47 protein-coding genes and 3 pseudogenes (1 of these 50 only partly in view) are annotated in these 57671 nt (G+C 41.3%); 40 read left to right on the top strand and 10 right to left on the bottom strand.

The features are described from left to right. The first annotated feature begins 50 nt into the window (after window positions 1-50). The 4 genes from lldP to dld all read left to right on the top strand — a co-directional run bounded on the left by lldP (window position 51) and on the right by dld (window position 5719). Entirely contained in the window at window positions 51-1718 is a 1668-nt protein-coding gene (gene lldP, locus RMA95_RS07080; RefSeq protein ID WP_311069996.1) for an L-lactate permease, read from the top strand. A 19-nt stretch (window positions 1719-1737) separates the two neighbouring features. Next, the gene (lldR, locus tag RMA95_RS07085) at window positions 1738-2490 is read left to right on the top strand and encodes a transcriptional regulator LldR (protein ID WP_311069997.1); all 753 of its coding nucleotides are present in this window, start codon (window positions 1738-1740) and stop codon (window positions 2488-2490) included. Then, a complete protein-coding gene (gene lldD / locus RMA95_RS07090) occupies window positions 2487-3632 on the top strand; it encodes an FMN-dependent L-lactate dehydrogenase LldD (protein WP_002050500.1) in 1146 nt (381 codons plus the stop codon). The genes lldR and lldD overlap by 4 nt, the downstream gene beginning before the upstream one ends. 380 nt (window positions 3633-4012) lie before the next feature. Further along, window positions 4013-5719: a D-lactate dehydrogenase gene (gene dld / locus RMA95_RS07095; RefSeq protein ID WP_311069998.1), complete on the top strand. Its 1707-nt coding sequence runs from the start codon at window positions 4013-4015 to the stop codon at window positions 5717-5719. A gap of 49 nt (window positions 5720-5768) precedes the next feature. On the opposite strand, the gene RMA95_RS07100 is transcribed toward dld, so the two are convergent. Then, on the bottom strand, window positions 5769-6983 hold the full coding sequence (locus tag RMA95_RS07100) for an amino acid aminotransferase (protein WP_151684624.1): 1215 nt from the start codon (window positions 6981-6983) through the stop codon (window positions 5769-5771). A 515-nt stretch (window positions 6984-7498) separates the two neighbouring features. Between RMA95_RS07100 and RMA95_RS07105 the strand changes: the two genes are divergently transcribed. The 8 genes from RMA95_RS07105 to RMA95_RS07140 all read left to right on the top strand — a co-directional run bounded on the left by RMA95_RS07105 (window position 7499) and on the right by RMA95_RS07140 (window position 16891). Then, window positions 7499-8209: a GntR family transcriptional regulator gene (locus tag RMA95_RS07105; RefSeq protein WP_001153627.1), complete on the top strand. Its 711-nt coding sequence runs from the start codon at window positions 7499-7501 to the stop codon at window positions 8207-8209. Further along, window positions 8202-9086 carry a methylisocitrate lyase gene (gene prpB / locus RMA95_RS07110; protein ID WP_005071840.1) on the top strand — a complete coding sequence of 295 codons (885 nt, stop codon included), beginning with the start codon at window positions 8202-8204 and terminating at the stop codon, window positions 9084-9086. Before RMA95_RS07105 ends, prpB begins: the two co-directional genes overlap by 8 nt. 66 nt (window positions 9087-9152) lie before the next feature. Next, the gene (gene prpC, locus RMA95_RS07115) at window positions 9153-10310 is read left to right on the top strand and encodes a 2-methylcitrate synthase (protein WP_004795430.1); all 1158 of its coding nucleotides are present in this window, start codon (window positions 9153-9155) and stop codon (window positions 10308-10310) included. Next, on the top strand, window positions 10310-12916 hold the full coding sequence (gene acnD / locus RMA95_RS07120; RefSeq protein WP_311069999.1) for a Fe/S-dependent 2-methylisocitrate dehydratase AcnD: 2607 nt from the start codon (window positions 10310-10312) through the stop codon (window positions 12914-12916). The genes prpC and acnD overlap by 1 nt, the downstream gene beginning before the upstream one ends. A gap of 162 nt (window positions 12917-13078) precedes the next feature. Then, the gene (locus tag RMA95_RS07125) at window positions 13079-13504 is read left to right on the top strand and encodes a hypothetical protein (RefSeq protein WP_100192158.1); all 426 of its coding nucleotides are present in this window, start codon (window positions 13079-13081) and stop codon (window positions 13502-13504) included. A gap of 460 nt (window positions 13505-13964) precedes the next feature. Continuing rightward, window positions 13965-15725, top strand: a complete 1761-nt coding sequence (locus RMA95_RS07130; protein WP_288101872.1) for an ATP-dependent endonuclease — start codon at window positions 13965-13967, stop codon at window positions 15723-15725. A gap of 330 nt (window positions 15726-16055) precedes the next feature. Further along, complete coding sequence (locus RMA95_RS07135; protein WP_001983336.1) at window positions 16056-16190, top strand: zinc ribbon-containing protein; 135 nt, start codon at window positions 16056-16058, stop codon at window positions 16188-16190. A 122-nt stretch (window positions 16191-16312) separates the two neighbouring features. Continuing rightward, window positions 16313-16891: a DUF4126 domain-containing protein gene (locus tag RMA95_RS07140; RefSeq protein WP_311070000.1), complete on the top strand. Its 579-nt coding sequence runs from the start codon at window positions 16313-16315 to the stop codon at window positions 16889-16891. A 65-nt stretch (window positions 16892-16956) separates the two neighbouring features. Here the strand turns inward: RMA95_RS07140 and RMA95_RS07145 are convergent. After that, a pseudogene (locus RMA95_RS07145) lies at window positions 16957-17061 on the bottom strand (Mpo1-like protein); the annotation flags it as partial. Between the two features lie 7 nt (window positions 17062-17068). Between RMA95_RS07145 and RMA95_RS07150 the strand changes: the two are divergent. From RMA95_RS07150 to RMA95_RS07160, 3 genes and pseudogenes are all read left to right on the top strand, one after another. Beyond that, a pseudogene (locus RMA95_RS07150) lies at window positions 17069-17179 on the top strand (AraC family transcriptional regulator); the annotation flags it as partial. Between the two features lie 82 nt (window positions 17180-17261). Beyond that, on the top strand, window positions 17262-18218 hold the full coding sequence (locus tag RMA95_RS07155; RefSeq protein WP_263612668.1) for a carbon-nitrogen hydrolase family protein: 957 nt from the start codon (window positions 17262-17264) through the stop codon (window positions 18216-18218). 89 nt (window positions 18219-18307) lie between these two features. Continuing rightward, window positions 18308-18607: pseudogene (locus RMA95_RS07160) on the top strand (GNAT family N-acetyltransferase); the annotation flags it as partial. A 501-nt stretch (window positions 18608-19108) separates the two neighbouring features. Here RMA95_RS07160 and RMA95_RS07165 read toward each other — a convergent pair. Both RMA95_RS07165 and RMA95_RS07170 read right to left on the bottom strand, forming a co-directional pair. Further along, complete coding sequence (locus RMA95_RS07165) at window positions 19109-19453, bottom strand: hypothetical protein (protein ID WP_311070001.1); 345 nt, start codon at window positions 19451-19453, stop codon at window positions 19109-19111. 192 nt (window positions 19454-19645) lie between these two features. Next, window positions 19646-19918, bottom strand: a complete 273-nt coding sequence (locus tag RMA95_RS07170) for a hypothetical protein (RefSeq protein WP_311070002.1) — start codon at window positions 19916-19918, stop codon at window positions 19646-19648. A 678-nt stretch (window positions 19919-20596) separates the two neighbouring features. Between RMA95_RS07170 and RMA95_RS07175 the strand changes: the two genes are divergently transcribed. Further along, window positions 20597-21826 (top strand): beta-ketoacyl synthase N-terminal-like domain-containing protein, encoded by a 1230-nt coding sequence (locus RMA95_RS07175; RefSeq protein WP_311070003.1) that lies wholly within the window; start codon window positions 20597-20599, stop codon window positions 21824-21826. 98 nt (window positions 21827-21924) lie between these two features. Here the strand turns inward: RMA95_RS07175 and RMA95_RS07180 are convergent, their stop codons facing one another. Next, on the bottom strand, window positions 21925-22626 hold the full coding sequence (locus RMA95_RS07180; RefSeq protein WP_002050560.1) for an SDR family oxidoreductase: 702 nt from the start codon (window positions 22624-22626) through the stop codon (window positions 21925-21927). 257 nt (window positions 22627-22883) lie between these two features. On the opposite strand from RMA95_RS07180, the gene RMA95_RS07185 reads away from it, so the two are divergent. From RMA95_RS07185 to RMA95_RS07210, 6 genes are all read left to right on the top strand, one after another. Continuing rightward, window positions 22884-23366, top strand: coding sequence for a hypothetical protein (locus RMA95_RS07185; protein ID WP_311070004.1), 483 nt, complete (start codon window positions 22884-22886; stop codon window positions 23364-23366). Window positions 23367-23893: 527 nt separating this feature from the next. Next, window positions 23894-24397, top strand: coding sequence for a DUF2867 domain-containing protein (locus RMA95_RS07190; protein WP_311070005.1), 504 nt, complete (start codon window positions 23894-23896; stop codon window positions 24395-24397). 80 nt (window positions 24398-24477) lie between these two features. Further along, the gene (locus RMA95_RS07195; RefSeq protein ID WP_023274344.1) at window positions 24478-25179 is read left to right on the top strand and encodes a DUF1003 domain-containing protein; all 702 of its coding nucleotides are present in this window, start codon (window positions 24478-24480) and stop codon (window positions 25177-25179) included. Window positions 25180-25289: 110 nt separating this feature from the next. Beyond that, complete coding sequence (locus RMA95_RS07200) at window positions 25290-25955, top strand: RluA family pseudouridine synthase (RefSeq protein WP_192455730.1); 666 nt, start codon at window positions 25290-25292, stop codon at window positions 25953-25955. A gap of 128 nt (window positions 25956-26083) precedes the next feature. Then, complete coding sequence (locus RMA95_RS07205) at window positions 26084-26464, top strand: ribonuclease E inhibitor RraB (RefSeq protein ID WP_004795383.1); 381 nt, start codon at window positions 26084-26086, stop codon at window positions 26462-26464. A gap of 28 nt (window positions 26465-26492) precedes the next feature. Next, window positions 26493-26870 carry a nuclear transport factor 2 family protein gene (locus RMA95_RS07210; protein WP_151822154.1) on the top strand — a complete coding sequence of 126 codons (378 nt, stop codon included), beginning with the start codon at window positions 26493-26495 and terminating at the stop codon, window positions 26868-26870. 44 nt (window positions 26871-26914) lie between these two features. Here the strand turns inward: RMA95_RS07210 and RMA95_RS07215 are convergent, their stop codons facing one another. Beyond that, entirely contained in the window at window positions 26915-29005 is a 2091-nt protein-coding gene (locus RMA95_RS07215) for a TonB-dependent siderophore receptor (RefSeq protein WP_311070006.1), read from the bottom strand. Between the two features lie 74 nt (window positions 29006-29079). Here RMA95_RS07215 and RMA95_RS07220 point away from each other — a divergent pair, with 74 nt between their 5' ends. Beyond that, window positions 29080-30225: a heparan-alpha-glucosaminide N-acetyltransferase domain-containing protein gene (locus tag RMA95_RS07220; protein WP_311070007.1), complete on the top strand. Its 1146-nt coding sequence runs from the start codon at window positions 29080-29082 to the stop codon at window positions 30223-30225. A gap of 40 nt (window positions 30226-30265) precedes the next feature. Here RMA95_RS07220 and RMA95_RS07225 read toward each other — a convergent pair whose 3' ends face one another. Continuing rightward, a complete protein-coding gene (locus tag RMA95_RS07225; protein ID WP_001247568.1) occupies window positions 30266-30733 on the bottom strand; it encodes an Lrp/AsnC ligand binding domain-containing protein in 468 nt (155 codons plus the stop codon). Between the two features lie 136 nt (window positions 30734-30869). Here RMA95_RS07225 and RMA95_RS07230 point away from each other — a divergent pair, with 136 nt between their 5' ends. From RMA95_RS07230 to RMA95_RS07250, 5 genes are all read left to right on the top strand, one after another. Next, complete coding sequence (locus RMA95_RS07230) at window positions 30870-32135, top strand: D-amino acid dehydrogenase (protein ID WP_311070008.1); 1266 nt, start codon at window positions 30870-30872, stop codon at window positions 32133-32135. A 20-nt stretch (window positions 32136-32155) separates the two neighbouring features. Further along, window positions 32156-33259, top strand: coding sequence for an alanine racemase (gene alr / locus RMA95_RS07235; RefSeq protein WP_134263399.1), 1104 nt, complete (start codon window positions 32156-32158; stop codon window positions 33257-33259). A gap of 10 nt (window positions 33260-33269) precedes the next feature. Continuing rightward, window positions 33270-33629: a RidA family protein gene (locus RMA95_RS07240; protein ID WP_049064657.1), complete on the top strand. Its 360-nt coding sequence runs from the start codon at window positions 33270-33272 to the stop codon at window positions 33627-33629. A 162-nt stretch (window positions 33630-33791) separates the two neighbouring features. Next, window positions 33792-35231, top strand: coding sequence for an amino acid permease (locus tag RMA95_RS07245; protein ID WP_311070009.1), 1440 nt, complete (start codon window positions 33792-33794; stop codon window positions 35229-35231). Window positions 35232-35609: 378 nt separating this feature from the next. Beyond that, window positions 35610-37034, top strand: a complete 1425-nt coding sequence (locus tag RMA95_RS07250) for an amino acid permease (RefSeq protein ID WP_081400358.1) — start codon at window positions 35610-35612, stop codon at window positions 37032-37034. A gap of 62 nt (window positions 37035-37096) precedes the next feature. Here the strand turns inward: RMA95_RS07250 and RMA95_RS07255 are convergent, their stop codons facing one another. Next, entirely contained in the window at window positions 37097-37978 is an 882-nt protein-coding gene (locus RMA95_RS07255; RefSeq protein ID WP_000861801.1) for a LysR family transcriptional regulator, read from the bottom strand. A gap of 165 nt (window positions 37979-38143) precedes the next feature. Here RMA95_RS07255 and RMA95_RS07260 point away from each other — a divergent pair, with 165 nt between their 5' ends. From RMA95_RS07260 to RMA95_RS07290, 7 genes are all read left to right on the top strand, one after another. Continuing rightward, window positions 38144-39661 carry a CoA-acylating methylmalonate-semialdehyde dehydrogenase gene (locus RMA95_RS07260; protein ID WP_311070010.1) on the top strand — a complete coding sequence of 506 codons (1518 nt, stop codon included), beginning with the start codon at window positions 38144-38146 and terminating at the stop codon, window positions 39659-39661. A gap of 11 nt (window positions 39662-39672) precedes the next feature. Further along, a complete protein-coding gene (gene mmsB / locus RMA95_RS07265) occupies window positions 39673-40563 on the top strand; it encodes a 3-hydroxyisobutyrate dehydrogenase (RefSeq protein WP_311070011.1) in 891 nt (296 codons plus the stop codon). A gap of 81 nt (window positions 40564-40644) precedes the next feature. Next, window positions 40645-42294: an AMP-binding protein gene (locus tag RMA95_RS07270; protein WP_311070012.1), complete on the top strand. Its 1650-nt coding sequence runs from the start codon at window positions 40645-40647 to the stop codon at window positions 42292-42294. A gap of 11 nt (window positions 42295-42305) precedes the next feature. Next, entirely contained in the window at window positions 42306-43433 is a 1128-nt protein-coding gene (locus RMA95_RS07275; protein WP_002118030.1) for an acyl-CoA dehydrogenase family protein, read from the top strand. 21 nt (window positions 43434-43454) lie between these two features. Next, the gene (locus RMA95_RS07280) at window positions 43455-44228 is read left to right on the top strand and encodes an enoyl-CoA hydratase (protein ID WP_311070013.1); all 774 of its coding nucleotides are present in this window, start codon (window positions 43455-43457) and stop codon (window positions 44226-44228) included. 12 nt (window positions 44229-44240) lie between these two features. Then, window positions 44241-45266 carry an enoyl-CoA hydratase/isomerase family protein gene (locus RMA95_RS07285; protein ID WP_311070014.1) on the top strand — a complete coding sequence of 342 codons (1026 nt, stop codon included), beginning with the start codon at window positions 44241-44243 and terminating at the stop codon, window positions 45264-45266. Between the two features lie 120 nt (window positions 45267-45386). Next, complete coding sequence (locus RMA95_RS07290; RefSeq protein WP_311070015.1) at window positions 45387-46748, top strand: MFS transporter; 1362 nt, start codon at window positions 45387-45389, stop codon at window positions 46746-46748. Window positions 46749-46889: 141 nt separating this feature from the next. Here RMA95_RS07290 and abaI read toward each other — a convergent pair whose 3' ends face one another. After that, a complete protein-coding gene (gene abaI / locus RMA95_RS07295; protein WP_080632436.1) occupies window positions 46890-47456 on the bottom strand; it encodes an acyl-homoserine-lactone synthase AbaI in 567 nt (188 codons plus the stop codon). Window positions 47457-47519: 63 nt separating this feature from the next. Beyond that, window positions 47520-47936 carry a DUF4902 domain-containing protein gene (locus RMA95_RS07300; RefSeq protein WP_005309101.1) on the bottom strand — a complete coding sequence of 139 codons (417 nt, stop codon included), beginning with the start codon at window positions 47934-47936 and terminating at the stop codon, window positions 47520-47522. Between the two features lie 634 nt (window positions 47937-48570). On the opposite strand from RMA95_RS07300, the gene abaR reads away from it, so the two are divergent. The 5 genes from abaR to RMA95_RS07325 form a co-directional block, all read left to right on the top strand. Beyond that, on the top strand, window positions 48571-49287 hold the full coding sequence (gene abaR / locus RMA95_RS07305) for a LuxR family transcriptional regulator AbaR (protein ID WP_311070016.1): 717 nt from the start codon (window positions 48571-48573) through the stop codon (window positions 49285-49287). Window positions 49288-50162: 875 nt separating this feature from the next. Beyond that, a complete protein-coding gene (locus RMA95_RS07310; protein ID WP_311070017.1) occupies window positions 50163-52052 on the top strand; it encodes a fatty acyl-AMP ligase in 1890 nt (629 codons plus the stop codon). A 50-nt stretch (window positions 52053-52102) separates the two neighbouring features. Then, window positions 52103-53878 carry an acyl-CoA dehydrogenase gene (locus RMA95_RS07315; protein ID WP_311070024.1) on the top strand — a complete coding sequence of 592 codons (1776 nt, stop codon included), beginning with the start codon at window positions 52103-52105 and terminating at the stop codon, window positions 53876-53878. After that, window positions 53875-54135 (top strand): acyl carrier protein, encoded by a 261-nt coding sequence (locus RMA95_RS07320; protein WP_004795344.1) that lies wholly within the window; start codon window positions 53875-53877, stop codon window positions 54133-54135. Before RMA95_RS07315 ends, RMA95_RS07320 begins: the two co-directional genes overlap by 4 nt. Beyond that, window positions 54132-57671 carry the 5' portion of an amino acid adenylation domain-containing protein gene (locus tag RMA95_RS07325; protein WP_311070018.1) on the top strand. It continues 420 nt past the right edge of the window, so the window shows 3540 of its 3960 coding nt (coding positions 1-3540); its start codon is at window positions 54132-54134; its stop codon lies off the right edge, out of view. Before RMA95_RS07320 ends, RMA95_RS07325 begins: the two co-directional genes overlap by 4 nt.

Here is a 57671-nt window from a genome sequence, read left to right on the forward strand (position 1 = left end):
GAATGTTTAAGAATTTAAGGTACAAAAATTCGCCCCGGCATTTCAAGGAGATGACAATGCTCAATATGTGGCAACAACTTTATGACCCTTTAAATAATATTTGGCTGTCCAGCGCGGTTGCATTAATCCCGATTATTTTCTTCTTTTTGGCATTAGCAGTTTTTCGTTTAAAAGGCAGTATCGCGGGTACGGGTACAGTCATTATTGCATTATTGATTGCGCTCTTTTTCTATCAAATGCCAGGTCAAATGGCCTTTGCTTCTATTATTTACGGTTTCTTCTATGGTCTATGGCCAATTTCATGGATCATTATTGGGGCAGTTTTTCTATACAAGATTTCGGTAAAAACGGGACAGTTTGAAGTTATTCGCTCAAGCATTTTGTCAATTACTGAAGACCAACGTCTGCAAATGTTACTAGTTGGTTTTGCCTTTGGTACTTTCCTAGAAGGGGCTGCAGGCTTTGGTGCTCCTGTTGCAATTACCGCTGCACTACTTGTCGGTTTAGGGTTTAAGCCACTTTATGCTGCTGGTTTATGTTTGATCGTAAATACAGCACCAGTTGCATTTGGTGCAATGGGTATTCCAATTATTGTGGCGGGGCAGGTGTCAGGCGTAGACACTATGGAAATTAGCCAGATGGTGGGTCGTCAGTTGCCATTTTTAACGCTGATCGTACTGTTCTGGATCATGGCGATTATGGACGGCTGGCGTGGTGTTAAGGAAACTTGGCCTGCGGTGTTGGTTGGTGGTGGTTCATTTGCGATAGCCCAATATCTTACATCTAACTTCATTGGTCCTGAGTTACCAGACATTACCGCAGCAATTGCGTCATTGGTGAGCTTAACTTTGCTGTTCCGCGTTTGGCAACCAAAACATATTTTCCGTTTTGAGCCTGAAGCGGGTCAAACTTTGGTTCAGCAACCTACTATGGTTCAACGTTACAGTATTGGGAAAATTGCTAAGGCATGGTCTCCATTTGCAATCCTAACGGTGATGGTCACGATCTGGAGCGTTAAGCCATTTAAAGCATTATTTGCAAAAGATGGTGCTCTTGAACACTGGATTTTTAAACTTGAAGTACCGTATTTGCATAAATTGGTCGAAAAAATGCCGCCAATTGTGGCAGAGATGAAGCCATACGAAGCGATTTATAAGTTTGACTGGTTCTCTGCAACAGGTACTGCAATTTTTATTGCTGCAATCATCACTGCTATTTTCTTGAAAATGAAAGCAAGTGAAGCAGTAACGACTTTTGGTGAAACAATCAATGAGTTAAAAACACCGATTTACTCGATTGGTATGGTGTTGGCGTTTGCTTTTATTGCGAACTATTCAGGTTTATCTGCAACTTTAGCTTTGGCTCTATCGCATACAGGTCATGCGTTTACTTTCTTCTCGCCATTTTTGGGCTGGCTTGGTGTTTTCCTTACGGGTTCAGATACATCTTCAAATGCTTTGTTCTCGGCACTACAGGCGACTACGGCTCAGCAGATTGGTATTCCAGAAGTGTTATTGGTGGCTGCCAATACCAGTGGTGGTGTGACAGGTAAGATGATTTCTCCGCAGTCGATTGCGATTGCGTGTGCAGCGGTAGGCTTAGTTGGAAAAGAGTCTGACTTGTTCCGTTTCACGGTAAAACATAGCATCATATTCACTGTCTTTGTTGGCATCATTATTACGGTTCAGGCTTATCTGGTTCCGTGGATGATTCCATAACTCCAGTGAAGGAAACGCGATGAGAATCTCCGATCAAGTGGTCATGAAATTGCAGGCATTAATTGAAGAACGCCACATGAAAAAAGGTGACCGTTTGCCTGCCGAACGCCAGCTTGCAACAAGTTTAGGGGTTTCTCGTCCGTCTTTGCGTGAAGCGATTCAGCAGCTTAATAGTCAAGGTTTGCTCAGTAGCCGCCGTGGCGATGGGACTTATATTCAGCAGTTACCTGAACAGTGGCCACAGCAACTCATTGTGAACCCAATTAGTAACTTGATTGAAGAAGATCCGCTGTACCGTTTTGATGTGCAAGAGGCGCGGTTATTACTTGAAGGTGGCACGGCATGGTATGCCGCATTGCGCTCAACGCCTGAAGATCGCGCCAAAATCCGTCATTATTTTAATGAAATTAGTCGCCATCAAAATGCAGGTGACTCAGCACAGGCCGCGGTGGCAGATGCTGAGTTCCACTTGGCGATTGCTGAAGCATCTCACAATGTGGTGCTGATTCAAATGATGCGTAGCCTGTTTGATTTGCTGCAATACAACGTCTTGTTAGGGCGTAAAAAAGTTTATAACGACCCCGTAAATGGTGACTTGCTGAGCGAGCAGCATTTTCAGGTGATGGATGCTATTGATCGTAAAGATCCCGAGGCCGCACGCCAAGCTGTTTGCGGTCATATTGAATTTGTGATTAATCATGTACGTTCTCTGGATGAAGACGAAGCTCGCCAGAAACGTGCAAATCGTTTAAATAGAGTTGATTCAAAATGATTATTTCTTCTGGCAATGATTACCGTGCTGCGGCACAACGTCGCTTACCTCCATTTTTATTTCATTACATTGATGGTGGAGCATATTCGGAATATACCTTAAAGCGTAACGTACAAGATTTGTCAGAAATTGCATTGCGTCAACGTGTGCTCAACGACATGTCAGCGTTAAGTTTAGAGACAAAACTGTTTAACGAAACATTGTCGATGCCGGTTGCATTGGCACCTGTAGGTTTAACAGGCATGTATGCCCGTCGTGGTGAAGTTCAAGCCGCGATGGCAGCCGATAAAAAAGGTATTCCATTTACGCTTTCAACGGTTTCTGTCTGTCCGATTGAAGAAGTTGCACCTGCAATTAACCGCCCGATGTGGTTCCAGCTTTATGTATTACGCGACCGTGGTTTTATGCGTAATGCTTTAGAACGTGCAAAAGCGGCAGGCTGCTCAACACTGGTATTTACTGTAGATATGCCTGTACCGGGTGCGCGTTACCGTGATGCCCATTCGGGAATGAGTGGGCCAAATGCTGCGATGCGTCGTTATATGCAGTCGATGTTCCACCCACATTGGTCATGGAATGTTGGCTTAATGGGCCGTCCGCATGACCTCGGAAATATCTCTAAATATTTAGGCAAACCGACTGGCCTTGAAGACTATATTGGCTGGTTGGGTTCTAACTTTGACCCATCTATTTCATGGAAAGACCTTGAGTGGATTCGTGAGTTTTGGGATGGCCCAATGGTGATTAAAGGTATTTTAGACCCTGAAGATGCCAAAGATGCTGTGCGTTTTGGTGCAGATGGCATTGTGGTATCGAATCACGGCGGTCGTCAGTTAGATGGCGTAATGTCTTCTGCTCGTGCGTTGCCTGCAATTGCTGATGCCGTCAAAGGTGACTTAGCAATTTTGGCTGACTCAGGCATTCGTAATGGTTTAGATGTGGTGCGTATGTTGGCGCTCGGTGCCGATACAGTGTTACTTGGCCGTGCATTTGTTTATGCCTTGGCAGCAGCAGGTGGGCAAGGGGTGTCGAACTTGCTTGATTTGATTGATAAGGAAATGCGTGTTGCGATGACGCTCACGGGTGCTAAGTCGATTTCGGATATTAATGCGGATTGTTTAGTACAGGCGATGAAGCTCTAACATTTTCGTATTAACTTTGATGATATTGGCACGACGGAGTCGTATCGGAAAAGGTTCAATGTAAGTAGCTCATTGACGTTACTTTTTTAAAAAGTAACCAAAAACCTTTGTTTCGATAACGGTACGTCCTTGCTACCGCATCGAAACGGCGGCATCCCTGCCGCCAACGCGTAGCCAATTTGAATTAAATCTAACACCTAGAGATTAGCTGCTAGTGCTAAGTGAAATGGTTTTGATCTTGCGTAGCTTTAGTCGCTACTCATGCCAAAACAAAAGTAATGGAATTAGCTACTTTAAATATTAGTTCTAAACGGAAAAACTCCGTCGAGTTTTTCTGATTTAAAAAACTATGTGGTATGGATGACCAAAAGGAAACCATCATGCAAACATTTTCTCCTCAAGCAGTGATCGAACGCTTACAAAATATTGTAGGGCGTTCTTATGTTTTGACCGATGACCAAAGCACACGTCAGTACCGCCAAGGTCGCCGTTTTGGTGAGGGGAAAGTGCTGGCTGTGGTGGTGCCGGGCACATTGCTAGAGCAATGGCAAGTTTTGCAGGCTGCAATTGACGCAGACTGTATTGTCATTATGCAGGCGGCCAATACAGGACTTACAGGTGGTTCAACTCCGTATGGCGATGATTATGATCGTCCTGTTTTAGTCATGAGTACACGCCGATTAAAGGGTATTCAAGTCATCCATGATGGCAAGCAAGTGATTTGCCTACCGGGGTCGACCTTAGATAATTTAGAGCAAATTTTAAAAGGTTATGACCGTGAGCCACATTCAGTCATTGGTTCATCTTGTATTGGGGCATCGGTTCTTGGTGGGGTGTGTAATAACTCTGGTGGTGCGTTGGTACGTCGTGGTCCTGCGTATACTGAACTGGCGTTATATGCTCAGGTGAATGCTGCTGGTCAATTAGAACTGGTGAACCATTTAGGGGTGAATTTAGGTTCGACTCCTGAAGAAATTTTGACACGTTTAGAGAAGCAGAAATATCAAGCCGTAGATATTTTAGATGATGGTGAAAAGCAGGCATCGGACCATCGTTATGCTTACGATGTGACTCAGGTCGATGAAGATACGCCTGCTCGTTTTAATGCAGACCCGTCACGATTGTTTGAAGCATCAGGTTCGGCAGGTAAAGTCTGTGTGTTTGCTGTACGCCTTGATACCTATGAAAAAGTAGAGAGCAGTGTTTTTTATATTGGTAGTAATGATGCCGATGATTTAACGGCCATTCGTCGTTACTTACTGACCTCTCTGCCCAGCCTACCGATTGCAGGCGAATATATTCACCGTGACGCTTACTTGATTGGTGAAAAGTACGGAAAAGACACCTTCTTATTTATTGAGAAATTTGGTACAGCCAATGTTCCAAAAGCTTTTGCGATGAAAGACAAAGTCGATGGCTTCTTAGAAAGATTTAAAATTAAAGGCTTAACAGACCATATTTTACAGGCGATTACCTTCTTTTTACCGAGTCATTTACCGAAGCGTATGACTGAATATCGAGATCGTTATGAGCACCATTTAGTGCTACGTGTCGAAAATAATTCAAAAGCTCAGACCGAGCAGTTTTTAAAAGAATATTTTGCAGTGCATCAGTCAGGTAGCTATTTCGTATGTAGTGAAGAGGAAGGACGAAAGGCTTTCTTACACCGTTTTGCGATTGCGGGGGCGGCAATTCGTTATCGTGATACACACCGTAGTGAAGTTGAAGATATTGTGGCGCTTGATATTGCCTTACGTCGTAATGACCGCGAATGGGTAGAGCAACTCCCAGCCGAGATGGAAAATAAAATCATCCATAAACTCTATTATGGGCATTTCTTTTGTCATGTATTTCATCAGGATTATATTCTTAAAAAGGGACATGACCCGTTAGAAATGGAACATCAAATGTGGAAGTTACTCGATGCGCGCCGTGCTGAATATCCAGCAGAGCATAATGTTGGGCATCTTTACATTGCCAAACCTGCATTGGCCAATTTCTATCAAAAACTCGACCCAACCAATAGTTTTAATGTAGGGATTGGGCATACCTCAAAACTGAAATATTGGGGCAAAGCTAAATCTTAATATCGATACATAAAAAAAAGGCGCCGAAGCGCCTTTTTTAGTAGGTGTCTTATGCTGCTTCTACTGATTTAGCAAGTACTTCAGCCATCGCTTTAGCAACAGTGTAAACATTTTTCATGTTTAAGCCTGCTACACAAATACGGCCACTACGTACTAAGTAGATTGCATATTCTTCACGCAAGATATCTACTTGCTCAGCAGTTAGACCTGTGTAGCTGAACATACCTTTTTGGTTTACAAGGTAGCTAAAGTCACGGTCTGGTAATGCTTTAGTCAGTTCATCTTTCAAGATGCTACGCATTTTAATAATACGCTCACGCATCTCTTTCACTTCACCTTGCCATTGTTGGTTAAGTTCAGCGTCATTTAACACTTCATCAACTAACCAAGCACCTGTTGTAGGAGGGCTAGAGTAAATACGACGTACAGTCGCTTTTAACTGACCGAATGTGCACTGAGCAGCTTCTGCATCGTCACATACGAAAGTTAAGCCGCCAACACGCTCGCCATATAAAGAGAAGATTTTAGAGAACGAGTTGCTCACAATGAAGTTTAGACCCGCTTGGTCTAAAGCACGGATTGCATACGCATCTTCTTCCATACCGTCACCAAAACCTTGGTAAGCGATGTCTAGGAATGGAATAAGGTTACGGTCTTTTAATACTGCAATCACTTGATCCCACTGTGCTGGGTTTAAGTCAGCACCCGTTGGGTTATGGCAGCATGGGTGCAACAACACAATGCTTTGCTCAGGCAAAGTTTTAAGTGTAGAAAGCATACCGTCAAAATCTACACCACGTGTTTCGTTGTCGAAATATGGGTAGAAATGAGTTTTGATGCCAGCGCCATTGAAAATCGCAACGTGGTTATCCCAAGTTGGTTGGCTTACCCAAACGTCTGAATTTGGGAAATAAGTTTTTAAGAAATCTGCACCAACTTTCAATGCACCTGAACCACCAAGTGTTTGGATGGTTACAGCACGGCCAGCTTTAACTGCTGGGCTGTTTGCACCAAATAAAAGTGCTTGAATTGCTTCACGGTAAGGTTTGAAGCCTTCCATTGGCAAATAAAGTTTGGTTTTACCGTTTTTAGGCTCAATACGCTTTTGCGCCTCGATAATGGTCTCTAACTGAGGAACAATACTGTCTTCGTTATAATAAAGACCAATACTCAAGTTTACTTTTTCAGAACGAGTATCAGCATTGAACTGTTCCATTAAAGAGAGAATTGGGTCGCCTGCGTATGGGGGGATATGTTGAAACATCAAAAAAGTCCTTTCATTCAACAATATGCATAGTGCTGGGTTTTTTCTGTCTCGAAAAATACGCCACAACTATGTCGATGTTCAATAATGTATCAATAAAGCTACCGTGAAGCACCTGATAATTTCACTAATATCGATATTTTCTGGCTGAAAATAATAAAAAGTTTTAAAAGAAATTACGGTAAATAGATACTAATTTATAACTCATGATTTCATTCAAGCAGATTGTCTACAATCTTGCTGTAATACATTGGTTGTAGACTAAAGTTTGAAACAAAAGTTTATTGACTAAAAAGCAAGCCACAAATAGTCATAAAACTATAGATAAAATAACCCTAAATAATTGTTTTATAGATATTAAATAGAAAGTGGTGTAATGCTTTAAATATAAGGTGAGATAACAGGTTAAGCTATAAAAATTGACCTGATGCGTTCTGCAAAGTGTCAACAATCACCTTGATTTTTTTCATTCATACCGCTATAAAAGCCATAATTGATTAAAAATTGTCGACAATATGCAAGATTTGACCTTCGCACCAGAGCCTTTACAGAGTCAGGGAAGAACACTGACCGAGAATGTATTTAAACAAATACAGACGGCGATTGTTTTGGGTCAAATTCCGGCAGGTAGCAAAATTTCTGAGCCTGAGCTGGCACGTACTTATGGCATTAGTCGTGGGCCATTGCGTGAAGCGATTCATCGCCTTGAAGGGCAACGTTTGGTTGAGCGTACTGCACATGTGGGCGCGCGCGTGGTTTCGCTTTCACTGCAACAGTTTAAAGAGCTTTACCAGATTCGTGCGTCATTAGAAGGTTTGGCCTGCAAACTTGCTGCACAGCATATTGATAAAAAGCAAATTTTGGCGCTACGTGATGTTTTGCGTATGCATGCTGAAGATGAAAACTTTAAAGCAGGTAAGGGATATTACTTGCAAGAAGGGCAGGACGATTTTCACTACTGCATTATCAAAAGTAGTGGCAATAAAACCCTAGAAAAAATGCTATGTGATGAGCTTTATCACCTCATTCGCATGTACCGAATTCAGTTTTCAAACACACCCGATCGACCGAGTAAAGCTTGGGACGAACACATCCGTATTTTAGATGCAATTGCAGAGGGCGATGGTGAACTTGCCGAGCTGCTCATGCATCGACATATCAATGCTTCTTACAAAATTATTGAGCAAACACTGCTACAAGCACAAGGAGAACATAACAATGGCTAAACAATCCGCAGGTCAGCTATTTCGCGATGCAGTAGCCCAAGAAAAGCCATTACAAGTGGTTGGAACCATTAACGCCAATCATGCACTTTTGGCAAAACGTGCAGGTTATAAAGCGATTTACTTATCAGGTGGTGGTGTAGCCGCTGGTTCTTTAGGCTTACCTGATTTGGGAATTAGTAACCTTGATGATGTGTTGACAGACGTGCGCCGTATTACCGATGTATGTGATCTTCCATTATTGGTCGATGCTGACACAGGTTTTGGTGCTTCTGCATTTAACATTGCACGTACAACAAAAGCACTCATCAAGTTTGGTGCTGCGGCAATGCACATTGAAGACCAAGTGGGCGCAAAACGTTGTGGTCACCGTCCGAACAAAGCGATTGTGACTCAAGAAGAAATGGTTGACCGTATTAAAGCTGCGGTTGATGCGCGTGGTGATGACAGCTTCGTGATTATGGCACGTACCGATGCATTGGCCGTAGATGGCTTACAAGCTGCAATTGACCGTGCGGGTGCCTACATCGAAGCGGGCGCAGACATGTTGTTCCCTGAAGCAATTACCGAGCTTGATATGTACAAGCAATTTGCTCAGAAGACAGGTGCACCAATTTTGGCAAACATTACCGAGTTTGGTTCTACACCACTGTTTACTACTGAAGAGTTAGCATCTGCCGATGTAAGCCTTGCGCTTTATCCGCTTTCTGCTTTCCGTGCTATGAATAAAGCAGCCGAAACTGTGTATGAAACCTTACGTAAAGAAGGTACTCAAAAGAACGTGATTGATATTATGCAAACGCGTAAAGAGTTATATGAACGCATTAATTACTATGCGTTTGAAGACTACTTAGACAACGCATTTGCTAAAAAGAAATAAGAAGTAAAACACGGTACATATGCCGTGTTTCCCAAATAATTTAAATAGATAGGAAAGGAAAATCTTATGAGCTCAAATGAAACAACAACAGGCTTCAAACCAAAAAAATCAGTTGCACTTAGTGGACAAGTTGCAGGAAACACAGCACTGTGTACCGTAGGACGTAGCGGTAACGACTTGCACTATCGTGGCTATGACATTCTTGACCTTGCAGCGGGTAGCCAGTTTGAAGAAGTTGCTCACTTGCTCGTACATGGCAAATTACCAAACAAAGCTGAACTCAAAGCGTATAAAGCAAAATTAAAAGCACTTCGCGGCTTACCGGCAGCACTGAAAACTGCACTTGAACAATTACCACCGTCTGCACACCCAATGGACGTGATGCGTACAGGTGTTTCAGTTTTAGGTTGTTTAACACCAGAACATGAAGACCACAACGAAGCTGGCGCAAAAGACATTGCTGATAAATTAATGGCAAGCCTAGGTTCAATGCTGCTTTATTGGTATCACTTCAGCAACAACGGTCGTCGTATTGAAGTTGAAACAGATGATGACTCAATTGCAGCGCATTTCTTACATTTACTTCATGGCGAAAAGCCATCTGAAGAATGGATTCAAGCAATGCATACCTCTCTGATTTTGTATGCTGAGCATGAGTTTAACGCATCTACATTTACCTCACGCGTGGTTGCAGGTACAGGTTCTGACATGTACTCGGCAATTACAGGCGGTATTGGTGCACTTCGCGGACCTAAGCACGGTGGTGCAAACGAAGTTGCATTCGTAATTCAACAGCGTTACGACAACGCAGACGAAGCAGAAGCTGACATCCGTAAGCGTGTTGAAAATAAAGAAGTTGTGATCGGTTTTGGTCACCCTGTCTATACAGTTTCTGACCCACGTAACGAAGTGATCAAGAAAGTGGCGCACGACTTAGCAGAAGCACAAGAGAACACCAAAATGTACCTCATTGCTGAGCGTTTAGAAGCAGTGATGAAAGAAGTGAAAAACATGTTCCCGAACCTCGACTGGTTCAGTGCAGTGAGCTACCACTTAATGGGTGTTCCAACTGCAATGTTCACACCATTATTCGTGATCGCACGTACAGCAGGTTGGTCAGCACACGTGATCGAACAACGTCAAGACGGCAAAATCATTCGTCCAAGCGCGAACTACACAGGCCCTGAAAACCTCGAATTTAAACCATTGGCGGAGCGTGGTTAATGAACACAAAATACCGTAAACCGCTGGCAGGCACCCAGCTTGAATATTACGACGTGCGTCAAGCCGTTGAAGATATTCAGCCAGGCGCATACGAAAAACTGCCTTACACCTCTAAAGTACTTGCAGAGCAATTGGTACGCCGTGCCGATGCCGAGAACTTAACTGCCTATCTAACGCAGTTAATTGAACGCCGTCAGGACTTGGACTTTCCTTGGTATCCTGCGCGCGTAGTGTGTCATGACATCCTAGGCCAAACTGCATTGGTTGACCTTGCAGGCTTACGTGATGCGATTGCTGACAAAGGTGGCGACCCATCTAAAGTCAACCCAGTTGTACCGACTCAGCTGATTGTCGACCACTCTTTAGCAGTGGAATATGGTGGTGCTGACCCAGACGCTTTTGCAAAAAACCGTGCTGTTGAAGACCGCCGTAACGAAGACCGTTTTCACTTTATTGAGTGGACTAAAACCGCATTTAAAAATGTTGATGTGATCCCTGCGGGGAACGGCATCATGCACCAGATTAACCTAGAGAAAATGTCTCCGGTGATTCAGGCGCGTGATGGCGTAGCATTCCCAGACACTTGCGTAGGTACAGACTCGCACACACCACATACAGACGCTTTGGGCGTAATTTCTGTGGGTGTAGGTGGCTTAGAAGCTGAAAACGTGATGTTGGGCCGTGCATCTTGGATGCGTCTACCAGACATTATTGGTGTTGAGTTTGTAGGTCAGCGTCAGGCAGGTATTACTGCAACAGATATCGTACTTGCTTTAACCGAGTTCTTACGTAAAGAACGTGTGGTTGGTGCTTACCTTGAGTTCTTTGGTGAAGGCGCTGACAGTATGTCTGTAGGCGATCGTGCAACTATTTCGAACATGACTCCAGAATATGGCGCTACGGCTGCAATGTTCTACATCGACCAAAACACAATTGACTACTTACGCCTAACAGGCCGTGAAGATGCTCAAGTGGCATTGGTTGAACAGTACGCAAAAGAAATCGGCCTTTGGGCTTCTGATATGACCAAAGCAGAGTATCCACGTGTACTTCGTTTTGACCTATCAAAAGTCACACGTAACATTGCTGGTCCATCAAACCCACATGCACGTGTTTCAACTGCCGACCTAAAAGAAAAAGGCATTGCAGGTGTTGTTGAAAACCGTTCTGACGGTTTAATGCCAGATGGCGCAATCATTATTGCTGCAATTACTTCATGTACCAATACCTCTAACCCACGTAATACCGTGGCGGCAGGCTTGTTGGCACGTAAGGCAAATGAGCTTGGTTTGGTTCGTAAACCTTGGGTGAAATCATCATTTGCACCAGGTTCAAAAGCGGCTGCACTTTACCTTGAAGAAGCAGGTGTTCTAAAAGACTTAGAGAAACTTGGTTTTGGTATTGTGGCTTACGCTTGTACAACGTGTAACGGTATGTCGGGTGCGTTAGATCCAGTCATCCAGCAAGAAATTATTGACCGTGACTTGTACGCAACAGCAGTACTCTCTGGTAACCGTAACTTCGATGGCCGTATCCATCCATATGCAAAACAAGCGTTCTTGGCATCTCCACCGCTTGTCGTAGCGTATGCAATTGCGGGTACGATTCGTTTTGACATCGAAAAAGATGCGTTAGGTCATGACAAAGACGGTAAGCCGATTTACCTCAAAGACATCTGGCCATCTGACGCTGAAATTGATGCCCTAGTAAAAGAAGCTGTGAAGCCTGAACAGTTCCGTAAAGTCTACATTCCAATGTTTGACTTGGGCGAAGTTGAACAAGCGAAAAGCCCACTTTACGACTGGCGTCCGCAAAGTACTTACATCCGCCGTCCACCATATTGGGAAGGGGCGTTGGCTGCACCACGTACTTTGGCAAACATGCGTCCGCTTGCGATTTTGGGTGACAACATCACCACTGACCACTTGTCGCCTTCAAATGCGATTTTGATGGACTCGGCTGCAGGTGAATACCTTCATAAAATGGGCGTACCAGAAGAAGACTTCAACTCATACGCAACGCACCGTGGTGACCATTTGACTGCACAACGTGCAACATTTGCCAACCCGAAACTCTATAACGAGATGGTGGTTCGCTCAGACGGTACCATTAAGCAAGGTTCAAAAGCGCGTGTAGAGCCAGAAGGCGAAGTGATGCGTATGTGGGAAGCGATTGAAACCTACATGAACCGTAAACAGCCGTTAATCATTATTGCGGGTGCTGACTATGGTCAGGGTTCAAGCCGTGACTGGGCTGCAAAAGGTGTACGCCTTGCGGGTGTTGAAGCGATTGTGGCAGAAGGTTTTGAGCGTATTCACCGTACTAACTTGGTGGGTATGGGCGTGTTACCACTTGAGTTTAAACCGGGTGTAAACCGCAAGACTTTAAAGCTAGATGGTACAGAGCTTTATAGCGTGATTGGTAATATTGCGCCGCGTTCGACTTTAACTTTAGTGATTGAACGTGCCACAGCGGATGGTAAAGAAGAGATTCTTGAAGTGCCTGTGACTTGCCGTTTAGATACAGAAGAAGAAGTTTCTGTATATGAAGCGGGCGGTGTATTACAGCGCTTTGCGCAAGACTTTTTAGAAGGCCAAGTGGCTTAATATTTAGTCTACAACTGATTGAAAATTATTCAAAAGAGCCCTATCTTGATGATGGGGTTTTTTAAATTAAATATTAGAAGAATTGTATTTATCACAATTCCTTTTTATATAAGAAGTTAGTTGGGTATAGCAATATTTTTAATTAATAGTAACGGGAATTTTATGCCAGCAAATGGTTGTGTTTATATTCAAAGAGATGGGGTGGATTTACGAGAAGTTTTTGATCATGTAGAACGTGATAAAGGCTTGGAAGAAAATGCTTCTTATTATGATGTTGTATTGGGTAAGGATACTGTACGTTTTTATGTAATGCCTTCTCAAGAGATTCCAAATCATTTACAAGGTTTTCTGCGTTATATAGCTTCTTTAGATCACGATCAAAAACGCAAGGATGATACCTCTTACGCAATTAGTCATACAAAGGTAGTATTAGGACTTGTTACTGACAAAGAGTTTGATGAGAACCCTGCTATTTGGCAAAGTTTATTTAAGATAGCAGATAAATATGATGGCCTTATTTTTACATATGATAGTGTTTTACTCCCAAGTGGTACAATTCTTGTTGGTCCGCTATTAAATAATAAATAAAATAGCCATTTAAGCACCATAAAACATTTTGTATAACTAATAAAAAAAGCCCGACATCCTGTCGGGCTTTTTCGTATTTGGTTGCTAGATATGACTCCTGTCGTATCTCACGATCCTGATGCATGAACCTATTATTGTTGTTTTATGTTCCGGAACATCCTGTTCCTGTATGAACTCATCATAGAAAAAAAGCAGGGGACAGCCAATCCGCTAAATCCCTAAATCTATGTAAGATAAATCGTACAAACTGAAATTGTGCAAGACTTTTTAGAAGACTAAGTGGTTTAATATTTAGTCTATAATTGATTGAAAATTATTCACAATAGCCCTACTTTACAGTAGGGCTATTTTATTGGGTTCATAAATATAAAAGCCTTATACATAGAAATTATTAATAAGATTTATTTCTTAAAACTACTAATTAAATATATTGGTATATAAAAAGAAATAAGGGGAATATATGTCGCATAAAATCTCAAATATAGTTATCAAAAATTTTAAGTCATGTGTTGATACAGAGATAATCTTATCGGAGTTTACTCCTTTGATTGGCTATAATAATGCAGGTAAATCTAACTGTTTATCTGCAATTCAATGGTTATTAAGAAAAAGTAGCCTTGCAGAAAAAGATTTTTATGATGTATCTCGGCCCGTAGAAGTAATAGCAACAATTGTTGGAATTTCTTCACAATTACTTGATCTCATGCCTTCAAATCAAAAGAGATCTATAGAGGGGCAAATTGTAAATGGAGAGCTTAAAATACGCCGAATACAAGATAAACCTAATGCTAAAACAACGGATATAAAGCTTTCTGTTTGGGATCAGGCAAGTAGTGATTGGATTCTAAACCCGACAGGGATTGATAATGCTATCAATATCTTATTACCAGAACCAATAAGAATAGGAGCTATGGAAAATGCAGCAGAAGATGCTTCAAAAGCAAAAACTACTACTACTATTGGAAAATTATTAGCAGAGTTTTTAGAACCTGTAAAAACTTCTCATGAAAGTGAATTAAATCAGCATTTGTTAGAAGTCGCAGCTAGAATTTCGAGTAGCGGTGGTCAAAGATTTAGTGAATTAGCAAATATAGATCAAGGGGTTAATGTAAAGGTAAATGATTTATTTCCTGGGATGAGTGTAAAGTTGCATTTTGAGACTCCAACGATTGATGACTTAGTAAAAACAGGTACATTGAAAGTTTTTGAAGGACAGGGTAATGCTCGTGATTTTGCTTCATATGGACATGGTGCACAACGATCAATACAAATGGCTTTAGTTCAATATTTAGCCGAAATTAAAAGGCAGAACGGTACACAATCAACTACGTTATTACTAATCGATGAACCTGAACTATATTTACATCCCTTTGCAATTGAGCAAGTAAGAGAAGCGTTGATTGCATTATCTAGAAATGGTTATCAAGTTGTTATTTCAACTCATTCTGCTCAGATGATAACAGCAGAAAGTGCAGAAACTGCAATATTAATCCGAAAAAATGAACAGCGTGGAACATATTCTAGGAAGCGCTTAGTTGATGCGATTCAAAACGTTGTACCAAATTCAACTCATCAGATGGAACACTTATTCAGTTTGACTTACTCTACTCAATTACTTTTTGCTGAAAATGTAGTTTTGACAGAAGGTAAAACAGAACTCCGATTATTACCATTTATATTTAAATGTTTATCTAATATTACAATGGGGCAGGAAAAGCATGCGTTGGTTGCACAAGGTGGTGTAAATGATACGCAGAAATCTTTGGCTATCTTGGCTGAGATGGATTTACCTACAAAAGCTATATGTGATCTTGATTATTGTTTTAATGGAGCAATTACCCACAATTTTCTGTCTTCAACTGATAGCGATATTGTAAATATCAAAGTAATTCTTGAAAGAATTGCACCTCAAAAAGGAATTACTTTAAATCCCTCTACGAAATTACCACAAAAGAATTCAACTATTTCTGCTGCAAGAGCATATGAAATCTTAGCAGCAGAAACAGATGCGATTCCTTTAATAGAATCTTTGCATAATAAAATGAAAGCCCAACGGATATGGATTTGGAAAAAAGGGGCGATAGAGGCTCATATAGGTACATCTAGTAAAACTGAAAGTGAATGGGCTAAATTTAAGCAAGATGTTATAAATAATGGTTGTGATGCTACCTGTGCTGATTATCAGAGTATTAGTGATTTAGTTACATGGTTAAGAAGCTGAAACTACTAAAGTATAAAAAAGCCCGACATCCTGTCGGGCTTTTTCGTATTTGGTTGCTAGATATGACTCCTGTCGTATCTCACGCTCCTGGTGCATGAACCTATTATTGTTGTTTTATGTTCCGGAACATCCTGTTCCTGTATGAGTTCATATTAGAAAAAAAAGCAGGGGACAGCCAATCCGCTAAATCCCTAAATCTGTGTAAGATAAATCGTACAAATAACATTTTTTGCATTTATGCCATCATCATCGGGCGAAATGGACAATTGACATTCACTTTAAGTGGGTTATATTCCTGTTTAATATATATACGATTATAGGAATGTAATCATGGTAACAGCTGGCGAAAAACCCGGAACAGGCTTCTATTTCTGTGCTCAGTGCGGACACAGAGTGTTTTTAGAAATTAACACAGACCCTTTACCACCTTGCACCAAATGCTACTGCACGCAATTTAAACGTTAAGAATGAAATAATATTTGCGTTCGCATTTAACAAAAAGCCCTGTCACCCGATGGGGCTTTTTGTTAATTTAAAAATAAGACTTACATAACAAGACCCGTGATGGGCATGAAAAGGAAACCGTTATGGAAACAATATTGGGTTTATGTATTGGTGTAGGCCTGAGCGCTGCCTGCGGTTTTCGCGTGTTTGTGCCGCTACTGGTCATGAGCATTGCCACCATGATGGGATGGTTTGAGCCATCGAAAGGTTTTGAGTGGTTAGCTCTGCCATCGGTGTGTTTGGCTTTAAGCGTGGCAACGGTATGTGAAATTGCAGCCTACTATATTCCGTGGGTCGATAACGCCTTAGACACAGTCGCAACTCCTGTGGCCATGATTGCGGGTACGCTTACCACGATGGCTGTGAGTAGTGGAGAAATGTCTCAGTTTGCTACTTGGGCAGCAGCAATTATTGTGGGCGGTGGTACGGCTGGTGTGGTGCAAATGAGTACCGTTGCTGCACGTGGTGTTTCAACTGCAACTACGGGTGGCTTGGGTAATTTTATAGTTGCGACAGGTGAGTGGATTGGGGCAATCTTACTTTCTGTTTCAGCTTTGCTAGTTCCCGCGCTTGTCGCAGTTGTGGTGGTTATTGCTGTTATTTTGGCAATACGTTGGATACGCCATAAAAAGCAAGAAAAGATCAGTCATTCAACATCGTGAGTTTTTAAATTTAGTTGAATAAGAAAACTTAGACGTAATTTTATAAACTAAGTTTTCCATGCATATCACCACGTCACACATTTTAATAAAATATCTTTATACATAGTAAAATCGCAGGCGAGGTCAAAGAACGGCTGTTTAAAGGTCGCAGGTTTATTATGCTTATAAAAGATAGTTTTTTCAGTTCAAGTCCATTTCACCCGAACTTTACGCCGTATGGTGGATTTTGCGCCGTCAATGTTTAGAGCTAATACTAGTTTTATCAGCGATCGCTCTACAGAAAAATAAACCAAGCATTGAGGCAGTACGGTCAAAGTATTTCTAAGATTCGATGCTAAGCTTTTTATGAGTACTCAAAAGAATTACATATATGAAAATCGTTGCCATTCAGCCTGCATTACAGTTAGGAAAGGTTGAAGCAAATTTAAAAAAACTTGAACAATTGATTTTAGCTGCACATCAAGAGCATACGCCTGATGTGATCGTACTTCCTGAGTCGATGACTTCTCCAAACGTTTATTCACCACAGGCGTTGCTTACACCACAACCTTTAGAGGGCAAGCCCTTACAGCTTTTAATCCGCTTAGCTAAGCAATTAAATGTGGTGATCACAGGTGGATTTGTAGCGATACGTGATGGGCATACTTATGGCAGTTATGTCATGGTGGAGCGTAATGGCGATTATCATCTGCATGACAAAGATATTCCAACTGCATGGGAGCAAAACTTTTATCGTGGTGGTTCGGACGATGGGAAGGTGGATTCGACAAGCTTAAACTGTAAAGTTGCTTTGCTGTCGGGCTGGGAGTGGGCAAGATTTCGCACAGCTAAACGTGTGCGAGAACAGCAAGCACAGTTGATTTTAGGCGGAATGTGTTGGTACTCCATGCCGATTAATTGGTATGGGTTTTTGGGTACATGGATGCGTCGTGAACATGAAATATATAAACATCAAAGTGAAGCACTGCCTGCACAAATGGCACGTTTAACAGGTATTCCAGTGGTACATGCTGCCCATGTCGGAGAAATCCTGAGTGATATGCCGATGTTACCTTACGTCAAATGGTTAACGGAAATGGTGGGTGAAACACAAATCTGTGATGCTACTGGAAATGTGTTGGCACGTATGAGTTTAGCGGATGGTGAAGGGTATATCGCCGCAGAGATTGAATTGGCTGAACCTAAACCTGTCTTACCCTTACAATCACGTTATTGGATTCCTGATATGACCCTGACTTCAAAATTAGCATGGCATGTCGGCAACCTGCATGGCGGATTGATGTATCGCGTGAGACATCGACTGAAAAAGTTTCCTTGGCAAAATTAGTTGAAGTAAAAATAGATTCCAATTAAACAAATAGTGATTAACAGGTCGTGAAGATGCTCACGTGGTATTGATTGAACAGTACGCTTTAGGGTAATGAAATTATTGGTGCATCGAACTTGCGCCTTAAACTCAATGAACAGATTCAATATTGTGGTGGACATATTGGGTTAGGTATTCGTCCTTCTAAACGGAAACAAAATTTTGGTTCAAAATTGTTGGAGCTTACAATTCAGGAGGCATGGAAGCTGGGCCTAACTGAGTTACATATACATTGTTATAAATCTAATTTTGCTTCTGCAAAACTTATTGAAGCAAACAAGGGCCGTCTTCATTCCGAAATTACCCTCGAACAAGTAGTTCAAAGATATATAGTGAATAAAACAATATGAAAATTTTCTTTCAAAGCATTTTTAAACAGCAATAAAAAAAGCCCAACATCCTGTTGGGCCTTTTCGTATTTGGGTACTAGATATGACTCCTGTCGTATCTCACGATCCTGATGCATGAACCTATTATTGTTGTTTTGTGTTCCGGAACATCCTGTTCCTGTATAACTTCATATTAAGAAAAAAGCGGGGAGTCGCCAATCCGCAAAAACCTTAAAAGCTTGTAAGAAAAATCTTACATTGAAGAATGATTCAGCCGTTTAAACCCTAAAATTTTCTCTAAATATTCAGATATAAAAAAAGCCCAACATCCTGTTGGGCTTTTTCGTATTTGGGTACTAGATATGACTCCTGTCGTATCTCACAATCCTGATGCATGAACCTATTATTGTTGTTTTATGTTCCGGAACATCCTGTTCCTGTATGACTTCATATTAGGAAAAAAGCAGGATGTCGCCAATCCGCAAAAACCTTAAAAGTTTGTAGGTTAAAACGTACAAGCTACTATTCATTTTGAGGTAAAGGCCAAAGAATATCTTTGTTTTTCTTGAGTTTTTGGTACCAATATTGGCTTATCAGCGCTTTGTCATCTCTATCGAAATGATAAACGAATATATCTAAAGCTTCATTTAGGTCGAGGTCATAGCGAAACTTGGCAGTAGCTAAATGATCTTGTATTTCATATAACTGATTAAATATAGGCAAAGAATCTTCATAAGCTAACAATTGAATTTGTTGAAGAAGTTCTTTTATTTGAAGCTCATACGCATCTAAAACTCTTGTAAGATCAATCCTTACATCTCTATAGGTGATAAGTCTTTGCTCAAATTCATCCCATGTGTAATTCATTCTAATAAATGTTCAAAAGTTGAATGTAAGCACAGCATAACTTGATTGGTTATAAAGTTGATGTGATTTTTAAAAATGCTCGTTCGGCAAATCAAACAACTTAGGCCTCTGTGCCACAACAGACTTTAATTTTTTGCGCTGATTTAAAGTACAACACCATTGCGACACAGAGATAAAGAGCTAAGCCAACGCTTAGCCCAGACTACTTTTGTCACACCGCTGCATGGTGCTTAAAAAAGTAGGGGCAAAGTCCCGTGGGAGAACAGGACTTTGCAAACTGACATGTTCGAGGCGCTGCATCATTTTCGGGGAATAAGCTTGGTAAATACAGTCACAGCTCGACTCGCCATGGCCACCTGACAGGCAAATTTTTTTAAACTCTTGATGAGTCTCTTGGTCGTAAACCGAAACGCCGTAGCTGCCAACTATGAAACTTAAAGCCAAAAGCGGTTTATAAATTTTCATATTATTCTCATGTTTATTTATGTCTTTAACTAAAATAAAAATATAATGATTTTGAGATTTAAAATAATTTTTTAAATAAAAGTTAATCCTCTTATAAATACAGGAAAATAAAATAATTAAAATTTTAAAATAAAATTAGTTTATAAATTTAAAAAAATAAGGCGTAAAAAACCAAATTTTAAATCAATAAAATAGTTAAAAAACAGAGAAAATGAGTTTGAAAAGTGTCATGGTCAACTCCTTAAAAAATGGAGTCCTACCACCAGATTACCGCGAATTAATTAGGGTGGTAGAACGAAAGGGGGTTGACAGACTGGAGCTCATAGACCCAGCACGCACAGGGCGTCCCCCTCCCGTCCTACCGCAAAGAAAGGGGACGCAAGGGTCTAACGAATTATAGTATAACTACAATCCGCTATGAGCTTACGGTCTGTCAAAACCGTCTGGCAATGTAGGCCAGCAACGAAATAATAATCGGTGATTTTAAATACGTCAATTTAATATTTAAAATATTTTTGATTTAATAATAAAACTAAATAGATTTTAAAATAAAAATATTATTATTAACTTTTTATTTATATTCGATGAGAAAAAATAATAAATATAGAAATATTTTGCCAGTTCCAAAAAAGAACTTGATTGTTAAGATCTATTTTTGTCGTTTTTATAGAGATAAGAATGGAACGAGTTGTCATCACAGGTATGGGAATTAATTCTTGTATTGGAAATACATTAGAGACAGTAACCGAGTCCTTAAAAGCAGGCCGCTCAGGCATTCGCTATAACGATGTCTATGCAAAACTAAACTTTCGGAGTCATGTGAGCGCCACTGCCGAAATGAATTTTGAAAATATTGATCCAGAATTAAAAAAACACATGGGCGTTTGCGCGATGTATGCCTATAACTCGGCACTCGATGCGTTACAACACGCCAAGCTTAACGCAAGTGACATTGCCAACAACTCAAAATATGGCGTGATTGGAGGAACAGGCGGCACTTCAACAGCGTCTATCATCGACATGCTAAACACCTTAAAAGAAAAAGGCGCAAGCGAAGTATCGCCTGATTTAGCACCACGCTACCTAACAAATACCATTAGCGCTAATCTGTCACGTGCTTTCAACCTAAAAGGCGTATCTCAATCTATCGCGAGTGCCTGTGCGACTTCAGCCGATGCAATTGGCTATGCATATCACCTTATTGCTGCTGGTAAACAAGACCTCATGCTGGCAGGTGGCGGCGAAGAAGACCATTGGTCGCAAACTGCAATATTCGATGCAATGGGCGCATTATGCTCTAAATACAACGATGCCCCAGAAACAGCTTCACGCCCATATTCAGTCGATAACGACGGCTTTGTGATCGCTGGCGGCGGTGGCATGGTGGTTTTGGAGTCTTTAAGCCATGCCCAAAAACGCGGAGCAAAAATCTTGGCTGAAGTGGTTGGCTATGCTGCCAATAGTGATGGTGTCGATATGGTGGCTCCAAGTGGTGAAGGCGCGACTCGTTGCATCAAATTGGCACTCGCAGAAGCCAAGCAAAACGGCTCTGACACCATCGACTATATCAACACGCATGGTACTTCAACGCCAGCAGGCGACATTCCAGAACTATTGGCCATAGAAAGAGCTTTTAGTGGCGAAAAAGTACCGCCACTGAGTTCGACCAAGTCGATGACTGGGCATAGTTTGGGGGCAGCAGGCGTACACGAGGCTATTTATTCTATTTTAATGCTGCAAAATAACTTTATCGCGCCGAGTATTAATATTACCGAACTGCGCGAAGAAGCTAAAAAGTTCGATATTGTTCAAACAAGCCGAGAAACCGAACTAAAAACGGTCATGAGTAATAGCTTTGGTTTTGGTGGGGTAAATACCTGTCTGGTTTTTAGAAAATGGGAAGGGTAATTTAAAACTCGAAATATATATGGGCGTGAGAAAAAGAATAAATTTAAAAAGTTAAGAAAAGCGTAATGGATTACGCTTTTTCTCTCATCAGAAATAGTTTAAGCAGCTTGAATGGCTTCACCACACAGAGAAACCGTTTCTTGTTTATGCTGGTGTAAGTACCAGAACTGATCCGCAACTGTTTCTGGATGCACCGCGTAGGTTTTATCCTTCGCTTCAGGGGTTCCATCTACAAAGCCATTTACAATCACTTGGCTAACATAAACATTTGAGTCAGCAAGACTATGAGCAAGCAAATTGGTGGCTTTATATTGAGCGGCAGCAGTAGTTGCTAACGATGAGTACTCTTTGGCAACCAAGTCGATGCCTACTGCATCGAAAGCAAAAATTCCGTTTGTCGATAAAATACTACCGTGGTTCTTCTCTAAATCACCTAAGCAAGCTTGTACCGTCGCAATATAGCTCGAAACACGAATATGAAAGCTTTTAGTAAGCTCTAGTGGAGGGGTTTTTAAGATATTGCCTTCAATATCATGGAAAGCATTCCAATGAATATTTTTAATCTCTCCTAATTGATCTTTAATGCGTTTAATTAGGTTTGGTATATCTTCAAGAACTGCTAAATCACATGTAAAAGCGTAAGCTTCAATACCTTGTGCTTTAAGTTCTAAAATGGCTTTTTCGAGTTTTTCAGCATTACGTGCCACTAAACCGATTTTATAGCCTTCTTTACCAAACTTATGTGCTACGGCTTTGGAAATACCTGTTCCATAACCAAAAATTATAATATTGTTGTTCATTATAAAGTTCCAAAAAACCAATTATTTGGTTAGAAATAGTTTATAATATGTTTTTATAATGTATTCAAGCGAAAAAATTAAATCTAAAAATAATGCAGAAAGAACGAGACAAAAATATGAAAAACATTAATTAAGTCAGTTGGTTTTGAATGGTCTGGATGGGATACTTATTTAGAGAATAAGAGGATGAAAAAATTATCTTTTTTCACTATAGCTAAAAGTAAGGTTAAGAATATTGTGAGTGTAGGTGTTTGTAAATGAGGATTATTTTCTTATATTTTTTATTGGTTGTTCCTAGTCTTTCTTTTGCTAATACTGTGAGTGAATTTTTTTTAAAGTTTCAAGAAAAGAATAATTATTATATTTATAAGGATAAACCAGAGAAATGGATCTATGAGTGTGCTGTGGAGGCGAATAAGAAAGAAAGCTCTACGAATATTAATTCTGTAAGTTTTGATCAAAAGAATCAGTCCATTAAATTCTCATTTGATACCCCTGATCAACCATTTTATAAAGTAACTAAAATTTTGAAAATTAAGCCTAATGAGTATGAGGTGTATTTCCAAGATAAGAATATGGGAAGTAATTTTAACTTTGAGGTTATTTTAAAAAGTAATGGTATTTCAGAATGGATTTTTCATACACCTAATGAAGATACAGAAAACTTCATCGATAGAAGCTTTACCTTAGTGAGTTTCAATGAATCTCCAAAGTTTAATATAACGAACAAGTGTAAATAGCAGGAATGAAAAGTAGAGTTCTCTTGTGGTCTAAGCGCAAGAGATTCTACATAGACAAATCATACTTCACTGGCGTTAGACTCTTTTTATAGTCGGGTGCCTAATTGCTTAAAACAGTTAATGGTTTGGTAAAATAAACCGAAAAATACAAATAAATTGGAATTTAAATATAACTAATTATGGCTAAATGGGAATAAATTCTTTTAAATTTGTCTAATGACGTAAAAATTCCCAAAAATATTAAAAATTAGCTTTTCTTAGAAAAACAATCCCGCAGGGTGCTGGCTAAACTATATCTCAAGGGTGTGATAGGGATCGAAAAGAGTAGCATGCACCAAAACGTATAACGTTAGTGTGTACTCACCCAAAAGGTCTCGATTCGGCTTAGGACGCTATAGATCAAAAGTTTATAGGCATAAGGTTCTAACTTACAAAGTTATAATTGTTGAAGTAAACCATAGATGTTTTCCCTTGACACCCTAAAAAATTCTCTATAATAAAAACGATACTTTACAAGAATATAATTTATGAATAAGCCTTATCTTTCTGCTTTACCTACCGACAGTCAAATCTCATCTCAATTGAACAATGCTTACTTCCACGACTCGTGGAGTATTGTGCTTGGTCAGCCCGACCTGAACGTATTTCAACAACTTATTAAGCTATTTCAACACACTCCAGCGTGGATAGAGTGGAGCATGAATATGCGTAATAAAATTACTTCAAAGATTGGGCTTAAAGATTTAGGAAGTTTTAAGCAAATTGATTCGAATAAAAAAGAAAATGAGTATGTCGCAGGCGACCGAATTGGAATTTTTACCTTACGGCAACGTACCGAAAATGAGTTAGTGATTGGAGACGATGACAAGCACTTAAATGTGACTTTATCTGTTTATAAAAATGAAGATAGCCAAGTGCTTACAGTGACTACAGTAGTACATATTAAAAATTGGCTTGGAAGACTGTACATGGTGCCTGTGATTCCTGCCCACCGAAAAATAGTGCCAGCAACTTTACAGATATTGGGTTAGAGCACTATTTTTATTTACGATGTGTTAGGCCGAAATCGTTTATATACTAATCTTATTATCATAATAATGGGCTGAATAATATGGACAATAAAAATCAGTATCGCCAATGCGCCGTATGCGGAAAGAGTTTTCCCTTGAAAGATCTGGTCTCTGGTGAAGTCATTCGAGATGTGATTGGTGAAGAAATCTTGAAAGATTATCCAGAGTGGTCTTTTTCAACTTTTATTTGTCGTGCTGATTTGGCGGACTACCGTATTAAATATGTGCAGTCCCTATTACGTTCAGAAAAGGGGGAGCTAACCACTTTGGAGAATGAAGTAATTGGTAGTATGCAACGGCATGAACTCATTACTCGTAATACAGAGACAGAGTTCGATCAGAATTGGACTTTGGGTGAAAAGTTAGCAGATAAAATAGCTTCATTTGGTGGAAGTTGGGTCTTTTTAACTTGTTTTGGGCTGTTTTTAGTGGCTTGGATCCTTTTTAATACCGTAGTGATGGTGGTGCATCCTGTTGATCCTTATCCATTTATTTTGCTTAACCTGATTTTGTCATGTTTGGCTGCAATTCAGGCACCTGTCATTATGATGAGTCAGAACCGTCAAGAAGCCAAAGATCGCTTACGTTCGCAACATGACTATCAAATTAATTTAAAAGCTGAGCTTGAGATTCGTCATTTACATGAAAAAATGGATCATCTTTTATCGCATCAGTGGGAAAGGCTTGCACATATTCAAGAAATTCAGCTCGATCTTTTAGCTGAAATGAATAAAAAGCGATAAAGATTTTTCGAGTTTCACGTGGAACATGAGCATAGCTTATAGATTGTTTTGCGGTAGGTCTGAAATTTCTTTATGATCTGCCGCCATGCTCCATTGCTGTTTCTACGACCATGCCTTTAAATGACAACTTTGTTTACGCTCCACCACAAGATCCGCTTTCAATTTTATTTGAAGATGACGATTTGATTGTGGTTGATAAACCTGCGGGATTGTTGTCTGTGATGGGTCGCTTACCTGAGCATCATGACAGTGCTTATTTAAGGGTGCTAGAAAAGTTTCCTTTGGCTAAAGTGACGCATCGTTTAGATATGGCAACGTCGGGCCTACTTATGTTTGCCAAGCACCGTGATGCAGAAGTTGCGGTAAGTAAAATGTTTCAGGCCAGAACAGTCAAAAAACATTATATTGCTTTGGTGCAAGGCCAAGTCGCACAAGAGGGTAGTGTTGAAGTTCCTCTCATTACTGACTGGGAAAATCGCCCAAGACAAATTGTACATTTTGAACTAGGCAAACACGCTAAAACCTTGTTTCAGCCTTTGGTTTATGATGAAAAAATCGATCAAAGTCGAGTGTTACTTGAACCAGTCACAGGGCGTTCGCACCAGTTACGTGTGCACATGATGCATATTGGACACCCGATTATGGGTGACAAGTTATACCATCCTGAACCGAAACGTTTTCATTTAAGCCGTATGGCTTTACATGCTGCGTATCTGGCTTTTCAGCATCCATTGAAAGGCACAGATGTGGTCATTCAATCCCAAGTGCCTTTTTAAAATTTATATACAATTAAAAATTCAATTTGATGCAATTGGGAACGGAATATATACCCAAACTGCAATAAAAGTCGGGTATTCTTGATGTCGAATAATATTAATACTGCGACAACAACAAGGATCACTTTATGACTCGTGACTACGAACAATTTCCAGATGACGATAACGGCAATGTACTTTGGCAAATGGCTGAAGATGGGGATGATTTAACCGAGCTGCATGAAATTGAATTTTCAATTGCTTTTCAAGATCAAAAAAATGCAGAGCAATGTGCACTCTATTTACTTTACCAAGAACAAAAAGTTTCACTTTTCCAAGATGACTCTGTTGAGCCAAACGAGTGGGTGATTACCATCTTTGTCAATATGGAACCTGAGTATTCAGATATTGTTGATTTGGAACAATGGTTTGCTAGCATCGCTGAAAAATTTCAAGGTGAATATGATGGATGGGGTTGTATGGCCTATGTCTTCGAGGAAGGCGACGACGAAGATGACCTGTTGCAGTAAGGTCTAAAATAAAGAGTAGGAGATAATCATGAACCTATCTCAAAAACAAATTGCAGTACGGTTTTTAGAGCTTGCCGCAGCTGGCGAAGTCGATGAAGCCTATAGCAATTACACCGCACCGAACTTCAAGCATCACAACCCTTATTATGCGGGTGATGCAACTTCTTTAAGAGAAGGGATGCGTGAAAGCGCGGCGGAAACTCCAAACAAAGTCTTTGACGTTCAACATGTCATTGAAGAGGGCGATTTGGTGGCCGTGCATTCTAAACTTGAAATGCAAATGAATGGGTTAACCACCTTGGCCGTGGTTCATATTTGTCGTTTTGAAAATGGAAAAATTGCTGAGTTTTGGGATATTGGCCAAGTACAGCCCGACCCAATCGTCAATGAAAATGGTATGTTCTAATAAAAAAAGCCCGAAATAATTCGGGCTTTTTATTTATGTATGAATTAAAACTTCCACTGTGCCGAAATTGAAGCGTTGAGTGGTTCTCCTGGTTGAACCCATAAATCGCTATAGCTTGAAACATAGTAAGTTTTATCAAACAGGTTGTTCACATTCAGCTGATAGCGTAAGCGGTCTGATGGGGCATAGTAGCCATTTAGATTGACCAGTGTATAACTTGGTAAATTAAAGCCATTATCAAGATTATGTCCACTGCGTTCGCCTACATAAGTAAGGTTGGCACCTACGCCTGCTTTTCGTGGACCTTCTTGTAGAAACTCATAGTTAGTACTTACAGCGCCTTGGTGTTTTGGAACATTGCTTAGACGTGCACCCTTTGCCAAGTCTTGGTCTTTTTCAATTTGAGCATCGGTATAACTATAGTTTGCATTGACGAACCAACGGTCAGTGATTTGGCTATTTAAGTCAAACTCAATTCCTTTACTGCTTACTTCGCCTGCTGCAGTTTGAAAGTTACTGTCGATCGGATCGGTTGTGAGTACATTTCGTTTTTTCATTTTAAACAAAGCGAGACTCAGCACACTTTGGTCATTCACTTTATATTTGGTACCGACCTCGTAGCTTTCGCCTTTTTCAGGGGCAAAAGTCTGACCATTTCGGTTCATACCACTATTCATGGCAAACGAGCGGCCATAGTTGGTATAAAACGACCATTGGTCAGAGGCTTTAAAATTTACTCCGAAACGCGGACTATTTTGATGAAGTGTCTGGTTGCTTTCAGTCTGTGTCAGGTGATTTTTAAAGTCTTGTTCGACCTGATCAAAACGATTGCCGAATAGCACACTCCACTGATCATTGAAAAAGATCTGGTCTTGTAAATTAAGCGCAAAGTAACGCTGCTGTTCTTTGGTGTTAGTAAACGGAGCTAAGTTCGGTAAATATTTGCCGTATTCAGGTTGGTAGATATCAATTGTGTTTGTTGAGCTTGTGCTGTGATTGCGACGAAGCTGGTTTTGCTTATAATCGAGTTGACCAAGTTCAGTTGAAAGTAAAATTTCATGACGAGCCCACGACGTATCAACCTTGCCAAGTAACTCTGTCTGAGCCAGAACATCTTCACTTGTATAATCACGATAGCGACGTTGACGCTCTAAAGTACGTCCATCGGCTTGCATACGGCGAGGCTCGGTTGCAAAGCCGACCATTTTGGCGTCTTTATAACTGACAGCACTGTTTAGTTTCCAGTCAGGGTTAAATTCGTGACTTAGACGTAATTGGTAAAAGTAATCTTTTATTTTTAAATCGCCATCGTCAGGTTCACCTGTAAAGGTTTTCGGGTCCATCACAAACTCATGATTGACTGTGCTGACACCGCGGTCAAAGGTTCCTTTATGCTCTGTAAATTCACTGTCAAAGTCGAGTTGTGTCTGGTCTGAAATTTTCCATGTGAGCTGTGGTGAAAAGAACCAGCGTTCACTGCTGACATGATCACGGAAGCTTTGATTATCTTCGTGAGCCACGGCTACGCGATAGGCCAGTTCATCGTTAATAGGCGCGGTATGCTCCAGACTAATTCGATATTGTTCTTGGGTATTGGCGCGTAGGTTAACTTCACTTTCGCTTTCCCACTGTGGTTTTTTACTGTTGAGGTTCAGCAAACCACCTGTTTCGCCGCGGCCATATAAAGCTGCCATCGGCCCTTTTAAAAACTCTAAAGATTCAATGTTCACTACATCTTTTAGAGCGCTAATCCCTCGGTTGACACTCAAACCATTACGGATCATAGAGGCACCTAAATTGGGATCGGTATTAAAACCACGGAAAGAGTAATTATCCCAAAAGCCGCCACCAAAACTGTTTTGATGAAAAACCCCACTCACCAAGCTTAATGCGTCATCAATCCGTTGAACGTCTTGTTGTTCCATCATTTGTTTTGAAACATAAGCACGGTTAAAAGGTACGTCTAAAACATCGTGAGAGAATTTAGTCGCCGAGCTATTTTGGCTCACATCTTTTTGGGTGCTTTCAGCCTGAATACGTATAGTTTCAAGTACCGTTGATGTTTCTTCTGCCCAAGTGAATGTCGATATAAATGATAGACCCAACGAAGACAACAATCCTAATTTGTGTTGCATAAATAATCAGCCATGAAAGACAAAAGAACTATAATGTAATAGTATAACGTTACATTATTTTGTTGATTACTGCTATGTCTTTAGAAAAGAATATTGAACGTTTACAGTCGATTGATGCATTGCGTGGTTTGGTGATCATCATTATGTTGCTCGACCATGTAAGAGAAACTTTCTATTTACATAAACAGGTTACCGATCCAATGGACGTAACAGTAACAGAACCAGCATTATTTGGCAGTCGATTATTGGCACATATTTGCGCTCCGGTTTTTGTACTTTTAACCGGTATTTCTGCATTTTTATTTCAGTCAAAAAAACAAAATTTACAGCAAACACGTGCTTTTCTATTAAAACGCGGCTTATTTTTGATTGTATTAGAGCTTACGCTTGTGAATTTTGCATGGACAGTGACTTTTCCACCCGAAGTCATTTACTTACAGGTGATTTGGGCGATCGGTATTAGCATGGTGGTGCTAGCTTGTTGTGTAAGTTTGCCTTTGCCAATTCTTGCTGGTGTAGCGTTGGTCATTATTTTTGGGCACAACTTATTAGATTCTGTGCACTTCTCACAAGGCATCCTACAGAATATATGGTTCGTTTTACATGAACGTGGCTGGATTGAATTTGCGGGTATCAAGCTTCGTACAAGTTACCCTGTTTTACCTTGGATTGGGGTGATTTTATTAGGCTACGTTTTAGGTCAGTTATTTAGTTCAAAATATACAGCAAAGCAAAGAGGCCGCGCTTTACTCAGCCTTGGTTTGGCAAGTATTGGGTTATTTGTTTTACTACGTTTTATTAATGTTTATGGTGATCAGCCATGGCAGTATTTTGAGTCATTACAACTGAGTTTGATGAGCTTTTTTAATCTCACCAAGTATCCACCATCTTTGTTATTTATTTTGCTAAATGTTGGGATCGGTTTGATTGTGTTGGTTGCTTTTGAGCATATGCAGCAATATTCATTTTTAAAACCATTGGTGGTGTTTGGCTCGGTGCCTATGTTCTTTTATTTATTGCATTTATATGTGCTGAAACTGATGTATGTGTTTGCACTAAATATGTGGGGAGCCAACCACGGAAATTACTTGTCGGTCAACCATGTATGGATGCTGTGGTTAATTACGATTGTGCTGTCTTTTGCACTCTACCCAGCGGTTAAGTGGTTCTCAAAGTTCAAACATCAAAATAAACATATTTCGATTTTAAAATATTTCTAATTTTCAAACGTGAGTAAAGCAAGTTTAGAGAGAACTCGCTTTACTTACTCACATCTAGATATAGAGTTTCTTTGACTTCTTCCATGACCACATAACTGTGTGACGATGCCGAAGCGGGAAGTTTCTTTAATAGATCTCCCAATAAGCGGCGGTATGCGCTCATTTCTTTTAAACGCGCTTTTACAAGGTAGTCAAATTCACCTGAAATAAGATGACATTCGAGCACTTCAGGAATCTCAACTAAGTCTCTGGCCACTTGGTCAAATACATCACCAGATTTGGCAGATAACTTAATTTCTAAAAAGACGAGAAGGTTGCGGTCTACGTAAGCTGGGTTTAAACGGGCGTAATAACCCATGATAATGCCATCGCGTTCGAGACGCTTTACACGCTCTGAACAGGGGGTGGTCGATAGGTTGACTCTCGATGCCAATTCACTAATCGCAATTCGTCCTTCACGCTGCAAAATGTCCAGAATCATGCGATCTATACGATCTAGGGGGCGCATAGATATTTCCTCTTTTTTTAAAATTCTCGTGAGAAAAACATAAATTTACCTAGATTATAGCCTGAAAAACAGTGAAATAAACTATTGAAGCAGAAATATACTAGTGAAATAAACTGGTGTGCGTGAGGGAATGGAAATGCGCGTAATTGTTTTAGGTAGCGGCGTTATTGGAGTGGCAAGTGCCTATTATCTAGCTCAACAAGGAGCTGAGGTCACTGTTCTTGATCGCCAGTCAGGTCCTGCTGAAGAAACAAGTTTTGGTAATGCAGGTCAAATTTCGCCTGGGTATTCGACTCCTTGGGCAGCACCAGGAATTCCTTTTAAAGCTGTGAAATGGATGTTCCAACACCATGCTCCGCTTGCGATTAATTTAGATGGCAGCATGTGGCAATTACAGTGGATGGCGCAAATGCTAAAAAACTGTAATCCGCAAAGTTATGCTGTGAACAAAGAACGTATGATGCGCGTGGCTGAATACAGCCGTGACTGCTTACGTGAACTTAGAAAAGATACGGGCATTAACTACGAAAACCGTGCAAAAGGCACGTTGCAGTTATTCCGTAAAGAAGCACAAATGGAAGCGGTTCAACGCGATATTAGCGTGCTACAAGAGTGCGGCGTAAGCTACGAATTATTAAATGGCAACGAACTTGGTCGTGTAGAACCAGCGTTGGCAAATGCACAAGATAAACTCGTTGGTGGTTTACATTTACCAAATGACGAAACAGGTGACTGTTATTTATTTACCAATGCTTTAGCTCAAATTGCTAAAGAGTTGGGTGTTAACTTCCAGTTTAACCAAAACGTAGAAAAGTTGATTGTTGAAGGCGATCAAATTAAGGGCGTTTTGGTCAATGGTAAGGTCTTAACTGCAGATCGTTATGTACTAGCGTTTGGTAGCTATTCACGTGATTTCTTGAAACCACTCGATCTACAGTTACCTGTATATCCTGTCAAAGGTTACTCGTTGACGATTCCTATTATTGACCCTGCTTTTGCTCCGCAATCTACAGTGCTTGATGAAACCTACAAAATTGCGATTACTCGTTTTGACCAACGTATTCGCGTAGGTGGTATGGCAGAGTTAAGTGGCTTTAACTTAGGTCTAAACGAAGACCGCCGTGCAACCTTGCAAATGGTGACTCAGGACTTGTTCCCGGGTGGTGATATGGCACAGGCGTCTTTCTGGACAGGTTTACGTCCAATGACTCCAGACAGTACCCCAATTATTGGTGCGACTCGCTTCAAAAATCTGTTCTTGAATACAGGTCACGGTACTTTAGGCTGGACCATGGCGTGTGGTTCAGGAAAATTAATCAGTGACATCGTATTGAATCATAAGACTGATATCAGTACCGATGGTCTTTCAATTCAGCGTTATTCACACGCACATGCGGCTTAACAGACGTTAGGAAATTAATCATGCCTCGTCCTATTACTGCAGTGATCCACCGTCAAGCCTTACAAAATAACTTGGCGGTGGTACGCAAGGCTATGCCAAACAGTAAGGTCTTTGCCGTTGTAAAAGCCAATGCTTATGGACATGGCATTGAACGTGTTTATGAAGCATTTAAAGCAGCAGATGGCTTTGCCTTACTTGATCTTGATGAAGCAAAACGAATTCGTGCTCTAGGTTGGACAGGTCCAATTTTATTGCTCGAAGGAGTTTTTTCTCCTCAAGATTTATTTGATTGTGTGCAGTATCAACTCAGTTTCACCATTCATAGTGAAGCGCAAATCGAGTGGGTAGAAAAGCATCCTTATCCAGCTCAATTTGATGTTTGCCTAAAAATGAACAGTGGTATGAACCGTCTTGGTTTTAAACCACAACACTATGTTCAGGCTTGGGAGCGTTTAAACAACTTGGCGAACGTATCCAATATTACGCACATGATGCATTTTTCAGATGCAGATGGTGATCGATTTGGACAGCAGGGTATTGATTATCAAATTACTGCCTTTGAAGAAATTGTAAAAGATTTACCGGGTGAAAGGTCGGTAAGTAATAGTGCGGCAATTCTGCGTTATCAAGACCAGCTCAAATCAGATTATGCCCGTAGCGGCATCATGCTTTATGGCAGCTCGCCGGACTACCCGACCCATAGTATTGCGGATTGGGGCTTACAACCGACCATGAGCTTACGCAGTGAAATTATTTCCGTTCAGCATTTAGAGCCGAATGAAAGCGTAGGTTATGGCTCAAACTTTGTGGCAGAACAACCCATGACGATTGGGATTGTCGCTTGCGGCTATGCCGATGGTTATCAACGTATTTCACCCACAGGCACGCCTGTTTTAGTGGACTCAGTACGCACTCGTACAATTGGCCGTGTCAGCATGGATATGTTGGCAGTTGATTTAACAGGCATTGAGAGCGCCAAAGTCGGCAGTGAAGTTGTACTTTGGGGCCAATCAAGTACAGGCGTCGTTTTACCTATTGATGATGTCGCTGTTTCATCCGGTACGGTGGGTTATGAACTGATGTGTGCTGTCACTGCCCGTGTTCAATTTATTAATCAGGTATAAGGAAATCCGAATGTCTAATTCAGATATACAAAAGATTAACACTAACGAAGTCATGAGCGCCGTGACTGTTTTTAACAAAGTGGTTTATTTGTCAGGTCAGGTACCTAAAAATACCGAGCAAGACGTGGCAGGCCAAACTCGTGAAATTCTTGCAACGATTGATGAACTTTTGGCACTTGCTGATACCGATAAATCTCGTTTGCTTTCTGCGCAGCTCTATTTGAAAAATCTTTCTGACTTTTCAACCGTAAATGCAATTTGGGTTGACTGGTTAAAAGGGTGTGTTGCTCCATCGCGTGCCACAATTCAGGCTGATTTGGTCAATCCAAATTGGTTAATTGAAATTGCCGTGACGGCAGCACAAAAGTAATTCGTTTTTACTCCAAAAATGATGATGTATCTAACAGAAGGAAGATAGATACGGTTTATCCAGTCATTTTTTGGTGAACAGATTCAGTAACCTATGGCATACGGTTCGATTTTCGCCATAGGTTGCTGATCTTAACAAAGGAATTCAAAAAGGAATTTTAATATGACAACGGCTCGTCATTCAGATGCAGAAAATTCTCCTGATCATCTGCAACGAAAACTGTCTAACCGTCATTTACAACTGATTGCTATTGGCGGTGCAATTGGAACCGGCCTATTTATGGGCTCGGGCAAAACAATCTCCCTCGCAGGTCCTTCAATTCTTTTGATCTATATGATTATTGGAGGCATGTTCTTTTTCTTAATGCGTGCAATGGGTGAGTTACTTCTTGCAAATCTGCATTACAAATCTTTTGTTGATATGGCTCATGACCTGATTGGTCCTTGGGCGGGTTACTATTTGGGTTGGACTTATTGGTTGGGCTGGGTGCTGGTCGGTATTGCGGATCTTTCAGCAGTCATTAACTATTTGAGCTTCTGGTTGCCCGATGGAGCAAGCTTCTCTCCAACACAACAAGCCATGATTAGTGCAGGCTGCGTATTGTTTGTGATGGGCCTTAACCTCCTAACAGTACGCCTATTTGGTGAAATTGAATTCTGGTTTGCACTCATTAAGATTCTGGCGATTATTGGCCTGATTGGAGTGGGTGGCTACATGATTTTCAGCCATTTCCAAGCTCCTCAAGGTGCTGTTGCAAGCATTAGTAATGTCTGGTCACATGGCGGTTTATTCCCGAAAGGCACGGAAGGCTTCTTGGCAGGATTCCAGATTGCTGTATTTGCTTTTGTCGGGGTAGAACTGGTAGGTACAACGGCTGCCGAAACGAAAGATCCACAGAAAAACTTGCCTAAAGCAATTAATGCGATTCCGGTACGTATTATTCTGTTCTATGTGTTGGCACTATTTATTGTGATGTCAGTAACCCCGTGGGATCACATTCGTGCAGATAAAAGCCCGTTTGTTGAGTTATTCTTAAATGCGGGTATTCCGGTTTCAGCCATCATCATGAACTTGGTGGTGCTGTCTTCAGTGATGTCATCAATGAACAGCGGTGTGTTTTCAACCAGTCGTATGTTGTTTGGTTTATCGAAAGATGGTCAGGCACCAGGTGCATTTGGTCGTTTATCAAAACGCGCAGTTCCTTCAAATGGTTTAATTTTCTCTTGTACTTTTATTATGGGCGGAGCAGTGCTTCAGTACTTTGTTCCAAATACCATGGAGGCATTTACTTTAGCAAGTTCACTGTGTGTGATTCTATTCATTAGTGTCTGGAGTCTCATTATGGTGTGCTATTTACGCTATCGTAAATTACGTCCTGAATTACATGAAAAATCTACTTTCAAAATGCCGGGTGGCGTTTGGATGAGTTATGTGGTTTTGGCATTCATGCTTTTTACTTTGGTTATCTTGGCGCTAGAGCCAGATACTTTAAAAGCTCTGTATGTCAGTCCAGTATGGTTGATCATTTTAGGTGTTACCTATCATATGTTGTACAAACCACGTATGAAAAAGCTAGGACGTGAACTCGTTAACGATCATTAAGTTTTATTAAAAAGCCAATCAATCATGATTGGCTTTTTTTATTTTCATCAGTTTTTTTATCGGAATAATGTTGTTTATTTTTGAATCAATAGCACAGTTTAGAGGGGGGTAGAAAAGCGACATCTTGTATTACCGCATGCTACACTCCGGCTAATCTGGAGAATCCAGATATGTTAATTAAAATTGCCGTGAAGGCAGTACATAAATAATGTGACTTAAAAAAACAGGACAAACGATTTATCAATTAAGGAAAAAATATACTTGAACATCTTGTCCTGAGGTATAGACTCAGCAACCCACGATATACGGTTCGTTTTTCTCCCTATAGGTTGCTGATTTTAAGTTAAGCAAAATATAAAAAGGACTTCTAATATGACAATGGTTCATCATCCCGATGAGGCAAGCTCCCCTGATCATTTACAACGGAAATTAAATAATCGCCACTTACAAATGATTGCAATTGGCGGTGCAATTGGAACCGGCCTATTCATGGGCTCGGGCAAAACCATCTCCCTCGCAGGTCCTTCAATCCTCGTGATTTACATGATAATTGGTGGCATGTTCTTTTTTCTGATGCGTGCATTGGGTGAACTACTGCTTGCCAACTTACATTACAAATCATTTGTCGATATGGCATATGATTTGATTGGACCATGGGCTGGCTATTATATAGGCTGGACTTATTGGTTAGGCTGGGTACTGGTCGGTATTGCTGACTTGTCTGCGGTCATTAACTATTTAAGTTTCTGGCTGCCTGAAGGCGCCAGTTTCTCACCAATGCAACAGGCCATGATTAGTACAGGCTGTGTACTATTCATTTTAGGGCTTAACCTTCTTACGGTGAAGTTGTTTGGTGAAGTTGAATTTTGGTTCGCACTCATTAAGATTTTGGCCATTATTGGCCTGATTGGAGTCGGTGGTTACATGCTCCTTACTCATTTTCAAGCTCCGCATGGTGAGGTTGTGAGTGTAAGTAATGTGTGGTCGCATGGCGGCATATTTCCAAAAGGCGTAAGCGGATTTTTGGCAGGTTTCCAGATTGCCGTGTTTGCCTTTATTGGTGTGGAGCTGATTGGTACAACTGCCGCTGAAACGAAAGATCCAGAGAAAAATCTACCGAAGGCAATTAACGCGATTCCTGTACGTATTATTCTGTTCTATGTGTTGGCACTCTTTGTGGTGATGTCAGTAACACCTTGGGATCACATTCGTGCAGATAAAAGCCCATTTGTTGAGTTGTTCTTGAATGCGGGTATTCCTGTTTCAGCCATCATCATGAACTTGGTCGTACTGTCTTCAGTGATGTCTTCAATGAACAGTGGTGTGTTTTCAACCAGTCGTATGCTTTTTGGTCTATCAAAAGATGGTCAGGCGCCAAGTGCATTGGGACGTTTATCAAAACGTGCTGTACCTTCAAATGGTTTGATTTTCTCATGTATTTTCATTATGGGTGGAGCAGTGCTTCAGTACTTTGTTCCAAACACCATGGAAGCATTTACTTTGGCAAGTTCACTCTGTGTGATTCTCTTTATTAGTGTATGGCTTCTGATCATGGCATGCTATTTACGTTACCGTAAGTTGAGTCCTGAGCTTCACGCTGCATCAACCTTTAAAATGCCGGGTGGCGTGTTAATGGCGTATGTTGTTATTGCATTTTTCTTGTTCACTTTAGTGATTTTGGCACTAGAGCCAGATACATTAAAAGCACTCTACGTTAGCCCAGTATGGTTGGTGGTTTTGGGTATTACCTATTATGCATTCTATAAACCGCGTATGAAAAAACTAGGCCGAGAAGTTTTTTAATTATCCTTTCTCGATTTACCAAAAAAGCCAATCATGATTGATTGGCTTTTTTATTGAGATGTCTAATCAACCAGTAAGTGTTGATATTTATCGGCTTGTTTACGCAAATAATCCCATACGAGTTTAATGCGCGGTTCATGCTGTAAATCAACGAAGGTTAGCATCCAGAAGGTATGAGTAAAGCGAACTTGCTGCTCTAATACCTCTTCGAGTTCAGGTTTATCGTCTGCTAGAAACTTGGGCAAAATCGCAAGCCCTGCACCCGCACTGACCGCAATTTGCTGGGCCAAAATACTGCTGCTACGGAAGTTAGCATTGAGCTTTAAAGGTAACCGCTCTAAACAGTACAGCTCGGGGCTATACACCAGATCATCAATATAGTTTACAAAGCGATGCTGGGTTAAATCTTCTAGACGTCGAATAGGAGGGTTTTGCGCTAGATAGTTTTGGCTGCCATAAATTTTTAAGCAGTAGTCTGATAAGCGCGTAATGATGTAGGGCCCGGATGTTGGGCGTTCAATCGACACCACAATATCTGCTTCACGGTGTGAGAGCTTAATCATTTTTGGTACTGGAATCAGATCGATGGTGAGCAGTGGGTATTGAATAGAGAACTCAGCCAGTAAGCGTGCTAAAAACGCAGTTCCAAAACCTTCAGGTGTGCCAATTCGCACACGACCTTGCAAAGGTTGATGTGGTTTTTCAATTTGTAAGAAGGCCTGTTCCATTTGCTCAACTCGAGGAACCAGTGCCATTCCTTCGAGCGTCAGCTCATAGCCCGTTGCCTCACGCTTAAATAAGGTTGTACCCAAAGCAAGTTCTAGCGCCTGAATCCGTCTAGCCACCGTACTATGCTCGACACCAATAATACGTGCAGCATTAGTTAAGGTTTTAGTGCGAGCTAAAACCAGAAAAAACTGTAGATGATCCCAATCCACTTTCATTTTTGTTATTGTCCCTGTGCATATTTGCACAACAATCGTGCATGAATTTGCGTTGGTGGTCAAAGCTTTCTTTGTTAGTCTCAAATGAAACCTGAATAAAGAAAATACATAGATCAGTATTTTCTAATAACTGAACACAATAAAAATATGGCCTACGGAGAGGTTATGAACACAATCCAAAAAATCGAATTGGAAACCGCTAAATTACTCATTAACGGACACTTTATCGAATCTAAAACACAGGAATGGCAAGACATTGTTAATCCTGCTACTCAGGAAGTAATTGGTCGCGTACCATTTGCTACAGTTCAAGAAGTTGACGCTGCTATTCAAGCTGCACAAGATGCTTTTGCTTCTTGGCGTCAAACGCCAATTCAGGCACGTATGCGCATCATGCTTAAGTTACAAGACTTGATTCGTGCCAACATGAAAGAAATTGCACAAGTACTAACGGCTGAACAAGGCAAAACCTTGGCAGATGCTGAAGGCGATATTCAACGTGGCCTAGAAGTAGTGGAACATGCCTGTTCGATCGGCACTTTGCAAATGGGTGAATATGTCGAAGGTGTAGCACGTGGTGTAGATACCTATACCTTGCAGCAACCTTTGGGTGTCTGTGCTGGTATTACGCCGTTTAATTTCCCTGCCATGATTCCACTTTGGATGTTCCCAATGGCAATCGTGTGCGGCAATACCTTCGTTTTAAAACCATCAGAACAAGACCCGTTATCAACCATGATGTTGGTTGAACTTGCGATTCAAGCAGGTATTCCAGCAGGTGTGCTGAACGTTGTGCATGGCGGTAAAGAAGTGGTTGATCGTTTATGTACCCATAAAGACATTAAAGCGATTTCATTTGTAGGCTCAACTGCAGTCGGCACACATGTTTATAACCTTGCAGGTCAACATGGCAAACGCGTGCAGTCGATGATGGGCGCAAAAAACCATGTGGTTGTCATGCCAGATGCCAATAAAGAACAAACCTTAAATGCCTTGGTGGGTGCAGCATTTGGTGCTGCTGGGCAACGCTGTATGGCATTGTCTGTTGCAGTCATGGTGGGTGAGAGTAAACAGTGGATTCAAGAGTTAGTTGAAAAAGCGAAAACCTTAAAAGTAAACGCAGGCCATGAGCCAAATACTGACATTGGCCCAGTCATTTCAAAACGTGCCAAAGCGCGTGTAATTGACTTGATTAATAGCGGTGTTGAGCAAGGTGCAGAACTTCTGCTTGATGGACGTAATGTGCAAGTACAAGGCTATGAGTCGGGTAACTTTGTAGGTGCAACGATTTTTAGTGGCGTAAATACCGACATGCGTATTTATAAAGAAGAAATCTTTGGTCCCGTGCTTTCGATTATTTGTGTAGACACACTCGATGAAGCGATTGCATTGATCAATGCTAATCCATTTGGTAACGGTGTAGGTCTATTTACCCAAAGCGGTGCGATTGCACGTACTTTCCAAAACCTTATTGATATTGGTCAAGTGGGTATCAACATTCCAATTCCTGTACCTGTGCCTTTCTTCAGTTTTACTGGTTCAAGAGGTTCAAAACTCGGCGATTTGGGACCATACGGCAAACAGGCTGTGCAGTTCTATACCCAAACCAAAACCATTACCAGCCGTTGGTTTGAAGATAGCCATGAAGTTGGCGGTGTAAACACAACCATTAGTTTACGTTAAGGGGATCACGGATGAATATCGCCTTTATCGGTCTAGGCAATATGGGCGGCAAAATGGCCCATAACCTACTAAAAGCCGGAATCAAAGTGTATGGTTATGACCTCAGTGAAGTTGCTATTCAGCACTTCGCCGAGGCAGGTGGCATAGTCTGCGACAGCCCTCAGGCAGCTGCAAAACAAGCAGATGTGGTCATTACCATGTTGCCAGCTGCAAAGCATGTTAAAGAGGTTTACTTGGGTGAAAATGGTGTCTTAGAAGTGCTAAAAGCAGGTAGCTTATGCATTGATAGCAGTACCATTGACCCGCAAACCATTAAAGACATTGCCGCTGTTGCACAGAGTAAAAATATTAAAATCTGTGATGCACCTGTCTCTGGCGGAACCATTGGAGCTCAAGCGGGAACCTTAACCTTTATGGTGGGTGCTGATGATCAAACCTTTAACGACGTAAAACCTGTACTCAGCCACATGGGCAAAAATATTGTTCACTGCGGTGATGTGGGCGCAGGTCAAATTGCCAAAATTTGCAATAACCTGATTTTAGGTATTTCAATGGCTGCGGTGGCCGAAGGCATGGCGTTGGGGGTGAAACTCGGCATTGACCCACAAGCATTGGCGGGGGTAATTAATACTTCGAGTGGTCGTTGCTGGAGTTCGGATGTATGTAACCCATGGCCGCATATTAATGAAAATGCGCCTGCATCTCGGGGCTATCAAGACGGCTTTGCGACTCAGCTGATGCTAAAAGATTTAGGACTCGCTGTAGAAGCCGCGGGCCAAGTCAAACAGCCAGTGGTATTAGGGGGCATGGTGCAACAGCTCTATCAGCAAATGTGCATGCGTGGTAATGCCAATCTCGATTTTTCGAGCATTATTCAGCAATACCTGCCACAAGAGGCATAACGGTAAAGCCAAAGGATGGCTTTAAACCAATAAATCAAACCCTGTCGTGAATAACAACAAATCCGGACTGAGGGAAAAGATATGATGGATTATCAAAATGCTGTACAGGCTTTCGATTTGGAAAGTACTGCAAAACAGATGTTGTCAGGTTCACTTGATGCACTTAACGCATGTTATGAATGCTGTGATCGACATGCAAATGGCGACAAAATCGCGCTGTATTGGCAAGGAAAAGACGGACGAAAAGAGCAATATACCTTCCGTGAATTAAAAGAATGGTCAAGTCAGTTTGCTAACTTTCTAAAATCACAAGGTGTAAAAGCAGGCGACCGTATTTCAGGTCTATTACCAAGAACACCTGAATTGATCGTGACTATTTTTGCAGCTTGGCGAATTGGTGCAGTCTATCAACCACTCTTTACTGCGTTTGGCCCAAAAGCGATTGAGCACCGTATTCAGCTTGCACAAAGTAAGCTGGTGGTGACCGATATGGGCAACCGTAGCAAGCTTGATGAAATTGAAAATTGCCCTGCAATTGTGACGGTGGCTGACGCACAAGGCACCCCGCTTAAAGCAGGTGATTTTAATTTCTGGAATGAAGTGAAGCAGCAGTCCGATCAATGTGATCTGGTGATGCGTAGCATCCAAGATCCTTTCTTGCTTATGTTTACTTCAGGCACTACAGGACCAGCGAAACCATTGGAAGTGCCACTAAAAGCATTGATTGCCTTTGGGCGATATATGCAAGATGCCATTGGTTTAACCGAAGAAGATTCATTTTGGAATATTGCCGACCCGGGTTGGGCGTATGGTTTGTACTATGCGATTACTGGGCCATTATTCTTGGGCCACGCTACTTTGTTTTATGAAGGTGGGTTCAGCACAGATAGCCTATGCCAAATTGTGAAAGATTATAAAGTTAACAACTTGGCAGGCGCACCAACTGCTTACCGCATGATGATGGCAGCTGATCCAGCGCAAATGGCGCCGTTAAAAGGGCAGTTCCGTGTGGTGAGTAGTGCCGGTGAACCGCTGAATCCAGAAGTCATTCGCTGGTTTAAACAAGTCCTTGATGCTCCAATTTATGACCACTATGGGCAAACCGAAGTGGGTATGGTGGTGTGTAATCATCATGGTTTAAAACATGAAATTCATGCTGGTTCAGCAGGTTTTCCAAGTCCGGGCTACCGTGTTGCGATTGTTAGTGAACAAGGTGAAGAACTTCCGCCTGACACACCGGGAATTTTAGCAGTCGATATTAGCCAGTCTCCAATGATGTGGTTTGGTGGCTACAAAGAAAGCCGTAAATCGCCTTTTGTTGGTCATTACTATTTAACGGGCGACACTGCCGAGTTACATGCCGATGGCAGTATGAGCTTTGTAGGACGCAGCGATGATGTAATCACCACATCGGGTTACCGCATTGGTCCATTCGATGTAGAAAGTGCTCTGCTTGAACATGATGCTGTGATTGAAGCAGCAGTGATTGGTGTGCCTGACCCAGACCGTACCGAAGTGGTTAAGGCATTCGTGATTTTATCCGCGACTACTCAACCATCAGAAACACTTGCTGAAGAACTTAGTCAGTTTGTTAAAAGACGACTTTCTGCTCATGCTTACCCACGATTAGTTGAATTTGTGAGTGAATTACCTAAAACTCCAAGTGGCAAAATTCAGCGCTTTTTATTGCGTAATCAAGAAATTGCTAAACAACAAGCTAAAGCAGGGTAAAGGAAATAATAATGCAATTTACCGAAGAACAATTACTTATCCGTGACATGGCGAAAAGTTTCGCCCAAGAACAAATTAAGCCTAATGCTAGCGATTGGGATCGAGACGGAACTTTCCCAAAAGAGACTCTGGCTCAAATGGGGCAACTCGGTTTTATGGGTATGCTTGTTTCAGAGCAATGGGGCGGTTCAGACACGGGTAACTTAGCCTATGTACTGGCACTCGAAGAAGTTGCGGCGGCAGATGGTGCAACCTCAACCATCATGAGCGTACATAACTCGGTTGGTTGTGTGCCTATTTTAAAGTTTGGTACCGATGAGCAAAAAGAACGCTTTTTAAAACCTTTAGCACAAGGTGAAATGATCGGCGCTTTTGCCCTAACTGAGCCGCATACAGGATCGGATGCGGGAGCCATTAAAACCCGAGCGGTGAAAGATGGCGACGATTACATTTTAAATGGTGCTAAGCAGTTTATTACCTCGGGTAATAATGCCGGTGTCATTATTGTGTTTGCGGTGACCGACCCGAGCGCGGGCAAAAAAGGTATTAGTGCCTTTTTAGTCCCACGCGAAACACCAGGCTATGAAGTGATTCGTGTAGAAGAAAAGCTCGGTCTGCATGCGTCAGATACCTGCCAGATTGCACTGACCGATGTGCGCATCCATAAAAGCCTGATGCTGGGTAAAGAAGGTGAGGGCTTGAAAATCGCTCTTGCCAATTTAGAAGGTGGACGTATTGGTATTGCTGCACAAGCGGTCGGTTTAGCACGTGCGGCGCTCGAAGAGGCGACCCGTTATGCCAAAGAGCGTATTACTTTTGGAAAACCAATTTTTGAGCATCAAACCATCGCGTTTCGTCTTGCCAGTATGGCAACTGAAATTGAAGCAGCGAGACAACTGGTTCACTACGCTGCGCGTTTAAAAGAAGCAGGTCAACCGTGTCTCAATGAAGCTTCAATGGCCAAGTTATTTGCTTCAGAAATGACTGAACGTGTGTGTTCGAGTGCGCTACAAGTGTTTGGTGGCTATGGTTACCTCAGAGATTTCCCTATTGAACGTATTTATCGTGATGCACGTATTTGTCAAATTTACGAAGGCACAAGTGATATCCAACGTTTAGTGATTGCACGTAGTCTATAAAATCAGAACAAGGAATAAATAATGCAGTGGCAAAGTATTTTATTAGAAAAGCGTAATGGGGTTGGACTGATTACATTAAATCGCCCTCAAGCGCTCAATGCTTTAAACAGCGAATTAATTAGTGAAGTTAATCAGGCATTAGATCAGCTCGAAAAAGACCGCGAAATTGGCTGCATGGTATTGGCAGGTTCTGAAAAAGCTTTTGCCGCAGGCGCCGACATTAAAGAAATGGCTGATTTGGCATTTCCTGATATTTATTTTGATGACTTTTTCCATCTTGCAGATCGTATTGCACAGCGCCGTAAACCTTTAATTGCTGCAGTGAGTGGCTATGCGTTAGGTGGTGGCTGTGAATTGGCGCTCATGTGTGACTTTATCTATTGTGCTGATAACGCTAAGTTTGGCTTACCAGAAGTCACCTTGGGAGTAATTCCGGGTATTGGTGGTACACAACGCTTGACTCATGCGATTGGTAAAGCCAAAGCAATGGAAATGTGTTTTACCGCTCGTCAAATGGGTGCTGTAGAAGCAGAGCAAAGTGGTTTAGTCGCACGTGTGTTTAGCAAAGAAGAATTACTTGAACAAACCTTGCAAGCAGCTGAAAAAATTGCGGCACGATCTTTAACTGCAAATATGATGCTCAAAGAAACCATTAACCGAGCTTTTGAAGTGAATCTGACTGAAGGCTTGCGTTTTGAAAGACGTATGTTCCATTCAATATTTGCAACATTTGACCAAAAAGAAGGAATGCAGGCGTTCGTTGAAAAACGAAAACCAAATTTTAAAAATCAGTAAGAGATCAATAAAATGAATACAGAAAATCACTTAATGATTGAGCAACAAGGTAAGTTGGGCATTATTACCTTAGACCGTGTGACTCATCTCAATGCATTGTCGCTAGACATGATTAAAAGTATTGGTGCCCAATTGGAACTGTGGCGAAATGATGCTGCTGTTCAGGCGGTATTAATTAAGTCAAATAGCCCAAAAGCCTTCTGTGCAGGTGGCGATATTCGCTATCTCTACGACAGTTATAAAAATGGCACAGCTGATTACAAAGGCTACTTTAGTGCCGAATATAAAATGCTAGATATACTGCGTGAATATGCAAAGCCAGTCATCGTCTTGCTTGATGGCTATGTTTTAGGTGGCGGATTTGGCTTGGCTCAAGCTTGTCACATTGTTGTGAGCAGTGAAAAGTCCAGATTTGCTATGCCTGAAACAGCGATTGGCTTTTTCCCAGACGTTGGCGCAACGCATTTCCTGTCTCGCCTTGATGATATTGGCGTTTATATGGCAATTACTGGCGAGCAGATCAGCAGCAGCGATGCGCTCTATCTCGACTTAATTGACTACCATGTGCCAAGCGAGCAGTTACAAGCTTTGCAAGATGCTCTTGTTGAGGCACCAAGTTTAAGTAAAGAGGGAATTGAACGCATCATTACCCGATTTATTACTCGCCCTGCCGAAAGTGAACTCAAACAATTGGCTGAAGGTATTCGTAAACACTTCGGATATCAGCATTTAGATGAAATCGAGCAAAGTCTTGAAAATGAACAAGATGAAAGTTTAAAAGCTTGGGCAAGTAAGATGCGCAGTATTTTGCAGCAGCGCTCATTTATAGCCAAACAAACCAGTTTGAAACTGCAACATTTAGGCCGTGGGCTTTCTTTACCGCAGTGTATGCAGCTTGAACGTGATTTACAGGACATTTGGTTTGAGCATGGTGACTTTATTGAAGGTGTCCGTGCTCTCATTGTCGATAAAGACAAACAACCACAGTGGCAAGAACGTAATTCGAAATTTGAGCCAATTTTAGAAAAATTGAGCTAAGCCTTATTACGCAACTCTAAAAAGCTTAAGGAGATAAAGCGAGACCTGAAAATGCTTATGGTCAGGGTTGGTCATAAGCATAAAAAAGATAAAACAAGAAAATCTAAAAAGGATATTACGATGCAAACAATACATGGAAACGGTTCAAATACTAAAAAGTCGTCACATCGATTAGCAGGCATCTCTAGCATGGTCGGTACCACCATTGAATGGTATGACTTTTTTATTTACGGTGCGGCAGCAGCGCTCATTTTTAATAAGCTATTTTTCCCAAATCTAGACGCACTTACTGGCGTGCTCGCTGCATTTGCCACCTATGCCGTTGGATTTATTGGGAGACCATTAGGCGGCTTAGTCTTTGGTCACTTTGGTGACAAGATTGGCCGTAAATCGATGTTGCTACTGACCTTGATGCTCATGGGGATCCCAACCGTACTGATTGGCTTATTACCGACTTACGAATCAATTGGTTACTGGGCTGCAATTTGTTTGGTTGTCTTACGATTCATTCAAGGGATGGCAATGGGCGGTGAATGGGGCGGTGCTGTGCTTATGGCCGTTGAACATGCACCAGAAGGCGGTAAAGGGTTTTGGGGAAGTTTACCTCAAGCCAGTACGGGTGGCGGTTTAATGCTAGCCTCAATTGCACTAGGACTAGTGTCGTTATTACCTGAACAAGCACTGTTTAGTTGGGGGTGGCGTTTACCATTTCTTGCTAGCATTATTTTACTCGCAGTAGGTTGGTACATTCGAGTGAAAGTGCCTGAATCACCTGATTTTGAAAAAGTAAAACAGCAGTCCGAAGAAGTCAAAGTTCCTGCTTTACAAGTTTTTAAAAACCATCCAAAGCAACTCATCACCATTATTTTGGCGCGTGCTGCCGAAAACGCATGGTTCTATATTGCTTCAACATTTACCTTGGCTTATACCACTGCACAACTTGGGATCCCACGCCAAGACATTTTGTTTGCTACCATTTGCGGTGCAATAGTTATTTTATTTATGACGCCGTTGTGTGGACATTTGTCTGATAAGGTTGGCCAACGCAATATGTTTATGTTTGGTTTATGCATACTGGCGCTTTACAGCTATCCATTTTTTACCATGCTCAACACCAAAGATCCGGTATTAGTCTGGACAGCCATTGTTTTAGCAATTGGTGTTGTATTCCCAATTATGTATGCGCCGCAAGCTCAGCTTTTTGCACGTCAATTTCCAGCAGAAATTCGTTATAGCGGAATTTCAATTTCGGTACAGTTAGCTGGGGTGCTTGGTGGCGGTTTAGCACCGTTAATTGCGACCAAACTTTTAAGTATCGGGCAGGGTAATCCATATTTAATTATGATTTATATTGGATCTATGGCTATCGTTGCGATTATATCGACTTCATTTATGCCACGTGATTGGCAGACTAAAACTGATGAGGCTTACCATAAAAAATCAGAATTAAATTTGAAAAACAAAATTACTGAGCAGTCTTGATATTAAGTTTGAGTCTTTCAAATTTCAAAAGCCCTAATCTTTTGACTAGGGCTTTTGAAATTTGGCGAGTTAAACGAGATTGCCGCTTAAGACCTTCATCTTTGCAATGTCACCAATATTCTTAGACTTTGATTTAACCAATCACACTTCAATCAAGCATGCAAACATGGCATATCCATCGATAACCATTGGCGGTCCTGCACGATGGGCGCGAAAACCCGCGGCACGTAATAACCGCTCTACCCCAAGAGGAGAGGTCGTAATGAGTTGTTTTGCACCTTGTTTTCTTGCAAAGTTGATTGCTTCTTGCAGAATTGCAATAGAGACTGGAGATGACACTGCTTGATTAGCAGAGGTCGGCGGATTCGAGAAATCTACGGCTGAAAATCTTGATAATTCCCAAATTTCTGGTGAGCAAGGAATAGGCATTCCATTCATTAATTGAGGAAATATCTCACCCAGTAAATAGGGCTGAGTCGTGGGTAGTAGTCTGGCACAGCCAATAATATTGGATTCTCTATCTTGAGCGACGACGTAAGCTGTATCGATTTTATCAAATTGATCTAGTTCTTCATTATTTGGACAGTTCAACTCCCAACCCAAATGTTCAACAAATACCTTGTAGCGGTAACTTTTAAATTTGGTATATAGGACTTCTGAAAAATTGTTTTGGAATCCAGCAATAACATTCATTACAAGTGCTTCCACTTATTTTTCAGGCGACTTTACTCGACAGCTGAAAAGGTGGTAACTGTAAGAATTTACAGGTTTCTAAGAGAAATTTGGACTTAATTTAGTCTTTGTTTGCGTTGTATTGATTTGAGCATAAATGAACTGTTCCCAAAACAAAGAATCTATTTTTTTTTCGATTAATGTTTCAGTAACATCAAATCCAATATCTGTACCAGATAAATCAACAATCATGATATTGCTTCGAGGTAGCCCAATTCGTTTTAAGCTAGCAATTCCATTGTTCTCAATAAATTCCCAGTCCCATCCGGTACTTAAAGCTGGGCTCCGTAATGTTGCCCATTCAGTAAACCCACAATATAGAATTCGAGAGTCTTCAATTTGTGTAGTTTCAACAATAGATATGAGGTGTTGGAGGGGGTAATTCATAAGCTGGATTTCATTCATCCGAATAAAACCATCTGTTGAGATTGAAAAATCAGGGGGGATTGTGACCATGCTACCTATTCAAGTGACTTGAATTACAGTTCTATAGATAAATAACATAAATTATTGCCAACAAAATACTGTTAAGTTTTACAGGTTAGCCATAATCTGGTGGTACACAACGTTAAGCTGTTCTTTAGAAAGTACTTCGGGCAGGGAGTTTTACTTACGCAGAAATTGACCCATCTATAGCTTCAATATGAGAGTTGCTTGTTTCAAGATTATCAACAGTTTAAGTTTTTTATATGTATTGTAGATAATATCTATCCTATTGTTAAAATAATATTTTAGAAATCATTATCATTATTCTTTGTTTCATTAAATAATAAATAAAAATTTATACTTCTAGTGTCACTAGTAGACGTTATTCTTTAGTTAAATTAATAGAAATATACAAATAAGAAGAAATAATAGGCTCCTTTTAAAAATAAAAAATACTCATTTTTGGAATAAAATGCATCCTGTAAATTTGAGGCTTTCAAGCATAATTCGCATGTGCAATATAACAACCTTAAAAAGCTTTCTGAAACCAGTTTATCCGAAAAATTTACCACCCTCTCAGGCTCAAAATGTTGTTAATTGGATTATGAATTCACTATATGCAACTAAATAAAAATGATTTATGCATGAGGTTTAATGAGAGTAAATGGAAAATTGGCAAGAAGATCTACTATCAGCATCTCTGGTAGTAAAAAATGAATATCAGCTATTTGAAGTAGTCAAATCTACAGCTTCAAAGCTTGGATTTGATTATTGTGCTTATGGTATGCGGTCGCCATTATCTATTGCTGAACCAAAAACAATTATGTTGAATAATTATCCCGAAGCATGGCAGAAGCGTTATATTAAACAGCAATATGTCAGGGTAGATCCAACCGTACAGCATTGTATGCTATCACTTCAACCTCTTGTCTGGTCGAGCCAATCTGCGAACACACAATCTCAAAAAGATTTTTGGGAGGAGGCGCGTTCTTATGGTTTAAACGTCGGTTGGGCACAGTCAAGCCGTGACTTTATTGGTACACGAGGAATGCTAACACTAGCAAGATCCACTGACCAATTATCAGAAAAAGAGCAGAAAGCTCAATATACCAATATGTTTTGGTTGTCTCAGACAGTACATTCCAGTATTGCTAAAATTGTGAATGAAACTGAATTTGCTCAGTTTAATCTTTATTTAACGAATCGGGAAAAAGAGGTTCTACGTTGGACTGCGGAAGGAAAAACATCAGCAGAGATTGCTCAGATTCTCGGGGTAACTGAAAGAACAGTAAATTTTCATCTCTGTAATTCAATGCAGAAGTTAAATGTGAATAATAAAATTTCAGCAGCGATTAGAGCTGTCATGTTAGGAATTTTATAAAGTTAGATATATAGAAATATAATAATTAATTTTGGTAAAATAAATTATTGTTAGATGTTTATGTAAAATGGGATTAATTGAAAGTTTTTAATTTAAGAAATTTTAATTAAAGTTGAGTTTATATAGGAAATCTTATTTATAGAAGTTTTATTTTAAAAATTGATTTTATATAATAATTTAATTTCATAATATTTTTTACTTAATGATAAAGTAACGAATAATGAGCTTTATAAGTAAAATATTTTAATTGATATTATTATTTTAAAATTTAGTGTTCGCGTTTTATCGATTCTCAGAAGACAAAATTTATTAATTTATAGGTTTATATATCAGTCAAGGTGCTATACATAGTTTTAAGCTATTCAAGTACAAATTAAAGCAGATTTCTTTAGTAGCTTTATCCTTATAAATAAAGGCTGTGAGGGGGTCTTACCTGAATCATTTATTGCCCTTAAGAAAAGCAAATAAACAATACATTAGATTGTAAATACAAGATATCCAATCAAGAGACTCACAAAGTAAGAATACGAACAGGCCATATAGCTGGCATGCTAAGAAATCTTGCGAAACACTATTAAATATTAACGAAATAAGGGCAAAAATTGAGTTAGAGGTTTAATTTAATTGCCCGCCTTCACAATATTGAAGTGAATAAAAATAATTTATGAAAGATATCCAATTTCTTAATTCTTAATAAAAACAGGCCAACCTGTAAAACCTTACAGGTGTAATAAAAAACACTCGCACATAAAATATAATGTGAATTTATATTTTAAACAAAAAGTATATTCATTTTTTATTAAAAGCCCCAGCTAGAAGTCTCATTTCTGAATTAGCGAGTTTAAAGGGTGAATTATAATTAATCGGAGTAAGTTATGGCTGTAATGGGTACGGATAATATCATTGCAACTTTGGAATCCCACGCAAATTCAAATGGAGCTAGGGTTGCTTTCGAGTATTTAGGGCGCCAATCCGGTGGGATTCAATCTCTGACGTATGCAGAGCTGAACGAGCAAGTTCAACGTCAGGCCCAAATCTTAATGAATCTTGTAGATAGTGGTGATCGCGCCGTGTTGCTGTTTGAGCCTGGATTGGACTTTATCGTATCGTTCTTTGCCTGTTTAAAAGCTAAAATTATCGCAGTACCTGTCAGCTTGCCTTTTAACCGCAACGGTTTTTCTAATATTTTGAATATTATGAATGACTGTGAGCCAAAGATAGTACTCACAACCAAAAAGATTCTTGAGCTATCGGGTCTTATCACATTAAAAGCCCAAAACGAAAGTTTAATATTGCATGCTGTTGATGCCCAATTACAGCGTGACTTAGTGGAAAAGGATTTTTCACATATTGCTGAAGACGATATCTGCTTCCTTCAATACACTTCAGGGTCAACTGGTTGGCCTAAAGGGGTAATTGTCACTCATAAAAACATCATGGCAAATGAAGTCATGATTGCTGAAGCTTTTGGTACACAAGCCGATGATATCGGTCTTACATGGCTACCTGTTTATCATGACATGGGATTGATCGGATCAGTTTTGCAGACTGTGTATGTAGGACTGACCTGCTATGTAATGTCACCGCTGGATTTTATTCGTAAACCACTTAAGTGGCTGCAATTTATTAGCGAAAAAGGTGTCACGATTAGTGGCGGACCAAACTTTGCCTATGAGTTGTGTCTGCATCGCATTTCGGATGAGGACGCAGCAGCGCTTGATCTGAGCCGTGTGCGTGTGATGTTTAACGGTGCCGAGCCAATCAAAGCTCATGTTATGCAAAGCTTCATGGAGAAGTTCAATACTCAGTCGAAATTGAGAATGGATACTTTCTTGCCGTGCTATGGCTTGGCAGAAGTTACGCTCTTAGTCAGTGGTGTGACTGGTCCTCTTAATGCTATTTCAATCGATCGTGAAAAGTTGAATGCCAATTTGGTACAGACCAGTCAAGATCAGACAGCCGTACAAATAGTAAGCTGTGGCAAGATTTCCGCACACATTGATTGCCGTATTGTCAATCCACATACCCGCAAAGAGGTAGGGGCTGATGAAGTCGGTGAAATCTGGCTAGCAGGTGAGAGTGTCACTGCGGGTTACTGGCAGAAGCCTGAGGTCAATCAGGAAACCTTTGCTGCAACCATCCTCGATAAGGCAGATAAGCCTAGTCAAGTGCACTACTTGAGAACTGGTGATATGGGCTTTGTTAAAAACGGAGACCTGTATGTGACTGGTCGCCTTAAGGATGTGATCATCATCCGTGGCAAAAACTATTACCCACAAGATATCGAGTGTTCTGTTGAAACAGCACATCCTGCTGTCCGTAAAGGCTGTGTGGCAGCAGTGAATTTCGGTAATTCTGATGGTGTCACGGTTGTGCTTGAGATCAAAAAGAAGTCGATAGACAAGACACTTAATTTTGAAACCATCAGAACTCAGGTTAAAGAACAAGTCGCGGCTGATATCGGTTTGCCTGTAGAAGGTGTTTATTTGCTGCATCAAGGTCGGATCAACAAGACCACTAGCGGAAAAATTAGAAGAAGAAAAATTAAAGAGCAGATCGAGCGCGGTCAACTGATCTGTTTAACCCATCCAAACCGTAGAACAGTGATGGCTCGAAACTATGTCAAAAATGGCTTAGAAATCATCCGTGATCGTGAGCAGCGGGGGCAACTGATTCGTTATAGCTCCAATCTACTCAACTCAATGATCAAGGAACGAGAAGTGCGCGCGCTCATTTTTAATCGATTGAAAAGTGCTTTGTTTTAATCCTTACCCTTTAATCATTTGAGCAAAAACTCATGTCACTTACATCTAATTTGCGGCAGTTTCAATCTGCTGCTCGTCTGGAGCAAATTTTAGGCTCCGTACATGATACTAACAACGATTTTTCTTGGTCCGCTGCCATTGAGCGCGATGAGAAGGAACAATACCCTCAGCGTGCTGTTGATTTTCTGAATGCCGTGGGCATGAACCGTTTTTATGTACCTTCAGAGCTTGGAGGTCGCATGGAAATTGGTGAAGAGTTGCTATATCTGCATCGTGTGCTGGCACGACGTGATCTAACCATCAACTCGACCTATAGCACGAATGCTTGGTCTGTGATCGTATGGATCGGCGGTAATGCGAACCAATGCCAAAACATTGCTAGTCGAATTTTGAGTGGTGCTGCACCAGCGCTGGCTTATAGTGAGAAAGCGCACGGAGCTGACCTGCTATCCAGTGAAGTAACTGCACAAGCTACTGAAAGCAAGTACGTCTTGAATGGCGAAAAATGGTCAATCAATCGCGCTACTCTAGGTGACTCTTTAAGTCTGATTGCTAAAACGTCGGATGACCGTGGCCCACGTAGTCTGAGTGCATTCTGGCTTGATAAGCGTCATATGGTTTCTAAGGGAACTTATAGCCTGAACCGCCTGCCAACAGTGGGTATGCGTGGGTTAGATATCAGTGGTATCGGCTTTAATAATGCTGAAATTCACAAAGATGCTCTGATCGGTGAAGAAGGTCAGGGCTTAGAGCTTGGACTCAAGACGCTACAGGTGACGCGTGCATATTGCAGCAGCTTCTCTTTAGGTGCGGGCGATACGATGCTGCGCATCGCGACTGAGTTTGCTATTGAGCGTGAGTTATATAACAAAAAAGTAATAAGCATTCCGCTGGTGCGTGAGCAACTGGCTACAGCCTATGCCTATCTATTGGCGGCTGAGGTGTTGTCACTCGTTGGTGCGCGTGGGTTACATGTTTGTATCAATCAGTTCAGCACATGGTCACCGATCATTAAGGTACTGGTGCCTGAGTATGTAGAGTCACTCGCTAAGATCACTTCCTCAGTGCTTGGGTCACGTTTTTTCTTAAGAAATGCATATGCTGATGGAATGTACCAGAAAGCTTTCAGAGATCATCTGATTGTTAGTGTGTTTGACGGCAGTAGCACCGTCTGTCTAGACAGCCTGAGTTTTCAGCTCAAGTCTGCCAATAAAGGGCGTAGCAAAAAAGTAAACCATCTCGACCAAGCCGAAGCTAAAGCACGCTATCACCAGTTATATGACTTACAGGTGAAGACGGATGCTATTGATTTTCGTGAGCTTGAGATTTTCAACCGCGATGGTGACTTGGTGATGGAGTCACTGGGAACGATCATCGAGATGCTCAACGATGCGGACGTTACAGAGGGACTGACTGCTGACATTCTGTCCCCGCTACGTGAACGTGCTGATCAGCTTCTTATCGAGCAGCGCACGCTAGATCAAAAAATTCAGGATTATTTCTCAAATTCAGAAGCGGCCAAAGTGTTTGAAACATTACGTTTCAGCTTGGCCCGTGAATATGCCGAGTTATTTGCTCGCATTGCTGTGCTGGGTTTTTGGATATTTAACCGTCATGGCTTAAGACCTGCTTTGCAGGATGGTGCATGGCTGATCATTTTCCTAAATGCTGCTGAAGGGCAGACATCCCCTCCAATGACATCACTACGTGAAAGCACATTGGCAGATCTGCTAGACCGAATTTCAACCAACCATATGTTATCTGTCATCGATTTTGCACTGGCATCACGTGATGCCAAACCGGTTAAAGAGGAAATTACCCCATGAATAAAGATAAAGCTTACTGGAGCGCAATCATTCGTACGCTAGTAGCGAAAGAAATGCGCGTAGAGCCTGAGACGATTAATCCAGATCAAAAATTTACCAGTTACGGTCTTGATTCGATCGTTGCTTTGTCTGTGTCTGGGGATTTAGAAGATCTGACAAAACTAGAGCTTGAACCGACATTACTATGGGATTACCCGACAATTAATGCGTTGGCTGAATATCTTGTTTCTGAGTTGCAACAGGGAGTTGCTTCGTGAATAACCTTGTACGACTAGAACCAGAAGTTCTGTCACGTCATGCGATTTCTGCAGAACAGCTCGGCATCTGGTATATCCAGCGCCTTGAGTCGACCTGCAGTGCCTACAATATGGTGGTGGCTTTTGATGTGAAGGTCAACCAACCATTAGGCAATAAGCCGATGGAGATTCTAGAAGCGGTAATGCATGATTATCCGCTGCTACGTGTAAGTATGCCTGCCAATGATCAGGGTATTGAGCAACTTATCTGGGATCGAATCTATCCTAATATCGTCTTCTCTGATGCTCGCCATGTCGATGCATCTGATTTGACACAATTGGTCGAGCAGGATTCTAAACAGCCGTTTGATCTGACTCAGCCACCGCTGTGGCGTATTCATTGTTATGAACGTGGTGAAAATCACTATGTGATTGCAGTCGTGATTCATCATGCCCTCATGGATTTCTGGTCGATTGGTCTCTTACTGCGTGATGTCGGCAAACGTTTTGGACTAGTTACAGAGTCAGACGTAGTGAACGGAATCGAGTTCGCACAGTATGCTGATAAGCAGCAGAGTACTGCGATTGACGATGCTGATGAGAGTCTACTGTTCTGGAAAAATGCGTTACAACATGCACCACACGTGCATAGCATTCCGCTTGATTATCCTCGTCCGGCTGTGCAGCAACACAAAGGTAGCTCACTGGTGTTCCGTGTGCCTGAGTCAGTGTCGTCTGGTCTTGTGAACTTAGCGAAAGATTATGAGATCACGCTGTTTGGACTCGTACTATCTGGCTTCTATATCCTGCTACACAAGCTATCAAATGAAAATGAACTCGTTATTGCTACACCCGTAGCTGGTCGACTTGAGCGCTCGTTGCGCAATGCGCTGGGGCAGTTTGTCAATACGATTGCTATTCACATGGACATTGATACTGACCAGACTTTACGTCAATTTACACAGCAGGTGCAGGAACAATTAAGACAGAGCCTCAAGCATCAAAAAGTTGCCTTTTCCAGAGTAGTTGAAGCTGTTTCACCAAAGCGTGATGGCAGTATTAACCCATTAGCTCAGGTGGGAATGTTCTGGGAACGTCTAGGTGGCATGGATGAGTTTAAAGAACTACTCTTGCCAATCCAGACCCCAGCGACTTTGGTCGGCCAAGACCTGACCTTAGGTAGTTTTCCAGTTCGCCAGCAAGAAGGTCAATTAGATCTTACGCTGGAAATGGGCGGTGAATATCAAGGCGAACTAGTTGGTGTACTGAAATATAACTCCGAGTTATTTTATGCACAGTCTGCCGAGAATATGGTGCAACTGCTGCAATCTGTACTATCAGAGATGGTGGCTCATCCTGAACGTAAGATCGTTGAGTTAGATATTGCGCCTGATTATGTGGATGGCATTCAGTTCGACACCCTACGTGGAAAGGCGACTGATTATCCTCAACATGATCTACTGGCAATGATTCTAAAGCAGATTGATGAGCGTGGTGACAATCATGCTTTGACCTCGAAGGATCATGCGGTTAGCTATCGTGAGTTAGGTCAACATATCGCTGGTATTGCTGAATATTTGCGTGAGCATGGCGTTATCCGTGGCGATCGTGTAGGTCTGATGTTAGATCGTACAGCTTTATTGCCAGCAGCAATCCTTGGGATCTGGGCGGCAGGAGCAGCTTATGTCCCGCTAGATCCTAATTTCCCAAGTGAACGTCTACATAACATCATCGAAGATGCTGAACCTAAAGTCATCTTAACTCAAACCGAGTTGATGGATGCTCTTAACGTTTCTGTGCCGCGTTTAGATATTAATCAAGCTGGCGTTGTGCCACTGGAGCAAGTGCGCGAGACGCTGGCCTTTGGTGAAACCGCTTATGTGATGTACACCTCAGGCTCGACAGGTAAGCCTAAAGGTGTGCGTATTGGGCATCCTTCAATCATCAATTTCTTGCTATCTATGAATGATAGGTTGCAAGTAACGACTGAGACCCAGTTGTTAGCAATCACCACTTATGCATTTGATATCTCGATTCTTGAGTTGCTCATTCCGCTGATGTACGGCGGTGTAGTACATGTTTGCCCACGCGAGGTATCACAAGACGGCAATCAATTGGTGGATTATCTAAATAATAAATCTATCAATGTTTTACAGGCAACACCGGCTTCTTGGAAAATGCTCTTAGATAGCGAGTGGAGAGGCAATACAGGGTTGACTGCACTCTGTGGAGGCGAAGCACTAGATACTATTCTTGCAGAAAAACTGCTGGGTAAAGTCGGCTGTCTTTGGAATGTCTATGGACCAACCGAAACTACAGTGTGGTCTAGTGCAGCTCGTATCACCGATGCAAAGTGTATTGATTTAGGCGAACCACTGGCGAACACCCAACTTTATGTTCTTGATGAACAGCAACGTTTAGTCCCACCGGGCGTCATGGGAGAGCTTTGGATTGGGGGTGATGGTCTAGCAGTTGATTACTGGCATCGACCTGAACTGACAGATGCTCAATTTAGAACTTTGCCATCTCTACCAAATGCTGGTCGACTCTATCGTACCGGAGATAAAGTCTGTCTGCGTACGGATGGAAGTTTGACTCATCATGGACGTCTAGATTTCCAAGTCAAGATTCGTGGATTCCGTATTGAACTAGGTGAAATCGAGAATGTTATCAAGCAGATCGATGGTATCACCGATGCAGTTGTACTGGTTAAGAGTACAGTCAGCAACGATCAAAAACTGGTGGCTTATTTAACTGGACATGAGATTGATATTGCTAGTTTGAAAAAGACGATGCAAATCCATCTACCAGCTTACATGGTACCAAATACGTTTATGACGTTGGATGAATTTCCAATGACAGCCAACAATAAGTTGGATCGTAAAGCGTTTCCTGAGCCTGTGTTTGAACAAAGTAACGATTATGTTGCACCACGTGATCCGATTGAAATTGAACTCTGTACTACTTTTGAGCAGATTTTATCGGTTAAACGGGTTGGTATACATGATGACTTCTTTGACTTGGGTGGACATTCGTTACTTGCTGTGAAGCTTGTTAATCACCTCAAAAAAGCATTTGGTACCGAACTATCAGTTGCTTTGCTGGCCCAATATTCCACTGTAGAGAGTTTGGGTGAAATCATTCGTGAAAATAAAGAAATTAAGCCTTCTATTGTAATTGAACTACGCCGTGGAACTTACGAGCAACCACTGTGGTTGTTCCATCCAATTGGTGGTAGCACCTTCTGTTATATGGAGCTTTCGCGCCATCTCAATCCGAAACGTACCTTGCGTGCTATTCAGTCTCCTGGACTGATTGAGGCAGATGCTGCGGAAGTGGCAATTGAAGATATGGCAACGCTCTATATTGCTGAAATGCAAAAGATGCAGCCTGAAGGACCTTATTTCCTCGGTGGATGGTGCTTTGGCGGTGCGATCGCATACGAGATCAGTCATCAGTTACGTCAAATGGGGCAGCAGGTCACAGGTATTGTCATGATCGATACCCGTGCTCCAATTCCAGAGAATGTGCCTGAAGATGCTGATGATGCGATGCTT

Source organism: Acinetobacter sp. V110_1, assembly GCF_031798975.1.
GTDB classification, from domain to species: Bacteria; Pseudomonadota; Gammaproteobacteria; order Pseudomonadales; family Moraxellaceae; genus Acinetobacter; species Acinetobacter nosocomialis_A.

What these genes read in the sequence shown, in the direction of transcription:
- lldP (WP_311069996.1), top strand. Translation starts at nt 51, where the DNA reads ATGACAATGCTCAATATGTGGCAACAACTTTATGACCCTTTAAATAAT.
- lldR (WP_311069997.1), top strand. Translation starts at nt 1,738, where the DNA reads ATGAGAATCTCCGATCAAGTGGTCATGAAATTGCAGGCATTAATTGAA.
- lldD (WP_002050500.1), top strand. Translation starts at nt 2,487, where the DNA reads ATGATTATTTCTTCTGGCAATGATTACCGTGCTGCGGCACAACGTCGC.
- dld (WP_311069998.1), top strand. Translation starts at nt 4,013, where the DNA reads ATGCAAACATTTTCTCCTCAAGCAGTGATCGAACGCTTACAAAATATT.
- RMA95_RS07100 (WP_151684624.1), bottom strand. Translation starts at nt 6,983, where the DNA reads ATGTTTCAACATATCCCCCCATACGCAGGCGACCCAATTCTCTCTTTA.
- RMA95_RS07105 (WP_001153627.1), top strand. Translation starts at nt 7,499, where the DNA reads ATGCAAGATTTGACCTTCGCACCAGAGCCTTTACAGAGTCAGGGAAGA.
- prpB (WP_005071840.1), top strand. Translation starts at nt 8,202, where the DNA reads ATGGCTAAACAATCCGCAGGTCAGCTATTTCGCGATGCAGTAGCCCAA.
- prpC (WP_004795430.1), top strand. Translation starts at nt 9,153, where the DNA reads ATGAGCTCAAATGAAACAACAACAGGCTTCAAACCAAAAAAATCAGTT.
- acnD (WP_311069999.1), top strand. Translation starts at nt 10,310, where the DNA reads ATGAACACAAAATACCGTAAACCGCTGGCAGGCACCCAGCTTGAATAT.
- RMA95_RS07125 (WP_100192158.1), top strand. Translation starts at nt 13,079, where the DNA reads ATGCCAGCAAATGGTTGTGTTTATATTCAAAGAGATGGGGTGGATTTA.
- RMA95_RS07130 (WP_288101872.1), top strand. Translation starts at nt 13,965, where the DNA reads ATGTCGCATAAAATCTCAAATATAGTTATCAAAAATTTTAAGTCATGT.
- RMA95_RS07135 (WP_001983336.1), top strand. Translation starts at nt 16,056, where the DNA reads ATGGTAACAGCTGGCGAAAAACCCGGAACAGGCTTCTATTTCTGTGCT.
- RMA95_RS07140 (WP_311070000.1), top strand. Translation starts at nt 16,313, where the DNA reads ATGGAAACAATATTGGGTTTATGTATTGGTGTAGGCCTGAGCGCTGCC.
- RMA95_RS07155 (WP_263612668.1), top strand. Translation starts at nt 17,262, where the DNA reads ATGAAAATCGTTGCCATTCAGCCTGCATTACAGTTAGGAAAGGTTGAA.
- RMA95_RS07165 (WP_311070001.1), bottom strand. Translation starts at nt 19,453, where the DNA reads ATGAATTACACATGGGATGAATTTGAGCAAAGACTTATCACCTATAGA.
- RMA95_RS07170 (WP_311070002.1), bottom strand. Translation starts at nt 19,918, where the DNA reads ATGAAAATTTATAAACCGCTTTTGGCTTTAAGTTTCATAGTTGGCAGC.
- RMA95_RS07175 (WP_311070003.1), top strand. Translation starts at nt 20,597, where the DNA reads ATGGAACGAGTTGTCATCACAGGTATGGGAATTAATTCTTGTATTGGA.
- RMA95_RS07180 (WP_002050560.1), bottom strand. Translation starts at nt 22,626, where the DNA reads ATGAACAACAATATTATAATTTTTGGTTATGGAACAGGTATTTCCAAA.
- RMA95_RS07185 (WP_311070004.1), top strand. Translation starts at nt 22,884, where the DNA reads ATGAGGATTATTTTCTTATATTTTTTATTGGTTGTTCCTAGTCTTTCT.
- RMA95_RS07190 (WP_311070005.1), top strand. Translation starts at nt 23,894, where the DNA reads ATGAATAAGCCTTATCTTTCTGCTTTACCTACCGACAGTCAAATCTCA.
- RMA95_RS07195 (WP_023274344.1), top strand. Translation starts at nt 24,478, where the DNA reads ATGGACAATAAAAATCAGTATCGCCAATGCGCCGTATGCGGAAAGAGT.
- RMA95_RS07200 (WP_192455730.1), top strand. Translation starts at nt 25,290, where the DNA reads ATGCCTTTAAATGACAACTTTGTTTACGCTCCACCACAAGATCCGCTT.
- RMA95_RS07205 (WP_004795383.1), top strand. Translation starts at nt 26,084, where the DNA reads ATGACTCGTGACTACGAACAATTTCCAGATGACGATAACGGCAATGTA.
- RMA95_RS07210 (WP_151822154.1), top strand. Translation starts at nt 26,493, where the DNA reads ATGAACCTATCTCAAAAACAAATTGCAGTACGGTTTTTAGAGCTTGCC.
- RMA95_RS07215 (WP_311070006.1), bottom strand. Translation starts at nt 29,005, where the DNA reads ATGCAACACAAATTAGGATTGTTGTCTTCGTTGGGTCTATCATTTATA.
- RMA95_RS07220 (WP_311070007.1), top strand. Translation starts at nt 29,080, where the DNA reads ATGTCTTTAGAAAAGAATATTGAACGTTTACAGTCGATTGATGCATTG.
- RMA95_RS07225 (WP_001247568.1), bottom strand. Translation starts at nt 30,733, where the DNA reads ATGCGCCCCCTAGATCGTATAGATCGCATGATTCTGGACATTTTGCAG.
- RMA95_RS07230 (WP_311070008.1), top strand. Translation starts at nt 30,870, where the DNA reads ATGCGCGTAATTGTTTTAGGTAGCGGCGTTATTGGAGTGGCAAGTGCC.
- alr (WP_134263399.1), top strand. Translation starts at nt 32,156, where the DNA reads ATGCCTCGTCCTATTACTGCAGTGATCCACCGTCAAGCCTTACAAAAT.
- RMA95_RS07240 (WP_049064657.1), top strand. Translation starts at nt 33,270, where the DNA reads ATGTCTAATTCAGATATACAAAAGATTAACACTAACGAAGTCATGAGC.
- RMA95_RS07245 (WP_311070009.1), top strand. Translation starts at nt 33,792, where the DNA reads ATGACAACGGCTCGTCATTCAGATGCAGAAAATTCTCCTGATCATCTG.
- RMA95_RS07250 (WP_081400358.1), top strand. Translation starts at nt 35,610, where the DNA reads ATGGTTCATCATCCCGATGAGGCAAGCTCCCCTGATCATTTACAACGG.
- RMA95_RS07255 (WP_000861801.1), bottom strand. Translation starts at nt 37,978, where the DNA reads ATGAAAGTGGATTGGGATCATCTACAGTTTTTTCTGGTTTTAGCTCGC.
- RMA95_RS07260 (WP_311070010.1), top strand. Translation starts at nt 38,144, where the DNA reads ATGAACACAATCCAAAAAATCGAATTGGAAACCGCTAAATTACTCATT.
- mmsB (WP_311070011.1), top strand. Translation starts at nt 39,673, where the DNA reads ATGAATATCGCCTTTATCGGTCTAGGCAATATGGGCGGCAAAATGGCC.
- RMA95_RS07270 (WP_311070012.1), top strand. Translation starts at nt 40,645, where the DNA reads ATGATGGATTATCAAAATGCTGTACAGGCTTTCGATTTGGAAAGTACT.
- RMA95_RS07275 (WP_002118030.1), top strand. Translation starts at nt 42,306, where the DNA reads ATGCAATTTACCGAAGAACAATTACTTATCCGTGACATGGCGAAAAGT.
- RMA95_RS07280 (WP_311070013.1), top strand. Translation starts at nt 43,455, where the DNA reads ATGCAGTGGCAAAGTATTTTATTAGAAAAGCGTAATGGGGTTGGACTG.
- RMA95_RS07285 (WP_311070014.1), top strand. Translation starts at nt 44,241, where the DNA reads ATGAATACAGAAAATCACTTAATGATTGAGCAACAAGGTAAGTTGGGC.
- RMA95_RS07290 (WP_311070015.1), top strand. Translation starts at nt 45,387, where the DNA reads ATGCAAACAATACATGGAAACGGTTCAAATACTAAAAAGTCGTCACAT.
- RMA95_RS07300 (WP_005309101.1), bottom strand. Translation starts at nt 47,936, where the DNA reads ATGGTCACAATCCCCCCTGATTTTTCAATCTCAACAGATGGTTTTATT.
- abaR (WP_311070016.1), top strand. Translation starts at nt 48,571, where the DNA reads ATGGAAAATTGGCAAGAAGATCTACTATCAGCATCTCTGGTAGTAAAA.
- RMA95_RS07310 (WP_311070017.1), top strand. Translation starts at nt 50,163, where the DNA reads ATGGCTGTAATGGGTACGGATAATATCATTGCAACTTTGGAATCCCAC.
- RMA95_RS07320 (WP_004795344.1), top strand. Translation starts at nt 53,875, where the DNA reads ATGAATAAAGATAAAGCTTACTGGAGCGCAATCATTCGTACGCTAGTA.